At 35.4% G+C, this 57671-nt stretch carries 44 protein-coding genes, 1 tRNA gene and 1 other RNA gene (2 of these 46 cut by a window edge); 21 read left to right on the top strand and 25 right to left on the bottom strand.

The window, feature by feature from the left end:
• The 3 genes from ACZ2G0_RS09930 to ACZ2G0_RS09920 form a co-directional block, all read right to left on the bottom strand.
• A protein-coding gene (locus tag ACZ2G0_RS09930; protein WP_470307496.1) for an efflux RND transporter permease subunit crosses the window boundary here: on the bottom strand, nt 1-1770 show its 5' portion. Its footprint begins 1410 nt before the window's first position; the window shows 1770 of its 3180 coding nt (coding positions 1-1770); its start codon is at nt 1768-1770; its stop codon lies off the left edge, out of view.
• A 25-nt stretch (nt 1771-1795) separates the two neighbouring features.
• A complete protein-coding gene (locus ACZ2G0_RS09925) occupies nt 1796-2878 on the bottom strand; it encodes an efflux RND transporter periplasmic adaptor subunit (RefSeq protein WP_300286392.1) in 1083 nt (360 codons plus the stop codon).
• 157 nt (nt 2879-3035) lie between these two features.
• Nucleotides 3036-3422: a hypothetical protein gene (locus tag ACZ2G0_RS09920; RefSeq protein WP_470307495.1), complete on the bottom strand. Its 387-nt coding sequence runs from the start codon at nt 3420-3422 to the stop codon at nt 3036-3038.
• Nucleotides 3423-3836: 414 nt separating this feature from the next.
• Between ACZ2G0_RS09920 and ACZ2G0_RS09915 the strand changes: the two genes are divergently transcribed.
• A complete protein-coding gene (locus tag ACZ2G0_RS09915) occupies nt 3837-4406 on the top strand; it encodes a pentapeptide repeat-containing protein (protein ID WP_470307494.1) in 570 nt (189 codons plus the stop codon).
• 145 nt (nt 4407-4551) lie between these two features.
• Here ACZ2G0_RS09915 and ACZ2G0_RS09910 read toward each other — a convergent pair whose 3' ends face one another.
• From ACZ2G0_RS09910 to glyA, 6 genes are all read right to left on the bottom strand, one after another.
• Nucleotides 4552-5058: a GNAT family N-acetyltransferase gene (locus ACZ2G0_RS09910; protein WP_470307493.1), complete on the bottom strand. Its 507-nt coding sequence runs from the start codon at nt 5056-5058 to the stop codon at nt 4552-4554.
• Nucleotides 5059-5140: 82 nt separating this feature from the next.
• A complete protein-coding gene (locus ACZ2G0_RS09905) occupies nt 5141-6940 on the bottom strand; it encodes an ATP-binding protein (protein WP_470307492.1) in 1800 nt (599 codons plus the stop codon).
• 14 nt (nt 6941-6954) lie between these two features.
• Entirely contained in the window at nt 6955-7407 is a 453-nt protein-coding gene (locus ACZ2G0_RS09900) for a response regulator (protein ID WP_300286152.1), read from the bottom strand.
• Between the two features lie 56 nt (nt 7408-7463).
• The gene (locus ACZ2G0_RS09895) at nt 7464-8018 is read right to left on the bottom strand and encodes a helix-turn-helix domain-containing protein (protein ID WP_470307491.1); all 555 of its coding nucleotides are present in this window, start codon (nt 8016-8018) and stop codon (nt 7464-7466) included.
• A gap of 177 nt (nt 8019-8195) precedes the next feature.
• The gene (locus tag ACZ2G0_RS09890; RefSeq protein WP_470307490.1) at nt 8196-8789 is read right to left on the bottom strand and encodes a MiaE family protein; all 594 of its coding nucleotides are present in this window, start codon (nt 8787-8789) and stop codon (nt 8196-8198) included.
• Between the two features lie 127 nt (nt 8790-8916).
• Nucleotides 8917-10191, bottom strand: a complete 1275-nt coding sequence (glyA, locus tag ACZ2G0_RS09885) for a serine hydroxymethyltransferase (protein WP_470307489.1) — start codon at nt 10189-10191, stop codon at nt 8917-8919.
• A 107-nt stretch (nt 10192-10298) separates the two neighbouring features.
• On the opposite strand from glyA, the gene fahA reads away from it, so the two are divergent.
• A complete protein-coding gene (gene fahA, locus ACZ2G0_RS09880; protein WP_470307488.1) occupies nt 10299-11591 on the top strand; it encodes a fumarylacetoacetase in 1293 nt (430 codons plus the stop codon).
• A gap of 55 nt (nt 11592-11646) precedes the next feature.
• Here the strand turns inward: fahA and fsa are convergent, their stop codons facing one another.
• The 3 genes from fsa to ffs all read right to left on the bottom strand — a co-directional run bounded on the left by fsa (nt 11647) and on the right by ffs (nt 13530).
• Nucleotides 11647-12303, bottom strand: coding sequence for a fructose-6-phosphate aldolase (gene fsa, locus ACZ2G0_RS09875; RefSeq protein ID WP_470307487.1), 657 nt, complete (start codon nt 12301-12303; stop codon nt 11647-11649).
• A 181-nt stretch (nt 12304-12484) separates the two neighbouring features.
• On the bottom strand, nt 12485-13297 hold the full coding sequence (locus ACZ2G0_RS09870) for an SDR family oxidoreductase (protein WP_470307486.1): 813 nt from the start codon (nt 13295-13297) through the stop codon (nt 12485-12487).
• A gap of 135 nt (nt 13298-13432) precedes the next feature.
• An RNA gene (gene ffs / locus ACZ2G0_RS09865) (signal recognition particle sRNA small type) lies at nt 13433-13530 on the bottom strand.
• An 87-nt stretch (nt 13531-13617) separates the two neighbouring features.
• Here ffs and ACZ2G0_RS09860 point away from each other — a divergent pair.
• Together ACZ2G0_RS09860 and hutI are read left to right on the top strand one after the other, a co-directional pair.
• Nucleotides 13618-14667, top strand: coding sequence for a glutaminyl-peptide cyclotransferase (locus ACZ2G0_RS09860; protein WP_470307485.1), 1050 nt, complete (start codon nt 13618-13620; stop codon nt 14665-14667).
• Entirely contained in the window at nt 14667-15905 is a 1239-nt protein-coding gene (hutI, locus tag ACZ2G0_RS09855; protein WP_470307484.1) for an imidazolonepropionase, read from the top strand. The genes ACZ2G0_RS09860 and hutI overlap by 1 nt, the downstream gene beginning before the upstream one ends.
• Nucleotides 15906-15956: 51 nt before the next feature.
• Here the strand turns inward: hutI and ACZ2G0_RS09850 are convergent, their stop codons facing one another.
• The gene (locus ACZ2G0_RS09850) at nt 15957-16841 is read right to left on the bottom strand and encodes a hypothetical protein (RefSeq protein WP_470307483.1); all 885 of its coding nucleotides are present in this window, start codon (nt 16839-16841) and stop codon (nt 15957-15959) included.
• A gap of 94 nt (nt 16842-16935) precedes the next feature.
• Between ACZ2G0_RS09850 and ACZ2G0_RS09845 the strand changes: the two genes are divergently transcribed.
• Nucleotides 16936-17973: a formimidoylglutamase gene (locus ACZ2G0_RS09845; protein WP_470307482.1), complete on the top strand. Its 1038-nt coding sequence runs from the start codon at nt 16936-16938 to the stop codon at nt 17971-17973.
• Nucleotides 17974-18076: 103 nt separating this feature from the next.
• Nucleotides 18077-19330, top strand: coding sequence for a DEAD/DEAH box helicase (locus ACZ2G0_RS09840; RefSeq protein WP_470307481.1), 1254 nt, complete (start codon nt 18077-18079; stop codon nt 19328-19330).
• Between the two features lie 132 nt (nt 19331-19462).
• On the opposite strand, the gene ACZ2G0_RS09835 is transcribed toward ACZ2G0_RS09840, so the two are convergent.
• Nucleotides 19463-20737, bottom strand: coding sequence for a tetratricopeptide repeat protein (locus ACZ2G0_RS09835; protein ID WP_470307480.1), 1275 nt, complete (start codon nt 20735-20737; stop codon nt 19463-19465).
• A gap of 50 nt (nt 20738-20787) precedes the next feature.
• Nucleotides 20788-23433 carry a DNA gyrase subunit A gene (gyrA, locus tag ACZ2G0_RS09830; protein WP_470307479.1) on the bottom strand — a complete coding sequence of 882 codons (2646 nt, stop codon included), beginning with the start codon at nt 23431-23433 and terminating at the stop codon, nt 20788-20790.
• A gap of 254 nt (nt 23434-23687) precedes the next feature.
• On the opposite strand from gyrA, the gene ACZ2G0_RS09825 reads away from it, so the two are divergent.
• Nucleotides 23688-26237: an ATP-dependent Clp protease ATP-binding subunit gene (locus tag ACZ2G0_RS09825; protein WP_470307478.1), complete on the top strand. Its 2550-nt coding sequence runs from the start codon at nt 23688-23690 to the stop codon at nt 26235-26237.
• A gap of 135 nt (nt 26238-26372) precedes the next feature.
• Nucleotides 26373-27746 carry a 30S ribosomal protein S6--L-glutamate ligase gene (gene rimK / locus ACZ2G0_RS09820; protein WP_470307477.1) on the top strand — a complete coding sequence of 458 codons (1374 nt, stop codon included), beginning with the start codon at nt 26373-26375 and terminating at the stop codon, nt 27744-27746.
• 150 nt (nt 27747-27896) lie between these two features.
• Here rimK and ACZ2G0_RS09815 read toward each other — a convergent pair whose 3' ends face one another.
• The 3 genes from ACZ2G0_RS09815 to hutH are packed head-to-tail and all read right to left on the bottom strand — an operon-like array spanning nt 27897 to nt 31477.
• Nucleotides 27897-29237, bottom strand: a complete 1341-nt coding sequence (locus tag ACZ2G0_RS09815) for an inorganic phosphate transporter (RefSeq protein WP_470307476.1) — start codon at nt 29235-29237, stop codon at nt 27897-27899.
• A gap of 32 nt (nt 29238-29269) precedes the next feature.
• Nucleotides 29270-29914: a DUF47 domain-containing protein gene (locus tag ACZ2G0_RS09810; protein ID WP_300288876.1), complete on the bottom strand. Its 645-nt coding sequence runs from the start codon at nt 29912-29914 to the stop codon at nt 29270-29272.
• Nucleotides 29915-29962: 48 nt separating this feature from the next.
• Complete coding sequence (gene hutH, locus ACZ2G0_RS09805) at nt 29963-31477, bottom strand: histidine ammonia-lyase (protein WP_470307475.1); 1515 nt, start codon at nt 31475-31477, stop codon at nt 29963-29965.
• Between the two features lie 623 nt (nt 31478-32100).
• On the opposite strand from hutH, the gene thrA reads away from it, so the two are divergent.
• The 6 genes from thrA (at nt 32101) to ACZ2G0_RS09775 (ending at nt 40277) form a co-directional block, all read left to right on the top strand.
• Nucleotides 32101-34548 (top strand): bifunctional aspartate kinase/homoserine dehydrogenase I, encoded by a 2448-nt coding sequence (thrA, locus tag ACZ2G0_RS09800; RefSeq protein WP_470307474.1) that lies wholly within the window; start codon nt 32101-32103, stop codon nt 34546-34548.
• 408 nt (nt 34549-34956) lie between these two features.
• Nucleotides 34957-35883: a homoserine kinase gene (locus ACZ2G0_RS09795; protein WP_470307473.1), complete on the top strand. Its 927-nt coding sequence runs from the start codon at nt 34957-34959 to the stop codon at nt 35881-35883.
• Nucleotides 35884-35949: 66 nt separating this feature from the next.
• A complete protein-coding gene (gene thrC / locus ACZ2G0_RS09790; RefSeq protein WP_470307472.1) occupies nt 35950-37242 on the top strand; it encodes a threonine synthase in 1293 nt (430 codons plus the stop codon).
• A 181-nt stretch (nt 37243-37423) separates the two neighbouring features.
• Complete coding sequence (locus tag ACZ2G0_RS09785) at nt 37424-38320, top strand: mechanosensitive ion channel family protein (protein ID WP_470307471.1); 897 nt, start codon at nt 37424-37426, stop codon at nt 38318-38320.
• A 59-nt stretch (nt 38321-38379) separates the two neighbouring features.
• A complete protein-coding gene (locus ACZ2G0_RS09780) occupies nt 38380-39843 on the top strand; it encodes an FAD-dependent oxidoreductase (protein ID WP_470307470.1) in 1464 nt (487 codons plus the stop codon).
• 77 nt (nt 39844-39920) lie between these two features.
• The gene (locus tag ACZ2G0_RS09775) at nt 39921-40277 is read left to right on the top strand and encodes a cupin domain-containing protein (protein ID WP_300287556.1); all 357 of its coding nucleotides are present in this window, start codon (nt 39921-39923) and stop codon (nt 40275-40277) included.
• Nucleotides 40278-40352: 75 nt separating this feature from the next.
• On the opposite strand, the gene ACZ2G0_RS09770 is transcribed toward ACZ2G0_RS09775, so the two are convergent.
• Both ACZ2G0_RS09770 and rocD read right to left on the bottom strand, forming a co-directional pair.
• Entirely contained in the window at nt 40353-41660 is a 1308-nt protein-coding gene (locus tag ACZ2G0_RS09770; RefSeq protein ID WP_470307469.1) for a M28 family peptidase, read from the bottom strand.
• A gap of 201 nt (nt 41661-41861) precedes the next feature.
• A complete protein-coding gene (gene rocD, locus ACZ2G0_RS09765) occupies nt 41862-43145 on the bottom strand; it encodes an ornithine--oxo-acid transaminase (RefSeq protein ID WP_470307468.1) in 1284 nt (427 codons plus the stop codon).
• A 227-nt stretch (nt 43146-43372) separates the two neighbouring features.
• On the opposite strand from rocD, the gene ACZ2G0_RS09760 reads away from it, so the two are divergent.
• The 4 genes from ACZ2G0_RS09760 (at nt 43373) to ACZ2G0_RS09745 (ending at nt 47989) form a co-directional block, all read left to right on the top strand.
• A complete protein-coding gene (locus ACZ2G0_RS09760; RefSeq protein ID WP_470309841.1) occupies nt 43373-43825 on the top strand; it encodes an Lrp/AsnC family transcriptional regulator in 453 nt (150 codons plus the stop codon).
• Between the two features lie 24 nt (nt 43826-43849).
• Complete coding sequence (locus ACZ2G0_RS09755; RefSeq protein ID WP_470307467.1) at nt 43850-46051, top strand: penicillin acylase family protein; 2202 nt, start codon at nt 43850-43852, stop codon at nt 46049-46051.
• Between the two features lie 116 nt (nt 46052-46167).
• Nucleotides 46168-46941: a dienelactone hydrolase family protein gene (locus ACZ2G0_RS09750; RefSeq protein WP_470307466.1), complete on the top strand. Its 774-nt coding sequence runs from the start codon at nt 46168-46170 to the stop codon at nt 46939-46941.
• Between the two features lie 31 nt (nt 46942-46972).
• Nucleotides 46973-47989 (top strand): M28 family peptidase, encoded by a 1017-nt coding sequence (locus ACZ2G0_RS09745; protein WP_470307465.1) that lies wholly within the window; start codon nt 46973-46975, stop codon nt 47987-47989.
• A gap of 103 nt (nt 47990-48092) precedes the next feature.
• Here ACZ2G0_RS09745 and ACZ2G0_RS09740 read toward each other — a convergent pair whose 3' ends face one another.
• The 5 genes from ACZ2G0_RS09740 to ACZ2G0_RS09720 form a co-directional block, all read right to left on the bottom strand.
• The gene (locus tag ACZ2G0_RS09740) at nt 48093-48422 is read right to left on the bottom strand and encodes a YegP family protein (RefSeq protein ID WP_470307464.1); all 330 of its coding nucleotides are present in this window, start codon (nt 48420-48422) and stop codon (nt 48093-48095) included.
• Between the two features lie 183 nt (nt 48423-48605).
• Nucleotides 48606-48681 (bottom strand) — tRNA-His (locus ACZ2G0_RS09735).
• Between the two features lie 74 nt (nt 48682-48755).
• Nucleotides 48756-49472, bottom strand: coding sequence for a bacillithiol biosynthesis deacetylase BshB1 (bshB1, locus tag ACZ2G0_RS09730; RefSeq protein WP_470307463.1), 717 nt, complete (start codon nt 49470-49472; stop codon nt 48756-48758).
• 100 nt (nt 49473-49572) lie between these two features.
• Nucleotides 49573-50634, bottom strand: a complete 1062-nt coding sequence (locus ACZ2G0_RS09725) for an isochorismate synthase (RefSeq protein ID WP_470307462.1) — start codon at nt 50632-50634, stop codon at nt 49573-49575.
• Complete coding sequence (locus tag ACZ2G0_RS09720) at nt 50634-51071, bottom strand: PaaI family thioesterase (RefSeq protein WP_470307461.1); 438 nt, start codon at nt 51069-51071, stop codon at nt 50634-50636. The genes ACZ2G0_RS09725 and ACZ2G0_RS09720 overlap by 1 nt, the downstream gene beginning before the upstream one ends.
• Before the next feature lie 198 nt (nt 51072-51269).
• Between ACZ2G0_RS09720 and ACZ2G0_RS09715 the strand changes: the two genes are divergently transcribed.
• The 3 genes from ACZ2G0_RS09715 to purL all read left to right on the top strand — a co-directional run.
• A complete protein-coding gene (locus ACZ2G0_RS09715) occupies nt 51270-52784 on the top strand; it encodes a hypothetical protein (RefSeq protein WP_470307460.1) in 1515 nt (504 codons plus the stop codon).
• Between the two features lie 231 nt (nt 52785-53015).
• Nucleotides 53016-54848 (top strand): endonuclease, encoded by a 1833-nt coding sequence (locus tag ACZ2G0_RS09710; RefSeq protein ID WP_470307459.1) that lies wholly within the window; start codon nt 53016-53018, stop codon nt 54846-54848.
• Nucleotides 54849-54959: 111 nt separating this feature from the next.
• Nucleotides 54960-57671, top strand: the 5' portion of a protein-coding gene (gene purL, locus ACZ2G0_RS09705; RefSeq protein ID WP_470307458.1) for a phosphoribosylformylglycinamidine synthase. 999 nt of this gene lie beyond the right edge of the window; the window shows 2712 of its 3711 coding nt (coding positions 1-2712); the start codon lies at nt 54960-54962; the stop codon falls past the right edge of the window.

The following is a 57671-nucleotide window of genomic DNA, read 5'->3' as shown; positions in this document are numbered from 1 at the left end:
ATTTGTACGCTCCAAAGATGATCCCGGTGGCGTTTGAATAATAGCATAAAACATACCTTGATCCTCATTAGGAATAAATCCAGATGGTACGGTACTACTAATAAACCACGTTCCTGCACAAAATCCGATCAATGCGATAAACGTGATCGCTTTTCTATTTATAATTTTGCCAAGTAAATTTTGGTATTTGCCTTGAGCCAAATTAAAGGTGTTATTAAACCCATCAATAAATCTATTAATTGGTGTTTTCTTTTTAGGTACACCATGATTGTTTTTTAGCATCATAGCACAAAGTGCTGGTGTCAAAGTCAGCGCTACAATTCCAGATAAAATAATCGCAGTTGCCATTGTGATTGAAAACTGACGGTAAAATACTCCAACTGGTCCCGACATGAATGCAACTGGAATAAATACAGCAGCCATCAAAAAGGTGATTGCGATAATTGCTCCCGCGATCTCATGCATTGCTTTTTTAGTCGCTTTAAGAGGCGTGAGATGTTCCTCTTCCATCTTGGCATGCACGGCTTCAATAACTACAATTGCATCATCTACAACAACCCCAATAGCCAAAACCAATGCAAATAGCGTGATTAAGTTTAATGATATATCAAAAAATTGCATAAACAAGAAAGTACCAACTAGCGAAACCGGCACGGCAATAGCTGGAATAATAGTAGAGCGCCAGTCTCCTAAGAATAGAAACACCACCAAACCTACTAATATGAAAGCCTCAATTAGCGTATGTACTACTTTTTCGATAGACGCATCCAAGAATTTAGATACATCATAAGAAATCTCATAATCCATTCCTTTTGGAAACTTTTTCTTAATGATTTCTAACTTAGCTTTTAAGTCTGAAATCACTTGATTCGCATTACTACCAAAAGACTGTTTTAGTACGATTGCTGCTGAAGGTCTTCCGTTCAAGTTAGAATAAATATCATACATTGAACTTCCAAATTCAATATTTGCAACATCTTTTAATCGCAATATTTCACCATTCGCACTAGATCGTAAAATTATGTTTCCGTATTGTTTTTCATTGGTAAAACGTCCTGAATACTTCAATACATATTCAAATGCTTGCGATCTTTTTCCAGATGCTTCTCCTGTTTTCCCGGGTGAAGCTTCTAAACTTTGACTAGATAATGCTTCCATAACCTCATCTGTAGAGATTTTATAAGCAAGCATACGATCCGGTTTCAACCAAATACGCATGGCATATTCACGTGTTCCTAAAATATCTCCTGATCCAACACCATTCACCCTTTTTAATTCTGACAATACGTTAATATCGGCATAATTATATAAGAATTTTTGATCAGTACCTTTATCCGTACTAAAAAGGTTGACGTACATTAACATACTTGGTACTTCTCGTGTAATTTTCACACCTTCACGAATCACCAATGGCGGTAATTTATTAGTAACCGAAGCAACACGGTTTTGAACATTAATGGCTGCTTGATTGGGGTCGGTTCCCAAGTTGAACACTAATTGAATACTTGCTTCACCATCATTTCCAGCATCTGAAGTCATGTATTTCATGCCTGGAACACCATTTAAAGCTCTTTCCAGCGGAATAATAACGGACTTAATCATTAATTCTCCGTTAGATCCAGGGTAATCAACTGTAACATTCACCATTGGCGGTGAAATAGATGGGAATTGAGTAATAGGCAAATTAAGTACTGATAGGACCCCTAAAAATACTATGATGAGCGATATTACTATCGACAGTACGGGTCTTTGAATAAATTTATTAAACATTTTTATTTCTTTTTATGTGATGAATTTATTCAGCCTTCAATCTTAAATGTGAAATCACATCAGCAGCCTTTAAAACTTTGAACTTAATGATATCATTTTCTTTTACTTTTTGAACACCTTCTAGTAAAATTTTATCACCCATGGTAAGACCGCTTTCAATTACATATAAATCAGGAATTTCACCTTTGATTTTAATCTCTTGTGAGTGTACCTTATTTTTATTATCAATGACAAAAACATATTTTTTATCCTGAATCTCGTAAGTCGCTTTTTGAGGTATTACCAATGCATTTTTAAGCGGTACGGTCATTTGCACTTTTCCAGTTTCGCCGTTTTTTAATAGTTTATCAGGATTAGGAAAACGAGATCTAAAAGCAATATTACCCGTTTCACTATCAAATTCACTTTCGATTACTTCAACATTTCCCTTATATTTCAAAGCTACTCCATTGGCTAAAAGCAAACCTACTTTGTTATCAGCACGATTTTTAATATCAGTTTCATAGTTCAAATACTCAGGCTCAGATACATTGAAGTACGCAAACATTTGACTATTATCAGATAAGCTTGTAAGCAACTCACCTTCATCAATCAGACTCCCTAATTTTTTAGGTATTCTATCGATAGTTCCTGAAAAAGGGGCTTTGATATTCGTTGCAGACAAATGAAAATTAGCAACCGCTAATTCTGCTTTGGCTTGTTCTAGTCTTGCTTTGGCGACAGCCAATTCATTTTTAGAAACTACATTTTTGTCTGATAATACTTTTGTATTCATCATCTCGATCTCAGATGCCTTTACTTCTGCAATGGCCTTTTGATACTCGGCTTCGTACATGGTTGGTAATATTTTAAACAAAAGTTGTCCTTGTTTAACAAATTGACCTTCATCAACATAAATTTTTTGTAAAAATCCTTTTTCGAGTGCTCTAATTTCAATGTTTTTGACCGATCTAATTTGCGAAACATATTCTTTAGTGAAAGAGGTATCAATGGTCACGGGATTTGTGGCTGTGTATATTTCTTCTGCCTCTTTTTCTTCTACTTTTGAGTTACAACTCACTACGCTTAATAGGACTATTAGTCCAGATAAAATGGAAATTCTCTTCATGATTACTATGAATTGAGTGGTGGAATGCTTAAATTAAATTGTTCTTTGGGATAAATTTGGAAATACAATAGACGGAACGATTTATTAATCGTCCTTACAAGCCAATTTTAGACTGATAAAAAATGGTGAAGAAAAAAATCTATTGTATGGGTGTCAATCAAATACGAAGTACTTGCTGCGAAATGTAAATAGGTTGGGAATAACCGTAAAATGGCTGTTCGTTTTTTAAACCTTTAGCACTGTCCTTGATAATTACTATGACAGGAAGTGATGGGAAATTTTTCTTAGTTGAACTAAGTTTTAAAGAAAAAAAAGAATTAGAAACATCATCATTATTGAAAATTTCTTCAACAATTAGATATTCGCTTTCTACGGTAATGCTAGCATGTAAACTAGATTTACCTAAAAAATCAGTCTCCACCTTATTCGCAAGAGGCGATTGCTCCACAGAAAACCTTTCTAAAGTAGTTTTCTTGTGTGCATCTTGTCCATTCCCAAACGAGAAGAATGAAGCGAATAATAATATGATTAGATAGACTCTCATTTAGACATCAAATGTAGTTAAAGATTAAAAACTAAATCAAATTTTATGATTTTGTTAAGTAAAATTCAACGAAATCGATTGATTCATGCTGATTCTTCAAAAGACCACTATTCTAAATAACTATAATTCAGGTAGTTGCATTTTAACAGTTTTAATTGATTCCTCATTTAAAAAACTAAAATGACCCATATTTGGCTTAATTACGTTAAAAAGCTATCAATAACTGGATTAAATTCCATAATAAACTTAAAAATAGCAAATAATGGTATACTCAATCAATAGTTCTAACAAATACTACCTATATAACAAAGTCCAAGACAACCAAATTTTATTAGTCTTCTTAAAATAGATGTAGTACGTTTGTGGGTATTGTTCGTCCTCCATTTTAAAAATTTAATTTAGACCATACAAACTATGTATGCTTACAACCTTAATCAGGAATTTAGCGATTCAGTCTATCGATTGGAAGAAATTAATTTCAAAGAATTTGAGTCGTGTACTTTTACGAACTGTGATTTTTCAGGTTGTAATTTTATTGCAGTCACCTTTGTAGACTGTACCTTTTTTAATTGCAATTTTAACGGCGCTAACATTAACCATGTTGCATTTAGAACGGTATATTTCAATTCATGCCAAATCAAAGATGTGAATTTTGCCATGTGTGACAAACTGATATTTGAAATTCATTTTAAAAAATCAGTATTGGATTTTTCAAAATTTTATAGTTTGAAATTAAAAAGCACCTCATTCATAGAATCTAGCTTAGTAGCGGTTGACTTCATGGCAGCAGACTTAACTAACGCTCAGTTTATTAATTGTGATCTATATCGAGCCGAATTTGACCGAGCAAACGCTTCCAAAGCTGATTTTAGAACTAGCATAAACTTCAGTATTGATCCCTCAAGAACTAAAATTAACAAAGCACTTTTTGCGAAAGCAGGTTTGAAAGGTTTGTTAACTAAACACGATATAATAGTACAATAATGGTACGTATAACCTTACTGAAAAGGAAATTAAGAACTCCTAATTGTTATTAAAAGTCAAATATAAATAGCTGCACTAAAAAAACAATCTGGTAAACCTTAATTATAAATTATTCGCTATAGCCGAAAGTTGCTATAATTGCTATTTATTCAATTAAAAGAAGAGACAATTTCATAACATAGTCTTCCATAAGATACCCATGATCCAAGTGAATATCCTCTTGAGCAATTATTTTGAATCCTATTTTTTGATAAAAAGAGAGCGCTTTATTAAAACGATTTACATTTAATGATAGTGCGGTCATTTTATTGGCGATTGCTAACGTACTGATGTGATCAATAAGTTGCTTGCCATAGCCTTTTCCTTGTGTCTCTGGCAGAAGATATATTTTATGAATTCTAGTGGTTAATTCCGCTTTATAGTTGTGTTCATAAGAGGCAAAACCAATTGATGTCGCACCATCGACCGCTAGTAAAAAGCGATGTCCTTTGTTTAGTATAGCATCATGTAAAGAAGCTTCTGAATAAAAAGAGTCTAACATATAAGCTAGTTGCTTTTCAGACAGAATTGCGCCATAGGTCACAAGCCAAATTTTGTAAGCCAAATCTTTTATGGTGGAAATATCTTCTAAACCAGCTTCTATTATGTTCATATAATCCAACTAATAAATCGTTTTTATGACTCCTTCACAAAATCCAACAAGGAATTACTTTGAAGTAAAAAAACTCAAACAATTAAAATTGAACCGATTTTTTAGGGATAAAAATGGTGAATTCCGTTCCAACATTAGGCTCTGACTCCACTTTAATATAGCCACCATGATTATCTACGATTCTTTTACAAATTGCTAATCCTAGACCTGTACCCGAATATTTAGGATCTTTTTCTAAACGTTGAAATAAAATAAAAATTTTATCAGCATATTCTTGTTTAAACCCTATTCCATTATCTTTCAAGACAATCTTGTGGTATTCTTCATCTAATATTAATTTATCACCACAAAAAACGTTCTCAAAGATATCTTCAGTATAAATGTTTATTAATGGAGCAACATCATCCTTACTGTATTTTAGAGAATTTGAAATTAAATTAATAAATAATTGATCCAACTGAAACGAAATCGCTTTCATTCTAGGCAAGGTGCCCAATTCGATCGTAGCGTTTTTATCTTCAATATCAGATGAAAGTTCATCAATAGCTCTATGAATGGTTTCTCGTAAATCAATATCTACATACACTTTGTCACCTTTGATTGTTCGGGAGTAGTTAACGAGATCAATCAAGAGCGTTTGCATTTTGTTTGCTGATAGTCGAATTTTAGCAAAATAAGTTTTTGTAACATCTGAAACAGCATCTATTTCGCTTCCTTCAATTCGCGAAATAAACATTTGGATTTTATGCAATGGCTCTTGCAAATCATGACTTACAATATTATTAAAAGATTCTAATTCATCGTTAATACTTTTTAACTCAATATTACTTTCTTCTAATTCTAACGTTTTCTTATAGCCTTCAGTCATGTCGTACAGCACGCCCGTTTTTACTATTTGGTCACTACTGTTTTTAGTAAAACTTCCTACCGATTTAATGTACTTTGTTTGTCCATCTGCCAAGATAAAACGAAACATAATACTCGTGGTTTCCTCAGTCAAAAATGAACCGTTATGTCTTTCGATAACATACTCTAAATCATCAGGATGTATGAATTTAATAATACTGCTTAATTTGGGTTCAAAAGCTCCTGGTTCTTCTCCTAAAAGTCTATAAAAATTATCTGAGAAAGTATAAACACCTGTTTGGCCGTTGACCTTCCAATGTCCAAAACCGGCTATTTTTTCAGCATTATTAAAGGAAAGATTCAAGAATTTTAATTCATCATTGGCCTTTTTGAGTTCAACGATATCCACATTCATTTTGTTAAAGGAGAGCAGCAATATTAGCAGGGAAAGAATCACTAATAAAAAAGCACTAATGATGGAGTCTTCTAATTCAAATTGGTGTTTAACATTATGAAACTTGATTTTATCTCCTTCGTTGTTAATTGTTTTATGGACAAATTTCTTCATCAAATCCGTAAAACTATTACTTTCTTGCAACTTGGCATGAAATTTTTCTTGGTCAAAATTCTTGCTTTTAGAAAGCAATAAAGTCTCTCTAAACAATTCAAATCGGCGATCTAATAAACGATTAAGCTCCTTAAGATCTCTTAATCGCGCTGGATTATCAGCAACTAATTTATTAATTCTTTTAATATTTTGCTCGATTTCTCCTTTGTCCAAGAATCTGTTATCAAGATAAGCCTCATCCTTAGTAATTATGTATCCTCTCAAATTGTTCTCGTACATACTAATAACAGAAAGCACTTTCTCAAGTTCTAACTGTGTTTCTGTAGAAGTAGCGATTAGACTGACCGAAGCATCTAACGCTTTCATTTGCGTATAAAAAACAGAAGCAATATAGCCAACTACTAAAATAGCTATACCGAGAGCAATCTTAAATATTTGCGTATTTTTATATAGTTTAAGTAATTTCATGCTCCTCTTTTTATCTAGATACTAAAGAAAAAAGTTTCCTTATTTAAACCTGAAGAGTGAAATTGCCAGTTTATATTTAATACTTCTTTGATCACTTTTTTCAATTTGGTAAAATCATTTGGTTTTTTGATATATATATTAGCTCCTTCAATAAAAGTTTCTTCTATATCTTTTTCTGAAGACGAGGTTGAGTAAATAGCAACAGATACATCTTTAAACCTGCTATTTGCTCTAATCAACTTTAGACATTCAAAGCCGGACATGTAGGGCATATTTAAATCTAAAAACAATATGTGAGGCACGACAATATCTGGATCAGATAGATAGTCCATCAAATCTTGTCCATCATTAAATAAGGTTAACTTATTATTCATTTTTAGTTCTGCCATTGCCTCACTAAAAAAAGTGCGGTCATCTTCGTCGTCATCAGCAATCAAAATGTGCATTAAGTCCTTATTTGAAATCATATAGCGTATTTTATTATTATTTTAATTTTTATTTTTGGCTTGCAACTAGAACCTTTCTAATTGGATAACCCTCTTCGTTTGTCCACAATTCTTTTAAAAGCGGAGGGTGTTAAACCAGTAACTTTTTTAAATTGGCTTGATAAATAAGCTACACTACTGTAATTTAATTTATAGGAAACCTCAGTTAATGTCAATTGTTCCTCGATAATTAATTTCTTAGCTCTTTCTATCTTTTGAATAATAATAAAGTTCTCAATTGATGAATACGTATGTTCACTAAAAATATTAGTGATATAGCCGTAACTAAAATTCAATTTATCAGATAAATACTGCGATATAGTTACTGATGGTAGTTTATCATTTTCGTAAATCATCTCTACAATCGTGTCTTTAATTTTTTGAATTAATTGACTCTTCTCATTATTTACAATAAAAATAGAATATCTATTAAGGGAAGCTTGCAACTCGGCAAATGCATCCTTAGATACGCTGTCACTTATTTCTAATTCGCCCAGTTCTAACATCTGGTACTTAATGTTCAATCTTTCTAATTGCTCTTGCAAAATCACTCTACAAGCCGCAATTCCGTCATATTTTATATAGAGTTTCATTTAAAAAATTTACAATTGTTTAGTGTTTGAAGGCATAAATATAATTCAAATTTTACAAAAATGATTATATAGGCCGTACCTGAGAGCAATTTTATCAAAATATATAAGATTAAACACGCTATAATACTGATGTTAAGTAATGCTCCAAGTTTTAACAAAAATCACTTTACAACCTATTTACCCATGTATAGAATCACTTTTTCCGTAATTTTCAATAATTGAAGCTTCAAAATCAATCCATTCTCTCCATCTTTGCTCTACATCAATCCCTACACCATATTTTCTAGCATAAGTTATAAATGTGGTGTAATGTCCCGCTTCGCTTTCCATCAATTCTCTGTAAAAAATAGCTAGTTCTTCATCCTGAATGTTCTCTGACAAAACTTTAAATCGTTCACAACTTCTCGCTTCGACCATAGCCGAAAACAATAATCGTTCCACAAGACTCGAAACCCTACTTCCAGTAGCACTTTTTTTCATGTAGAGATACAATTCATTCACATAATCATCCTTACGCTCACGTCCTAATTTCAGTCCGCGCTTAATAATTATGTTGTGTACTTGTTCAAAATGGTCAATTTCTTCTTTGGCCAAAGCCAATAAATCTTTCACTAAGTCCTGATGCTCCGAGTTGTTGGTTATAATCGTGATTGCATTTGTAGCGGCCTTTTGTTCGCACCAAGCATGATCAGTTAAGATCTCCTCAATATTTTTCTCCACAATATTAACCCATCTCGGGTCGGTAGGTAGTTGTAATCGTAATACACCCATTTTTTTAGTCTTAAAGTTTAAATGTTAGAAAGCCAAAAAAGAAAAAATCGAAGATCGAAATAAAATAGCGATTTAAATCCCTATTTTAGACTTTCGACCTTCGACCTTTGTACTTTATGACTTCTTATTAGAAAACGAAAATCGCTCTTTCGCTCATCATATCGTTAACTTCATCTGCAACAGCTTCAATTACTGCTTCATCAGTAGGATTAACTAATACTCTATCAATCAATTCCACGATAGTTTCCATGTCCTCTTCCACTAGTCCACGAGTTGTAATCGCAGCCGTTCCTACACGAATCCCTGATGTTACAAATGGTGATTTGTCATCAAATGGAACCATATTTTTGTTTACCGTAATCTCCGCTTTTACTAAGGCATTTTCAGCTTCTTTACCTGAGATTCCTTTATTTCTTAAATCGATTAACATCATGTGGTTATCAGTACCTCCTGATATTAAATCATAACCTCTACTTACAAATGCTGCAGCCATTGCCTTCGCATTTTTTTGTACTTGCATTGCATAAGTAAAGAATTCATCCTGTAATGCCTCTCCAAAAGCTACTGCCTTAGCTGCAATGATGTGCATTAATGGTCCACCTTGATTTCCAGGAAAAACCGCTAAGTCCAATAAAGCTGACATCATACGGATTTCACCTTTAGGATTCGTCAATCCCATTGGGTTTTCAAAATCATTCCCCATTAAAATCAAACCTCCTCTTGGTCCACGCAATGTTTTGTGTGTAGTAGTTGTAACAATATGGCAATGCGGAATTGGATCATTCAATAACCCTTTAGCAATTAATCCTGAAGGATGAGAAATATCAGCAAGTAACAAAGCGCCAACACTGTCAGCGATTGCTCTAAAACGCTCAAAATCCATATCACGAGAATAAGCTGACGCTCCAGCAATAATCATTTTTGGTTGCTCCTTAGTAGCTATTTCTTGTATTTTGTCATAATTTAAAAGTCCTGTTTCTTTTTCTACACCGTAAAAAACTGGATCGTACAAACGACCTGAAAAATTAACAGGTGAACCATGTGTTAGGTGACCACCATGCGATAAATCAAATCCTAAAATTTTATCTCCAGGTTTCAAACAAGCATGAAAAACAGAAGCATTAGCTTGTGAGCCAGAGTGCGGCTGAACATTAGCATAGGTAGCACCAAATAATTCTTTGGCTCTATCGATAGCAATTTGCTCAACTATGTCGACTACTTCACAACCTCCATAATATCTTTTCCCTGGATAACCTTCAGCGTACTTATTAGTTAATACTGATCCAGCTGCTTCCATTACTTCATCACTCACAAAGTTCTCAGAGGCAATAAGTTCTAATCCGTTTATTTGTCTATCTTGTTCGTCTAGAATAAGATCAAAAATTTGTTCGTCGCGTTGCATTTTGTTGTTTTTAGTTAATTTGAAGCAAAAATACAAAAAAACGTTTGTGAAACTGTTAGATTATGATATATTTGACTTATAATTTTCAACAAAACAATTAACACTATATGCCTATATCAGCCAACGATACTAAACGAAAATCATGGTTAGAAGTTGCTCCAAAAAGTGACTTCCCCATTCAAAACATTCCCTTTGGAGTTTTCCTAACCAAAGAAAATGTAGTTACTGTAGGAACAAGAATTGGTGATTCTGCAATCGATTTGGGTGCCTTGCAGCAACTAAACTATTTTGAAGGTATCGAACTTACTGATGATATATTCATGCAAGATACTTTGAATGATTTTATCTCTGACGGAAAAAAAACATGGCGATTAGTTCGAAATAGAATCGCTGAAATCTTTGATGAAAATAATCCTAAGCTTAGAGATAATGCTAAGGATAGAGATATCGTTATTTTTAAGATGGAAGAAGTAGAGATGCAATTACCGGTATTAATAGGTGATTACACTGATTTTTATTCTAGTAAAGAACATGCAACCAATGTAGGTAAAATGTTTCGTGATCCCGAAAATGCCTTACTTCCTAACTGGTTACACATCCCCGTAGGATACCACGGTCGTAGTTCGACAATCGTACCTTCAGGAATTCCAGTACACCGCCCAATGGGGCAAACCTTACCTAATGGTGAATCAAGTCCTGTATTTGGATCTTCTCGTTTAATTGATTTTGAACTTGAAACTGCCTTTATTACTACAGATGCTAACATTATGGGAGAAACCATCCCAATCAATGAAGCTGAGGATTATATTTTTGGAATGGTATTATTGAATGACTGGAGTGCTCGTGATATTCAAAAGTGGGAGTATGTACCATTAGGTCCATTCCTTGCTAAAAATTTCGCCTCTTCAATATCTCCTTGGATTGTAACCATGGATGCCTTAGAACCTTTTAGAGTTTCAAGCCCTAAGCAAGACCCAAGTCCGCTTCCTTATTTGCAACAGAAAGGAAAACACTCCTTTGATATACATCTAGAAGTAGCAATTCAGCCCGAAAACGCAACGCCTACCGTAGTAAGCAAATCAAATTTCAAACATATGTATTGGACCATGAGCCAGCAGTTAACGCACCACACCTCTAACGGCTGTCGTGTAAACTCAGGTGATATGATGGGATCAGGAACCATTTCAGGTCCTACTCCAGGAAGTTTTGGTTCGATGTTAGAATTAACTTGGGGTGGTAAAAACCCAATTAAACTTGATGATGGCTCGGAACGAAAATTCATCAATGATAACGACACGGTGATCATGAAAGGTTTTTGTGAAAACACGCAAGTCCGCATCGGTTTTGGAGAAGTTTCCAGCAAGTTGCTTCCTCCCTTTGTTAGAAACAAAGTACATTAAAAATAAAAAGGCCCATTTCATTTGAAATGGGCCTTTTACTTTATAAAAGAGATAATTATTTATTTCCTTTCTCAAAATCAGCAACAAACTGTGCTAATCCAATATCCGTCAATGGGTGTTTTAACAAACCATAAATTGCAGATAATGGACCTGTCATTACATCCGCTCCAATTTTTGCACAGTTAACAATATGCATGGTATGACGCACTGATGCCGCAAGAATTTGAGTTTCGTACCCAAAATTATCATAGATTTCTCTGATTTCTTCAATCAATGCTAATCCGTCAGTCGAAATATCGTCTAAACGACCAATAAAAGGAGAAACATAAGTAGCACCCGCTTTAGCAGCTAATAAAGCTTGACCAGCTGAGAAAACTAACGTTACGTTGGTCTTAATTCCTCTGTCAGAGAAATATTTCGCAGCCATAACCCCTTCCTTAGTCATTGGCAACTTTACAACAATTTGCTCATGTAATTCAGCCAATTCTTCACCTTCCTTAATCATACCGTCATAATCCAGTGCATTAACCTCTGCACTTACATCTCCTTCAACAAGATTACAAATATCCACGTAGTGTTTCAAGATATTATTCTTTCCAGTGATACCTTCTTTAGCCATCAACGATGGATTAGTAGTTACCCCGTCTAAAACTCCTAAAGCTTGCGCCTCCTTAATCTGCGCTAAATTAGCTGTGTCAATAAAAAACTTCATAATATTATTTTTGTTTAATTGTGTGTTTTTGTTTTTTGGGCGTGACCCTTCAGTGCGCTTTGTCGTTCCTCCAAGCCACTTCGGGTCGGGCTATTCGTTACAAGTCCTCCCATCGTTCCGCTATTGCTACACGATGCTGTGGGCTTTTCACTACTATCCCTCACGCAAATCAGTTGTAAAATTACAACTTATAATGCTTCATCAATATTTTTTCATACATTTTATCAGGCAATATCCTCTTTAAAACAATCGAGAATTTCTGCATAAAAGCACCTACTCTATAATGTATTTTAGGACTTTTAGTTTCAATGATTCTATAAACCGCTTCAGCCATTTCATTTGGATTACTCCCACCGTCAACATGCTCATCCATCGTTCGTAATGACTCCCCATAAGAAGCCTCGTATGCGGAACCCTTAACTACTGGTGCATGATAGCGACCAGATGCAATATTAGTAGCAAAATCTCCAGGCGCAATATTAGTAATAGCAATCCCAAAGGACTTTACCTCCATACGCAAAGATTCTGTAATTAATTCAAGTGCCCCTTTTGATGCCGAATAAAGAGAACGAAAAGGCAACCCCATATAACCCGCAATTGAGGTAATATTAATAATTAAACCCGTTTGCTGCTCCCGCATTTGAGGCAGTACCGCCTTCATCACTTCAATAGGTCCAAAAAAATTAGTATCAAAATGATTCTTCATTTCAGTAGTAGGAATCTCCTCTAATGGTCCGGCTATACCTACACCGGCGTTGTTAACAACAACATCTAAACGACCCGATATTGCAATCACTTTGGCTACAGCCTGCGCAATTGACTCAGGATCTCTAACATCTAAAGCTACCAAAGGAAAAATGGAGTTCAAAATACGATCTGGGTTTCTACTAGTACCGTAGACAACAAATCCTTTCTGATGCAGAAATTCACCAATCGATTTTCCGATACCGGAAGAACCACCAGTGATCAAAATTACTTTCTTATTCGAACTCATAATTAGTTATGGTATTTACCGAGCACCAAAAATAAAAAAATCCTCCCGAAGGAAGACTACTTTTGTATTTAATTTATAAACTTTGCTTTTAATGTAAAAAAAAATCTGATTCACATTAGTGATCAGATTAAAAAAAAATGGCAAGCGACCTACATCGCACCGCTCAACCACGTACCCTTGCTATGTTCCCATCCTGGGGGAGTCTGCAGGAGCTGGTCGTGTAGGACTTGCCGGTGCAAATATACAATCTTTTTATATTTTTGCAAGCCCTTTGTGCTCTAAAAATAACATTGTATATTGGGGTATTCAAAATTAAAACAATGAAAAATTATAACTTGCTATCTATCATTTTATTAGCCTTAACTCTTTCTAATTGTGGTGACACAAAAAAAGGTGAAAATACTTTATTTACTTTCGATAATGCAATCGTAAAGACTCAATACGAACCACAAGACCAACTGGATTTAGCCATTACTAATGAAAAGGCGAAAGCTATTGATAGTGTTATCTACTACGTAAATGATAAAAAAATAGGAAGCAGCAAAGGGCTAGAACGATTAACTTACTCCTTAGAAAAGCAAAAATTAGGTTATCAATACCTGAAAGCACTTGTTTATTTTGATGGAGATAGCTCAGAAGCCACATTTAGAATCGAACTTGTGTCTAATATCACTCCCAAATTACTAAAATATAAAATCATTAATACCTATCCTCATGATACCAAATCATTTACTGAAGGTTTAGAATTTTATAAAGACACCTTATACGAAAGCACAGGGCAAAAAGGAACCTCCTATTTAAGAAAATACGATTACAAAACTGGAAAAATATACAAGCAAGTTGATTTAGATGCCAAATATTTTGGAGAAGGAATCACTTTCTTAAAAAATAAATTATACCAGCTCACTTGGGAAGAAAAAACAGGTTTTATTTACAATGCAAACACTTTAAAGCTTGAAAAAAGCTTCGCTTACACCAAAGATATCGAAGGATGGGGAATGACAAATGACGGGAAAAATATTTACCAATCAGATGGAACAGAGAAAATTTGGACTACCAATCCCGATAATCAAGAAATGGTAGACTATATCAATGTTTATTCTGGTAAAACCAAAATTAAAGCAATCAATGAGCTGGAATATATAAATGGTAAGTTTTATGCTAACGTTTTCCAGAAAGACGCCATAGCAGTAGTCAATCCCTCTACTGGAGCTGTCGAAGGAATTCTAGATATGTCAGGACTACGTAAACTAATATCAGTTACCTCTGAAGATGTTTTAAACGGAATTGCCTACAACCCGAAAACCAAAACTATTTTTGTCACCGGTAAAAACTGGGACAAAATGTTTGAGATAATTGTATTGGAATAATGACAACCCTAATTATAAATATTAAGGAATTACTTCAAGTCCGTGACGCTTTTATTGAAAAAGTTTCTGGACACGATATGGCAATACTGCCCACTATAAAAAATGCTTACTTATTAATTAAAGATGATTTAATAGCGGACTTTGGCCCCATGAGTCAAGTCCCAACTGTAATTGCGGATAACTTAATCGATGCATCAGGGAAAACCATACTACCAACTTGGTGTGATAGTCACACACATATTGTATATGCAGGAAACCGATCGCAAGAATTTGTAGATCGCATCAATGGGTTAACCTATGAAGAAATTGCTGAGCGTGGTGGCGGAATTTTAAATTCTGCTCAAACACTCAATGAAACAAGCGAAGACGAGATTTACGAGCAATCTAAGACAAGACTAGAAGAAGTTATACAATTAGGAACTGGCGCAGTGGAGATTAAGTCAGGTTATGGCTTAAGTCTTGATGGCGAGCTAAAAATACTTCGTGTAATCAAAAAATTAGCTACTAATTATCCAGTAGCAATTAAAGCTACTTTTCTGGGTGCGCATGCTTTTCCCGCAACTTACAAAGAGAACCACCAAGGCTATATTGACTTAATTATAAATGAAATTTTACCACAAATTCATATAAATCAGCTCGCTGAATATATCGATGTGTTTTGTGAAACAGGTTATTTTAGTATTCCTGAGACCGAACAACTTATTAAAGCTGGAGCAGCATATGGCTTAAAGCCAAAAATTCATGTCAATCAATTCAATTCTATTGGCGGTGTCCAAGTAGCAGTTAAAAACAACGCTTTATCAGTAGATCATCTTGAAATAATGCTAAAGGATGATATAGAAGTCTTAAAGAACAGTACAACTATGCCGGTTGCCCTACCAACTTGCTCCTATTTCTTAGGCATACCCTATACGCCAGCACGTGAAATAATTGATGCTGGATTACCACTAGCATTAGCTTCTGATTTTAATCCTGGCTCCACACCATCCGGAAATATGAATTTTGTTGTTGCCACTGCTTGCATCAAAATGAAAATGACTCCTGAAGAAGCGATCAATGCTGCGACCATCAACGGCGCCTATGCTATGGGATTATCACATTCTCATGGCAGTATAACTATTGGAAAAAAAGCAAGCCTAATCCTTACTAAAAAAATTCCGTCCTTCTACCAACTGCCGTACGCTTTTGGTAGTAATTTGATAGATACTGTCTTTATAGATGGAAAAATAATTACATAAAAAAAGAGGAACTAGTAGTTCCTCTTTTTTATTTGAATTAAGAATATGCTTTTATCTTAATGAAAAACTTGTTTTTGAAACTAGTTGCCCTTTATCAAAAATGTTTACGAAATACGTTCCAGGTGCAAAATCTTTACCCGGTAAATTCTCGGTAATGTTCACTGTTTTATTCTCGTAATTTACATTAGTCATAAAACTATATGTAAGTGAGTTATCTCCAAAATTTTCGGTTTTTTTGTTACCTAAAACATTATTCTTACTATCAATTACTTGCACATAATACGTTTTACTTCCTGATTGTGCAACTTGATTTTCAGCGATTGTAAAACTAATTTTAAGCATGTCTGCTCTACTAGCTTTGTCTGTAGAGATTTCTTTACCTGAGCTTCTTACTTTAAAAGCAGAACCTTTAGTGTTTAAAACAGTAAGCTTGGCTGCTTTTTCAACTACCTTAGATAATTCCTCATTTTGACCTACAAGCGTCTCATTGTATTTTTTAGATTCTCCTAAAACTACAACAGTACTATCGCGTTGTGTTTTTAAAGTAACATTTGCTTTTTTCAATCCTTCATTTTCTTGCATTAAGACTTTCATATTACTTTGCAAGGTGGCGAACTGCGTTCTATATTTCTGTAAAGATGCTACATCACCTTTTGATTTTTGCAAATCAGCCATTAAAACGACAACTTTATCTCTTTCTTTAATCAATTCGTCAGACATGGACGTGTTTTCAGAGATTGCTGCATCATAAGTAGCTTTCAACTGCTCTAAATCCTTCATAACAGTTTCTTTCTCAGTTTCTGTAGTTTTTAATTCTGTTTGCACTACCTCAGCATCAGACGACATTTTAAAAATGTACACTAAACTACCTACTAATAATACAGCTAAAACCGCGATTACCGCTTTTAAACTTGAACTACTTTTTTGATTTTCCATTTTTTAATATTTTTTTTTCAAATTTAACAATATATATTTAAGTTATAACGATTGTTATTGCAATTATATTATTTTTGGGAAAAATATTTTTTTCATGGAAAAATTACTGCCATTTACGAAGCACGACCTCGCAAAAATTACTAATCATAGAAGTGGTGAAATTAAATTTGGCGAAAAAATGCATACCGTACCTAAAGATGCTGACGCGATCACATTTTTAAGCACTTGTGAAGCACAGTATGTAATAATAGGAATTCCAGAAGACATAGGAATCAGGGCGAACTATGGTAGACCTGGCGCTGCTTCAGCCTGGGAAAGCGCTATCCGAAGTGTTGCCAATATCCAGCACAATCGTTTTTGTAAAGGAAGTAATCTAGTTGTTTTAGGACAAGTTAATGTTTCGGAGGAAATGAAAGAGGTCGAGCATCTTGACTTTAATTCTATAGACGATCGTTCGAAACTAAGTAAACTCGTAGAAAAAATAGATAAAGATGTTTCACATATCATTTGTAGCATCATACAATTAGGAAAAACTCCTATAATTATTGGAGGTGGTCACAATAACGCATACGGTAACATTAAAGGAACTGCACTTGCTAAGGGAAAACCAATTAATGCCATCAATTTTGATGCACACTCTGATTTCCGAATTTTAGAAGGTAGACACAGTGGTAACGGATTCTCCTATGCGTATGAAGAAGGATTTCTGAAGAAATATTTTGTTTTTGGCTTACATGAAAACTATACCTCAAAAAGTGTGTTAGATATCATCAAAAAAACAGAAAACCGCGTACGTTACATAACCTATGATAGTCTTAAAATTCGCAAAGAAAAAGATTTTAATTTAGAGATGTTTAACGCATTTGAATTTATAAAAAACGATTATTTTGGAATTGAAATTGATCTAGATGCCATACCAAATATAGCTAGTAGTGCCATGACCATTAGCGGATTTTCGGTAGAGGAACTGCGACAGTTTATTTCTTTCTTTGGTAAACATTCTAATGCAGCGTATTTACACATTTGCGAAGGCGCTCCGGATTTAGGTGAAGAAAAAAACAACCATTTGATTGGTAAATTAATTGGCTACTTGATTACTGATTTCGTGAAAGCAAATACGGTAGATCTGTAAGACAATGCGTCCTGTAAAACGGTCAAGTTCGCAACCTTAAATAATAATACTATCTTTGCACAACTATCATTGTACTTCCTACATGATATTTAATTTCAAAAATATGTTATTCGAAGATTTATCACTTTCTAAAAGTATTCAAAAAGCCGTTTACGAACAAGGCTATATTAATCCTACTCCAATTCAAGAAAAATCCATTCCTTCTATTCTAGCTGGAAATGATTTAATTGGGTGCGCACAAACAGGTACAGGAAAAACCGCTGCATTTGCAATTCCAATTATTCATCAATTACACCGAATTGTAGGATCCTCTAAAAAAGCGAAAGTAATCCGTTCCTTAGTGGTTACACCTACAAGAGAATTAGCCGTACAGATAGGTCAAAGTTTTGATACGTATGCAAAATATACTAATCTAACACAACTAACCATTTTTGGAGGCGTTTCACAAAACCCACAAGTGGATACACTGAAGGCTGGAATAGATATCTTGATCGCTACGCCAGGACGATTATTAGATTTACATAAACAAGGATTTATTGATTTAGACCACTTGCATACGTTAGTACTCGATGAAGCGGACCAAATGCTTGACATGGGGTTTGTTAACGATGTGAAGAAAATTGTAAAGCTAACACCTAAAAACAGACAAACATTGTTTTTCTCTGCAACTATGCCGATGGCAATACGTGAATTAGCTGAAATGTTTTTAACAAATCCGGAGACGGTTACGGTTTCTCCGGTATCATCTACTGCTGAAAACGTGGAGCAACGTGTTTATTTTGTTGAAAAAACAGAAAAAAGAAATCTACTATATAATTTAATCACCAATGAGAATTTGACCGATGTATTGGTTTTTTCAAGAACCAAACACGGTGCTGATAATGTGGTTAAGGCATTACGAAAACGAAACATCCCAGCGGAAGCAATTCATGGAGATAAATCACAAAACGCCAGACAGCGTGTACTTGATGCATTTAAAAACAAAGAAATAGGAGTTCTTGTAGCTACTGATATTGCTGCTCGTGGTATTGACATAGACCAACTACCCTATGTAATCAACTTTGATTTACCCAACATTCCCGAAACATATGTTCACCGCATTGGTAGAACAGGTCGCGCAGGAAATGGCGGAGTAGCAATCTCTTTTTGCTCTAAGGACGAACATGGATACTGGAAGGATATTCAAAAATTAATCAAGGTAGACGTTAAAACGGTAACCGATCATCCTTACCCTTGGCATGCAGGAAGCCCTTCTTCAAACGATGGTGAGAAGCCTAAAAACTCTAATCGCAGTGGAGGAGCACATAAATCAAGGAAATCGAGCGCTTCAAAGCAAAATAAAAAACGTTGGTATTAACCTGATGGTTACAATTTAATAAAAAAAAAGCCTCTTTTGCAATGCAAAAGAGGCTTTTTTAGTTGAATTAAGTTTACACTATAGCAACAAAACTTATCGTTTATAGATTAGTTTTGTTGCTTAGAGTATGTATTATTTTTGAATCTTAGCTTGTACTGCTTTCTTTTGAGCTGTCATTTCTAAAGCACTGTAAACGTTGATCAACGTACTACTTACCGCTTCGTTTTTAGCGTCAACTTCGAAAGCTTTTTCTAAATAGGGAATAACACTTCTAAAAACAGCTTCTCTTTGTTTCTTTAAAACATCATAACGCTTCATGTCTTTATCAGAAGAACCTAACTTGTTCATTTCATCAATGATTGGCTTTTCATTCTCTAATTTTAAAGCTGCTAAATTGATGTAAGCATTTACATATTTAGGATTTATTTCCATTGCTCTTAAATAATACTTCTCTGCATTAACCGCATCTTTCGCATTACCGCTAATTACGCCTAAGTTAAAAACTAGATCTGCATCGTTTGGATTTTTTTCCAATACCTGAGTAATTAGCTCTTTATACTTATCAAAATCTTTAGTTTCTAAGTATAAATTAGCTTCAGTAAGTATTAAAGAAGTATCATCTGGGTTAGCAATTCTTGCTTCTGCAATTGCTTTTTTAGCTTCCTCAGTTTTCCCATTTTGAACTAAAATCAAAGAAATATTTTTAAAGATCTCTCCTCTTTTTGAAGGAATTACTTCAACTGTTGGTTTTTCATGCGTTCCTAATTTAACCATTCTATCTCTGTCAGCCAAAGTCTTAAAAGGTTCCTCAGTTCCACTCGCTTTATTAGTAGCCATGTAAACAGTTGCTTTACCAGAGAAATTCAAGTTTTTTAGCTCGTAATAAGCAGCTAAAGCCTTATCGTACTCATTAGCATTCACATATGTTGAAGCTGCATAATAAAGATTAAGAGTATCTTTTTTATCTAATAAGTAAGCATCATATAATTTCTTTGCTCCAATTGCATTTCGGTCAGCTTTTGAATCTGCAATAGCACTATTAATCAATAAATACTTAATTTCAGTTATCGAAGCCGCCGCCTGAGTAGAATACTTTGGTTTACCTGAAGCTTTTTCAGCCTCAATTAAATTTTGGTAAGCAGCCGCAGCCACTCCTAAGTTGGTATCAACATCAACTTTTTTGTTCGCTAAATCTAAATAGGTATTTCCTTTTACAAAGAAAAACTGTGCTTTATCAGCATCATTAGCTGCAGCTACTAAAGATTCTGCACCTGCTAAAATCGTTGCTGCCTCTTTACTCTCTCCTTTTTTTAATGCTTTTTCAGCTGCTTTTGTTTCATCTTTTTGAGCAAAAGTGGTTACTGAAATCAGTAATGCTGACGCAAGTAGTACATATTTACTTTTCATATTGTTCAATTTTGTTTCTATTATTTACTATTTTCTTTTTCTAATTATTTTTATTCTTCGTCTTCGTCTTCTTCGTCTTCCGCGGTTTCGTCTTCTTCAATTTCAGAATCATCTTCGTCGTCATCATCCTCTCCACCTTCGTCTTCTAAAACTTCTAATACAGGTTTCACTCTTTCGATAGCAGCAACCTCTACAACGTTTCCGTCTTCATCAACTACAACTTCTTCGGCATCGTCTTTCATTACTTTGGTAACTGCTGCGATAGAGTCTTTACCTTTCAAGTTGATTAGTTTAACTCCCTGAGTAGCACGGCCCATGACACGTAAATCTTCGATTGCCATTCTGATTGTTAATCCTGATTTATTGATAATCATCAAGTCATCAGCATCAGTTACGGCGTTGATCGAAATTAACTGTCCCGTTTTCTCTGTGATATTAAGTGTCTTAACCCCTTTACCACCACGGTTCGTAATTCTGTACACGTCTTCACCGTCTTCGTCAACTAATTTAGTACGTTTACCATAACCGTTTTCTGTTACAACTAATACTTGCGTATCATTCACAGCATCCTTATCTACAGTAATCATACCAATTACTTCATCAGTATCATCTTTTAATGAAATTCCACGAACTCCTGATGCTGTTCTACCCATTGGTCGTGTTTTGGTTTCTTCAAAACGAACCAATTTCCCAGACTTCACAGCAAGGATAATTTGGCTTTCACCATTAGTCAATTTAGCCTCTAGTAACTCATCACCTTCCTTAATGGTAATTGCAGCAACACCATTAATCCTTGGTTTAGAATATTTCTCTAAAGATGTTTTCTTAACCTGACCTTTTTTAGTTACCATCACTAAGTTATGACTCTTGATATAATCTTGATCTTTTAAATCTTGAGTACAAATAAATGCTTTTACCTTATCATCACTTTCGATATTGATAAGATTTTGAATCGCTCTACCTTTAGCAGTTTTACTTCCTTCAGGTATTTCATAAACACGCATCCAGAAACATTTACCTTTTTGGGTAAAGAACATCATGTATTGGTGATTTGTGGCTACAAACATGTGTTCTAAGAAATCTTGATCTCTAGTTCCAGCACTTTTTTGCCCTACTCCACCTCTATTTTGAGTTTTATATTCGGATAAGTTAGTACGTTTGATATAACCTGCATGCGAAATTGTAATTACTACATTTTCATCGGCAATTAAATCTTCGATACTCACATCTCCTCCCGAGTATTCAATTAGTGAACGACGTTCGTCACCGTATTTATCACGGATTTCAACTAATTCTTCTTTGATAAGGTTTGTTCTTAAGTCAACGTTTTCTAACAACGCTTTTAAGTGATCAATTAACTTCATTAACTCATCATACTCCGCTCTTAACTTGTCTTGCTCCAGACCTGTTAATTGACGCAAACGCATCTCAACAATTGCTCTCGCTTGGATGTCTGATAATTGAAATCTTTCAATTAATTTTTCACGCGCTTCTTCCGTATTCTTAGAGCCACGAATCAAGGCAATCACTTCATCGATATTATCAGATGCAATAATTAATCCTTCTAAAATGTGTGCTCTTTCTTCTGCTTTACGCAATTCGAAACGTGTTCTTCTAATGACCACATCATGACGGTGCTCAACAAAATAATGAATCATATCTTTCAGATTCAACATTTGCGGACGTCCTTTCACTAGCGCAATATTGTTTACACTAAATGATGATTGTAATTGTGTGTATTTATATAAGGTATTCAACACTACATTAGGAGTAGCATCGCGTTTCAGAATATAAACGATTCGCATACCATTTCTATCCGATTCATCACGAATATTGGCAATACCTTCTATTTTTTTATCATTGACAAGATCAGCAGTACGCTTGATCATATCAGCTTTGTTAACTTGATAAGGAATTTCAGTAACGATGATGCTTTCTCTTCCTTCAACTTCTTCAAAACCTACTTTGGCACGCATTACTACTCTACCTCTTCCCGTTTTGAAAGCTTCACGAACGCCTTCGTAACCATATATAACTCCTCCAGTTGGAAAATCAGGTGCTTTAATATGTGTAATTAGCTCATCGATTTCAATATCATTGTTATCCATGTACGCTAACGTACCATTAACAACCTCCGTAAGGTTATGAGGAGGCATGTTTGTTGCCATACCTACTGCAATTCCTGTAGCTCCGTTGATTAATAAGGTAGGAACTCTTGTTGGCATAACCTTTGGTTCATACAAAGTATCATCAAAGTTCAATTGAAAATCAACTGTTTCTTTTTCGATATCTGCCATGATCTCTTCCGAAATCTTACGCATTCTAGCCTCTGTATAACGCATTGCTGCAGGGCTATCACCATCGACAGATCCAAAGTTACCTTGACCATCTACCAATAAGTAACGCATACTCCACTCTTGAGCCATACGAACCATAGCATCATACACTGAGGTATCTCCGTGAGGGTGGTACTTTCCTAAAACTTCACCGACAATTCTGGCGGATTTTTTATGGGCTTTATTTGAAAAAACTCCTAAATCATACATTCCGTAAAGAACTCTTCGATGCACTGGTTTCAAACCATCTCTAACATCTGGAAGCGCTCTTGATACAATTACTGACATCGAATAATCAATGTAAGCTGATTTCATTTCATCTTCTATGTTAATAGGAATTAACTTTTCTCCTTCAGACATAAGTTGTTATATTAAAAAATTATATTAGTTTCAAAACGTGCCAATATACGCTTTTTTGAAATTTATTTAAACATTTCACTATACTTATTTCAATGATTTATTAACAAAGAAATAACGGCTTTGTTCACTAAAAACAGCATTTAATAACGTACTTTCAGGTTTTTTTTCTTCCCTTAGCTGACAACGTTACTTAAGGAACGGTTTTTGTTTTTTAAATAGTAATTCACTAAATTTACGGATACTAAATATATATTATGGATGATAATTTTTCACCAAGAGTAAAAGATGTCATAACCTACAGTAAAGAAGAAGCTTTACGATTAGGACATGACTTTATAGGCACTGAACACTTAATGCTAGGCATACTTAGAGACGGAAATGGTAAGGCAATTCAGATTTTAAACAATCTAGCGGTTGACCTAGAACATTTACGCCGAAAAGTGGAAATTCTAAGCCCAGCAATTCCTGGAATAGATACGAACCAAGAAAAGAAAAACTTGCACCTAACCCGACAAGCAGAAAGAGCTTTAAAAACTACTTTCCTAGAAGCCAAGGTTTTCCAAAGTTCGTCAGTAAGCACAGCACACTTGTTATTGTGCATTTTAAGAAACGAAAATGACCCTACAACCAAGCTATTGAATAAACTAAAAATAGATTATGATCTGGCTAAAGAACAATATTTAAATATGACACCAAGCGAAGAAGAATTCTTGGAAAATTTACCAAGAGCAAGCGACTCCTATAACGATGACCTCGGACAAGATGACAGTCTTAAAGAAGGAACATTCAACAATCCTGCTAATAAGTCTAATAAAAAATCCAAAACACCTGTTTTAGATAATTTTGGTCGCGATCTAACCGAAATGGCTGAAGAAGGGAAATTAGATCCTGTTGTGGGTCGTGAAAAGGAAATTGAACGTGTATGCCAAATTTTAAGCCGACGCAAAAAAAATAATCCACTATTAATTGGTGAACCCGGAGTGGGGAAATCAGCAATTGCGGAAGGTTTAGCATTGCGAATTATCCAAAAAAAGGTATCTCGCATCTTGTTTAACAAACGTGTAGTTACGCTTGATCTGGCTAGCCTAGTTGCAGGAACAAAATACAGAGGACAGTTCGAAGAACGTATGAAAGCGGTGATGAACGAGCTGGAAAAAAATGATGATATCATTCTGTTTATTGATGAAATTCATACTATTGTTGGTGCTGGTGGAGCGACAGGTTCGCTAGATGCTTCCAACATGTTTAAACCTGCCTTAGCAAGAGGAGAAATTCAATGTATTGGTGCAACAACTCTTGATGAGTACCGACAATATATTGAGAAAGATGGCGCATTAGAGAGACGTTTCCAAAAAATTATTGTGGAACCAACTTCTGTTGATGAGACCATTACAATTTTGAATAACATCAAAAATAAATACGAGGACCACCACAACGTTACCTACTCACAGGAAGCTATTGAAGCTTGTGTTAAATTGACTGACAGGTACATGTCTGAGCGTTTTTTACCGGACAAGGCGATTGACGCTTTGGATGAAGCTGGTTCCCGTGTACACATCACGAATATTGAAGTACCGAAGAAAATTCTAGATTTAGAACGTCAATTGGAAGACATTCGCGAACTTAAAAATGTCGTTGTAAAAAAACAAAAATATGAAGAAGCAGCTAAACTTCGAGATGATGAAAAACGTATCGAAAAAGATTTGGCTATAGCCCAAGAACAATGGGAAGAAGATGCTAAAAATAACCGAATAGAAGTTACTGAGGACAATGTTGCTGATGTGGTATCGATGATGACTGGTATTCCTGTTAATCGTATTGCTCAAACCGAAAGTAACAAACTAGCAAAATTACCAGAACTAATCGAAAGCAAAGTTATTGGTCAAAAAGAAGCAGTAGTAAAAATCGCGCGTTCTATTCAAAGAAATCGTGCGGGTTTAAAAGATCCAAATCGCCCTATCGGTTCGTTTATCTTCTTAGGACAAACAGGTGTTGGTAAAACGCAATTAGCGAAAGTATTAGCCAAAGAACTTTTTGATTCAGAAGATGCATTAGTACGTATCGATATGAGTGAATACATGGAGAAATTTGCAATTTCACGTTTAATTGGTGCACCTCCGGGATACGTAGGTTATGAAGAAGGTGGTCAATTAACTGAAAAAGTACGCAGAAAACCATACTGTGTTGTACTTCTTGACGAAATCGAAAAAGCGCATCCTGATGTTTTCAATATGCTTTTACAAGTTTTAGATGATGGGTACTTAACAGATAGTTTAGGTCGAAAAATTGATTTCAAAAATACAATTATCATCATGACCTCTAACGTAGGTGCTAGACAACTAAAAGACTTTGGACAAGGTGTTGGTTTTGGAACTGCTGCCAAAGTGGCTCAAGCCGATGATAATTCGAAAAGTGTAATCGAAAATGCTTTGAAGAAAACATTTGCTCCTGAATTCTTAAACAGAATTGACGATGTTATCGTATTCAATGCTTTAGAGAAACATGATATCGATTTAATAATCGAAATTGAATTGGAGAAACTATACAAACGTGTAGGTGAATTAGGATACCAACTAAAGCTTTCTGACAAAGCTAAAGCCTATATTGCTGATAAAGGTTTTGACAAGCAATTTGGTGCAAGACCATTGAAAAGAGCAATTCAAAAATATGTTGAAGATGCCTTAGCCGAAGAAATCATCACATCTAAGATTAGTAGTGGAGACGAAATCTTCATGGATATTGAAGAAGGCGCACAAGAACTTACAGTTAAAGTTCAAAAAGCAGATGAAGCATCGAACTCATAAATTATAACAGTTCAAAATAAAGATAGAACCCGTTACGTTTTTACAACATAACGGGTTTATTCTTTATAGAAACCAAACATTTTTAAAAACAAATCTCTACATTTGAGTTTTATAATCATTTTAAAATAAAAGTATATGTCTCAAGACAAAGTCATCTTAGGTAGCGAAGAATGGTGTTCTTTTCCTGAATTAGGAATTCCAATTATAAAGGCACGTGTGGATTCAGGAGCTAAAACATCTGCTCTACATGCCATTAACATAGCTCCTTTTATTAAAAATGACAGCAATTGGGTAAAATTTGATATCAATCCGATTCAAAACAATCTCAAAACCATTATTCACTGCGAGGCACCTCTTGTAGACAAGCGAATTGTGAAAAGTTCTAGCGGGTTTAGAGAACAACGCTACGTGATACAAACCAGTTTAAAAATCGGAGATGCTAACTGGCCAATCGAAATGACCTTGACTAATCGTGACTCAATGGGATTTAGGATGTTACTAGGACGAGAAGCCATGAGCGGACGCGTACTAGTTGATCCTGAAAAACAATATTTACTTGGTCAACCAACATCCGAAAGTCTAAAAGAGTTATACCAAAACTCTGAAAAAGCACCAACTGGGCTGCGAATTGGAGTATTAGCAAGTAATCCCGAATTATACAGCAATAAGCGTATTATGGAAGCGGGCGAAATGCGAGGCCATGAAATGCACTTTTTGAATATCAAAGAGTGCTACATGAGACTTGACGCTGAAACGCCTGAAATTCATTATCGCGGTGGAATAATTTTGAATCAGTTTGATGCTATTATTCCAAGAATACGACCGAGTATTACTTTTTATGGTTGTGCCCTCACGCGTCAGTTCGAAGCTTTAAAAGTATACTGTTTAAATTCTGCGGCAGCGATTACACAATCTAGAGATAAGTTATATTCATTACAATTGTTATTGCATAGTGGCGTTGGAATCCCAACAACAGGATTTGCTAACTCGCCTTTAGATACCAATGATTTAATCAAGATGGTTGGTGGTCCACCTTTAATTGTGAAGTTGTTAGAAGGAACACAAGGAAAAGGAGTGGTATTAGCAGAAACTAAAAAAGCCGCTGAAAGTGTCATCAATGCTTTCAAAAGTTTAAATGCAAATATTCTAGTACAAGAGTTCATTAAGGAAGCAAACGGAAAAGATTTACGTTTGTTTGTTATCGATGGCAAGGTGGTAGCAACAATACAACGTGAGGCTATGCCCGGTGAATTTAGAGCCAATATTCACTTAGGTGGAACAGCATCAGTTATCAAGGCCACTTCTGAAGAAAAACGTATTGCTATTAAAGCAGCAAAAGCTATGGATTTGAAAGTAGCAGGTGTCGACATCATTCGCTCCTCTAAAGGTCCTTTACTTTTAGAAGTGAACTCATCACCAGGATTAGAAGGTATTGAAGGCGCTACTAATAAAGATATAGCAGGCGAAATGATTAAAGCAATCGAGAAAAACTTCAAACATAAGCTATAACACGCTTTTAGGAGCCTTCACTTAATTAATTAAAGCTGAAGGCAAACACCTATTGCCAAGGTTATTTCAGAACATATTTAACTTAAATTGTCATTACAAAAAAAAGCCACTCATTAATTTGAGTGGCTTTTTCTATTTGATTATTTCGGACTATATAAAAATACTTAGCACATAATAAACCAAAGCAGCTAACAATGCCGAAATTGGAATTGTCAATACCCAAGCCCATAATAGACTTACTGTAACTCCCCAGCGTACTGCAGAGACTCTTTTAGTTAATCCAACCCCAATAATAGATCCTGTAATAGTATGTGTTGTACTTACTGGTATTTTCAAGTGCTCCGTAAAATACAAAGTTAAAGCACCAGCGGTTTCTGCTGCTACTCCTTCAAATGAAGTTACTTTTGTAATTTTTGAACCCATTGTTTTTACAATCTTCCATCCACCGCTTAAAGTACCTGCTGCAATGGCAGAGTAACAAGCTAAAGGAATCCATGCAGGCATTTTAAACGCACCACTTTCTGATGGCAAAACAACATCTAACCAAGATTCCATATGAATCCCTGGATTAGCATTAATGTATACCGCAACGGCCGCAGCAATAATACCCATTACTTTTTGAGAATCATTTCCTCCATGACCTAAACTAAAAGCCGCTGAAGATAATAATTGCATCTTCTTTAATGCTCCATCAGCTTGTTGTAAATTCAAACTACTGAATATTAAACAAAATGCACTAACAGTCAAAACAATAAAAGCTACTAAAAACCATTTGATATTATGAGGCTCAAAAGCAACACTCCAAAAAACAGAATTCTCAAATCGCGGTGCTTTTCCGCCTTTAATTATTTCTTCATAAGGGATCATTTGTGTGTAAACAAACCAAACCGTAGCAATCATAAGTCCAATCGTAAACAACTTAGGATAGATACTTTTGCGTGAAGCATTAAGTAACCATATCGAAATTAAATACGATGCTAGAGCTCCCATCAAAGGCGCTAAAACTATAAAGGCAATGATGATTAGAACTCCCGAAGGCATGCCGCCATCTTTGCTAGCCTTGTACCAACTGACAATTTCGTACCAGTAATGCGTTGCTCCATCAGCACCTACATAGCCTGAAAAGCCATGCACTGCAATAGCATGAGCAACTGCTGCACCTGCAAATCCACCAATTAATGTGTGGGATGAACTTGAAGGAATTCCTAACCACCAGGTTAATAAATTCCAACAAATAGCAGCTATAACACCTGCTAAAATAACTACAAGATTGATCTCCATGGTATTCGCCGTTTTAGCAACGGTATCAGCAACACCAAAACCAAATACCCAGTAGGCAAGAAAATTAAAAAAAGCTGCCCAAAGAACGGCTTGAAAAGGAGTTAATACTTTAGTAGCAACAACCGTAGCTATGGCATTAGCAGCATCATGAAAACCATTAATGTAATCAAATATTAAGGCTAATACTATAATAATTATAAGTAGCGTCATAAACTAGATCTTCAGATTGAAATAAATTAAATTTAAGAGTGTTTTACAGAGATCGACTCTAGAATACTTGCAACACTTTTACATTTGTCTGTAGCTGATTCTAAAACAGATAAAACCTCTTTGTACTTAATTATATTTTTAGCATCTGTTTCGTTTTCAAAAATTTCAAAAACTGCTTTATTATATACATTATCTGATTTGTTCTCTAGCTTATTAATTCTGGCACATGCATCCTTGATAACGCTCATATTTTTTAAGTTACTCAACTCTTTTACCGCCAATTCAATATTTTGACACGCTTCAAGATTGATTTCTGTTAACTTACGAATTGACTTTGTAATTTTGTCTACTTGGTACAAACGCATAATGCTTGAAGCACCGTGCAAACGATCCGCTACGTTATCAATACTAGTAATTAAAGAGTGAATATCTTCTCTATCAAATGGAGTAATAAAATTTCTACTCAATTCAAGATTAGTTTGACGCGTAATATCCTCTCCTTTTTGTTCTAGAGTATCAATTTTAGAAAACAACACTTCTCTCTCTTTCAAAGGGAGATTTACTGCTTCATGCAAATTAGAAGCTAATTCAATTAAATTACTTGACGCCTCTTCGAAAAGTGGAAAAAACTTTTTGTCCTTAGGAACTAAAAATTGGAATAAACTATTTATTGACATTTTATCTATTTTAAGGTTACAAAATTACTTCATTAATAATTTGCAATGTTAAGCCATTGTTAACAAATCTTGGTCAATGGTGAAACTATCTAAAAAAGCAACTGTTTTCTTGATATCGTAGTGCAATATGCGGTCTTCATTTACGAAGGGAACTTCATTTGTATATGCTTTTAGAAAGTTTTCTATTACAGGACTAGAAAGTAATGGCCTTCTATAAGCAATGGCTTGAGAGGCAGTCAATAGTTCAATGGATAAAATACGTTCCAAATTTTCCAAAATACGTAACGTTTTTGTTGCTGCATTGGCACCCATACTCACATGATCTTCTTGCCCATTACTTGAAACAATACTATCTACACTTGCAGGCGTAGCCAACTGCTTATTTTGACTAGCAATACTTGCAGCGGTATATTGCGGAATCATTAAACCGCTATTCAAGCCAGGATTATCAACTAAAAATGCAGGAAGATTACGCAATCCCGAGATTAATTGATAGGTACGCCTTTCAGAAATACTACCCAATTCAGCCAAGGCAATGCCTATGAAATCCAAGGCTAAAGCCAATGGTTGGCCGTGAAAGTTTCCGCCTGAGATGATTTCATCACTGTCTACAAAAATATTTGGATTATCAGTTACTGAATTAATCTCGGTTTTAAACACTTTATGACCGTACTCTAGTGCATCTTTTGAGGCACCATGCACTTGCGGTACACATCTAAAAGAATAAGGATCTTGTACATGTATTTTTTCTTGATTGATGATTTGGCTTCCCTCTAAAAAACCCTTGATTCGCTTTGCAGTTATAATTTGGCCTTTATGAGGACGAATAAAATGGATTGCTTCATTAAACGGTTCTATCCTTCCGTCAAAAGCTTCCAGTGAAATAGTAGCAATTAAATCGGACAAGTAGGATAATTTATTTGCCTTGATAATTATATAAGAACCGTAAGCACTCATAAACTGTGTACCGTTTAGTAATGCCAAACCTTCCTTTGATTTTAAAATGATTGGATCCCAATCAAATTGCTTCATAACGATACTTGAATCTGCTTTTTTCCCTTCGTAATACACTTCGCCTTCTCCTAAAAGAGGTAAAGACAAATGCGCCAACGGAGCTAAATCACCTGAAGCTCCCAAAGAACCTTGTGTATACACAACTGGCAAAATATCGTTATTATAAAAAGCAATTAGTCTTTCGACTGTTTGCAATTGAATTCCAGAATGTCCATAACTCAAAGACTGAATTTTAAGTAACAACATTATTTTGACAATGGACGCAGGTACCTCGTCTCCGGTACCACAAGAATGCGACTTAACCAAATTTTCTTGGAGCTTCGATAAATTATCATTCGAAATTTTCACATTACACAACGAACCGAAGCCTGTATTTATACCATATATTGGAGCGGAATGAGAAAGCATTTTAGCGTCTAAATAATCACGACATTTTTGAATATTTACTTTTGCTTCCTCCGATAAAGCCAAAATTTTACCTTGACTTATGATTTCTTGAATACTTTCTAGCGAGAGAAGATCAGTGCTTATATAGTGTGTATTATCCATGTATTTTTCATTTTTGTGTGCCAAATTTGATTAAATCAATATTAATACACAACATATATTGGTACTAATTTATAAATCAATAAAAAATAAACTAAAAACAACTCATTAAATAGGTGTCCAATCTTATCTAGGTAAACTGATATTTATTTACCTTATCATTGTCAATTTATACGTACTCACTTCAAAAACTAGCACAATTGAAGCTGTAAACAGTGTTTTTTGAACTTTTAAACAAGTATTAAAAACCCAAATCGTATTCTAAAATCACGCATAAATAGTAATTATGCTTATATTCAGGGCATAATATATCAAATTCCAATCCTTGCTCAGTTTAAGCTCCTATTATTAAAATATTCGCAAATCGACACAATCGTTTTCTCTTATTTACAAAAAGCCGTATTTTTGAAACTAATTATGGTAAACAATAGCAAAACATATCATTCTTCGATTACAACTCAGTTTGGAGTTGGCTCTGCTATGACGTTTACATTCACTACAACTGTTACAACCCCTTAGGGGTATACCTTTTTACATATAATCGTACTATACCATTATTTCTTTCGAGAGATTACATTCTTGGGTGAATAAAAATATTCCCTTTTTTCAATATTAAAATACAGCATATGAAAGTTTTAAAATTTGGCGGAACCTCAGTAGCCAATGCCACAAATATAAAATCAGTTTTAGAGATCGTTCAGCAGCAAGCGCAGCTGGATCAATTAATTGTAGTTGTTTCTGCTTTAAGTAAAGTAACTGATTTACTTCAAACAGCAGCAACAAAAGCTGCAGCATCTGATGAGACCTATAAAACCTTAGTTGTCGAAATTGAAAAAAAACATCTAGATACCATAAAAGATTTTATCCCAGTAAGTCAGCAAAGTGGCGTATTGAGTCACATTAAACGAATAATTAATCATCTCGAAACGTTACTTGAAGGTTGTTTCCTGTTAGGTGAACTTTCTCCTAGAACAGCAGATACTATATTGAGTTTTGGTGAACTTTTATCTTCGTATATTATCGCCGAAGCTTTAAAGCAATCGGTACCTACTGCAGCTTATAAAGACAGTAGAGAGCTCATAAAAACCAATAGTAACTTTGGTAAAGCGACTGTGAATTTTGAAAGCACTACGACTTTAATTAGCGAATTTTTTAAAGCAAATAAAAGCCCTATAACTGTGATGCCTGGCTTCATAGCCTCATCAAATGAAGGCATTACTACAACCCTTGGTCGAGGAGGATCTGATTACACTGCTGCTATTTTAGCTGCTGCTGTAAATGCAACTGAATTAGAAATATGGACAGATGTAAACGGAATGTATACAGCGAATCCAAAAATTGTCAAGCAAGCACAAGCAATTGCCACAATTTCGTATCAGGAAGCTATGGAATTGTCTCATTTTGGAGCAAAGGTCCTATATCCACCAACGATTCAACCGGTGCTTCAAAAAAATATTCCAATTCTAATTAAGAATACTTTTGAACCAACTGCTGAAGGAACTTTTATTTCTAATAATGCTGTCGCAAATGGGAATCCGGTAAAAGGAATTAGTCATATTGATAACATCACATTAATTACGTTAGAGGGTCCAGGAATGATTGGTGTTTTAGGATCGTCAAAGCGATTGTTCGAGACACTTTCTCAAGCTAATGTTAATATTATTTTTATTACTCAAGCGTCTTCTGAGCATTCTATTTGTATCGGTATCTTAAATTCTGATGCTACACTCGCAGTGGAAGCTGTCAATAAAACTTTTGAAATAGAAATAGCTCATAATAAAGTAGAACCTTGCATGGTCGAAAGCAATTTATGTATCATCGCATTAGTTGGTGAAAACATGAAAAATCATCAAGGTTTAAGTGGTAAAATGTTCAGTACATTAGGTAAAAACAATGTAAATATTCGAGCTATTGCACAAGGCGCTTCAGAAAGAAATATATCCGCAGTAATTAATGAACGAGATGTTAAAAAAGCATTGAACACGCTACATGAACGCTTTTTTGAGGACAACACCAAACAGCTGAATTTATTTGTCATGGGTGTGGGTAATGTGGGCGAAAAATTCATTGATCAAATCAACCAGCAAAACAAGTTCTTAAAGGAGAATCTCAAAATAAATCTACGCGTAATCGCTTTGTCTAATTCTAGAAAAATGATTTTTGATGAAGAAGGAATCGATTTACAATTATGGAAAGGACTTCTTGAAAATGGAGAAAAAGCCGACCAGCAATTTTTTATCGAGCAAGTTAAAAACCTCAACCTTCGCAACAGTATTTTTGTAGACATTACAGCGAATGAAACGGTCTCTCAAACCTATGCTCATTATTTAAAAGAAAGCGTTTCTGTAGTCACTTGTAATAAAATCGCTTGCTCATCTGCTTTTGATAATTACAAAAACTTGAAGAATTTATCACGAAGGTATAATGCCCCTTTCTTGTTTGAAACTAATGTTGGAGCGGGACTGCCTATTATTGATACTGTGAAAAACTTAGTAGCTTCGGGAGATAAAGTAAATAAAATCCAAGCTGTTTTATCAGGAAGTTTAAATTTTATTTTTAATAATTTTGATTCAAATAACACTTTTCATGATGTAGTTAAAGAAGCTGGTGTACAAGGATTTACAGAACCCGATCCGAAAATTGATTTAAGCGGAATTGATGTCGCTAGAAAGATTCTGATTTTAATTCGCGAAAGCGGTTACCAAATGGAAATTGAAGAAATTGAAAACGAATCATTCTTACCTGCTGAATGCATGGCAACAACAAACAACGACGACTTTTTTAAATCGCTTACGAAATATGCAAGCCATTTTGAAGGAATTTTGGCGGAAGCCAATGCTAAAGACAGTCGTTTGAAATTTGTAGCACAATTTGAAAATGGAAAAGCTAGTGTAGGTTTGCAATTCATCCCAAAAGACCATCCTTTTTACAATCTTGAAGGTAAAGACAATATCGTGCTTTTTTATACTGACCGATATGTAGACCAACCCTTATTGATTAAAGGTGCTGGCGCTGGTGCAGCGGTTACTGCTTCCGGAATTTTTGCGGATGTGATTAGGATTGGGAATGTTTAAAAAAGTTGTGAAGTTGTGAAGTTACATAGTTGCAAAGTCACAAAGTTACAAAGTTACAAAGTTGTGAAGTTGTGAAGTTGTGAAGTTGTGAAGTTGCAAAGTTGCAAAGCTTCAAAGCTTCAAAGCTTCAGAATTACAAAGTTGTGAAGTTGTAAAGTGAAAAAGTCTGTTTATAACCGTAAGCTTGCTACCTTTAAAACTTGGAAACTATGAAACTCTCAAGCTATTAAACTCTCAAGCTATGAAGCTATGAAACTTTGAAGCTATGAAACTTTGAAGTTCTGAAAATCTGAAACTTTGAAACTCAGAAACTCAGAAACTATGAAACTCAGAAACTTTGAAGCTTTGAAACTTTAAAACTTTAAAACTATGAAACTTAGCAGCTAAGCAACTTAGAAACTAAAAAAAATGAACGAAATAAAAATATTTTGCCCAGCAACAATTGCTAATTTATCCTGCGGATTTGATGTGCTTGGATTGTGTTTGGATACTGTGGGTGACGAAATGATTATCAAAAAATCAAATCAAAAGGGCATTCGCATTACTAAGTTAGTGGGTGCCGATTTACCACTTGAAACCGACAAGAATGTGGCTGGTGTTGCTGCTCTTGCCATGCTCGAAGCATTGAATTCAGACGCTGGGTTTGACATTGAAATATATAAAAACATCAAAGCCGGTAGCGGTATTGGAAGCAGTGCCGCCAGTTCAGCAGGAGCTGTTTTTGGGATTAACGAATTATTAGGTCGCCCGTTTGAAATCAAAGATTTAGTGCAATTTGCTATGCAAGGTGAAAAATTAGCTTGCGGCAACGCACATGCTGATAACGTAGCTCCTGCCCTCTTAGGCGGATTTACCTTAGTTCGCAGCTACAATCCTTTGGATATTATTAAAATAGCCAGTCCAGCAGAATTATATGCTACTGTAATTCATCCGCAAATTGAGTTAAAAACCTCGGACGCGCGCTCTGTATTAAAAAAAACGGTCTCCTTAAAAAGTGCTATTATGCAGTGGGGAAATGTAGGCGGACTAATTGCTGGTTTATATACGCAAGATTATGATTTAATTGGTAGGTCACTTCATGATGAAATTGTCGAACCATTGCGATCTGTATTGATTCCAGGATTTGATTCCATAAAACAAGTTGCCTTGGCTAATGGGGCTTTAGGCGCCGGAATATCAGGATCAGGACCTTCGATTTTTGCTTTAAGCAAAGGCGAAGCAGCTGCTAAAAAAATTGCCGAAGCAATGTGTACCATTTATGACGATATGAAAATGCTATACGAAATTCATGTTTCCAAAGTAAATCCGGATGGAGTAAAAATAATAGCTCCCTAGCCTCTGAATGGTGAACAAAATTAAAATAATAACGAGATTGCTTCGTGCCTCGCAATAACAAATAAAATGAAATACTACAGTTTAAACCATAACGCTCCAAACGTTTCTTTTCAATTAGCTGTAATTCAAGGATTAGCCAGCGATCGAGGCTTGTATTTTCCGGAAACAATAACACCTTTATCAAAAGAGTTTTTTGATTCGATAGAACAGCTATCTAATGAGGAGATTGCTTTTCAAGCCATACATCAATTTATTGGAGACGAGATTCCTGATAATGTACTTAAGGAAATCATAGCAGAAACATTGTGCTTCGAATTCCCTTTGGCAACGGTTGAAGACGGCATTTTTTCACTTGAATTATTTCACGGTCCCACTATGGCTTTTAAAGATGTTGGTGCTCGATTTATGTCACGCTGTTTAGGCTATTTCAACAAGGACAAAGTGAACAGTAAAAACACCGTTCTTGTTGCTACGTCAGGAGATACCGGTGGAGCCGTTGCAAGTGGATTTTTAGGGGTAACCGGTGTAGAAGTAATTATTTTATACCCGTCTGGCAAGGTAAGTGAAATTCAAGAGCGACAATTAACCACTTTAGGGCAAAACATTACAGCTTTAGAAGTCAAGGGAATGTTCGACGATTGCCAAGATATGGTAAAGCGTGCTTTTTTAGATCCAAGTTTAAAAGAGCACAACCTCACATCGGCAAATTCCATCAATATTGCGCGCTGGTTGCCACAAATGTTCTACTTTTTCTTTGCTTGCAAAGCGTTAAAGCAACACGACAAACCTTTAGTTTTTTCTTGTCCAAGTGGTAATTTTGGAAATATTTGCGCTGGAATAGTAGCAAAAAAAATGGGATTACCCATCGAACATTTTGTAGCAGCTACCAATGTTAATGACACAGTACCTCGTTTTTTAGAAAACGGTATCTATGACCCACAACCCTCTAAAGTAACGATTTCAAATGCAATGGATGTAGGAAACCCCAGCAATTTCATTCGGATTCAGGAAATGTACAACAATGATTTGGAGCTTTTTAGCAAAGATTTCTCTTCTTTTAATTTCACCGACTCAGAAACTATTGAAGCTATCAAAAGCATATACAATAACAACGGATACATTGCTGAGCCACATGGTGCGGTTGGCTACTTAGGATTAAAAAAAGAATTAAAAAATCATCCTAATGCCATTGGGGTTTTCTTAGAAACTGCGCATCCTATAAAATTTTTGGACACAGTCGAAGCTGCCCTTGAAGTAAAACTACCTATTCCAAAACAAATTGAAAGCGTGCTAAATAAAGAGAAAATTAAAACTACGATTACAACATTTGAAGAATTCAAAGCCTTTTTAAATCAATAAATTGAATTACTACAAATGGTTAGCTACAAAATAGTCTTACTGAATATTGGTTATCAATATCAAAGAGTTGCGCTCGTTGGCAAAAAAACGGGCGCACTTACTTTGTGAACAATCATAGGATTTACTACCTTAGTGCTTTACAAACCTACTTCAAATCGAAGTAAACTAAGCAAAATTACCTATGGATTTAGACAAAATCACTGACTTAATCAATAACAAACTATCTAGTTGGAGCGAAGCACTAATAAAGTTATTACCGAATATTGTACTAGCAGCAGTTGTAATGGTTGTTGGTTTTTATATAGCAAAATTTGTCAGGAAAATAACCCAAAAATTAGTTGCTAAGATCTCTAATAACCTGACACTAAACAACCTTTTTAGTTCGATCATTTATTTTTCATTTATTGGAATCGTTCTATTCACGGTGCTTAGTATTTTAAATTTAGACAAAGCGGTTACTTCGATTCTAGCCGGTGCAGGTATACTAGGTCTTGCTCTAGCCTTTGCTTTTCAAGATATTGCCGCCAATTTCATGTCGGGTATATTTATCTCTTTCAGGAAACCGCTAAAAGTTGGTGATATTGTACAGATTAAAGAGTACATGGGGAAAGTTAGAGAAATCAACTTAAGAGATACTTTGGTTGAAACTTTTCAAGGTAAAACTGTGATCATACCCAACAAAGAAGTTTTCCAAAATCCAATTGAAAATTACACCATCTTGCAAAAAAGGCGATTTGACCTAAGTGTTGGTGTTTCATACGGTGACGATCTCGAAAAAGTAAGACAAATTACTTTGGATGCCGTTAGCGATATTGAAGAACTATCGCAGGACGATCCCGTAAATGTGTTTTTCGTTGAATTTGGTGATAGCTCTGTAAATTTATCTGTTCGAATGTGGGTCGGTTCTACTGAACAATCCGTTTACAATAAAGTGGGTAGCGAAGCTATTATTCGAATTAAGAAAGCGTATGACGCTAATGATATCATGATTCCGTTTCCAATTCGAACACTTGATTTTGGAATAAAAGGTGGGACAACTTTGAGTGAAATGCCGATGAATATTGGTTCAAAGGAATAAACATTAAATGTAAATCACCTTAAATCTTAACGATACTTATCCTAAAAACACCAAATAAATTGAAAGCCGAGGATAAATCAAAAAACTATTGGATCAGCTGTACCGCTTGTCTTGGCAGAGGTACGACCAGACGTAAACCTTCAAAAAAAGAACAGTTTAAGTTTGAAGCTGAGTTAGAAATACACCAGAAAAACGGATCAAATAGCACCTTACCCATTAAGCCGATTGGCAGTTTACAACCTTGCAAAAACTGTTCCGGCTCAGGATTAGCTGTGGCTAAAAAACCACTTCCTGCTGATTATGAAAATTATCCTCATGTAGCCATTATCGGTGGTGGGATTGGTGGAGTTGCATTAGCAGTCGCCTGCCAACATCGAGGCATTCCTTTCACTCTTTATGAGCGCGATTGTAATTTTGAGGCTCGTTCACAAGGATACGGTCTAACGCTACAACAAGCAAGCAAAGCAATTAAAGGTCTAGGAATTTCAAATTTAGATAAAGGTGTCGTGTCTACTAAGCATATTGTACACAACACTGACGGGACTGTACTTGGCGAATGGGGAATGCGTAAATGGATGCCCTCGACTAATCAAAAACATTCAAAAAAAACAAATATTCATATTGCTAGACAATCTTTGCGTTTAGCGCTATTGGAAGAATTGGATGATTCAAATTCGCTGCAATGGGGACACTTACTAACCGATTTCAAACAACTTGACAACGGAAAGATATCGTTAGCGTTTGAGGTCGATGGAAAAACAAAATATGAACACACGGACCTTGTTGTTGGAGCAGATGGAATTCGCAGTGCCGTCCGACGTTTTCTTTTTGGAGCTGATACCTATCCACTACGCTTTTTAGATTGCATTGTAATTTTAGGAATTTGCCCATTAGCCTCCTTAACATCTTTAGAAAGTCCGTTGTTAGACTCAGAGACTGTATTTCAAACCGCTAATGGTCAAGAACGCATTTACATCATGCCTTACGATAGTGCATCAGTTATGTGGCAATTGAGTTTTCCAATGATTGAGGAGGATGCAAAAAAATTAAGTGCGTTAGGACCACAAGCCTTGAAGGAGGAAGCAATGAGTAGAACGAACTGGCACGCTCCTATTCCGCAAATTATTGCGAATACTGCTGTAGAGCAACTTTCTGGTTATCCCGTTTATGATCGTGAAATGTTAACTTCTAAAAGTTTCGAACAGGCGGGCGAAGCAACGCTTATTGGCGATGCGGCACACCCTATGAGTCCTTTTAAAGGCCAAGGTGCAAATCAGGCTTTATTAGATGCATTAGCACTAGCTCGGGCGATTACAGAAAGCTGTCAAGCTAATTCTAATTGGAGAGCAGAAGGTATCAGAAGTAGTATTTTAACTAATTTTGAACAAGAAATGATAGAACGATCAGCGGTAAAAGTTAAAGACTCGGCTGCCGCTGCGCACTTACTGCATTCAGAAAACGTATTGCAAGAAGGCAATTCACCAAGAGGAAAAGCAATGGACAAAAAAGAAAATCGAGCGTGAATTTTTTTATACTTTACAAATAAAGCTCTTTTAATCAGAGAAAGGAAAAACGGCTATAAAACTAAAAATAAATCGAAATGAATGTAACCGAAGCGTTAGAAAAGGTAACTACTTATTTTTCACCAAAGATACTGGGAGAGGTAAATGACCAATACATAAAGGTGGCGAAAATAAAAGGGCAAGATTTACCATGGCACAATCATGAAAATGAAGATGAACTATTCTACATCGTATCCGGCACCCTTTTGATGGAAATCGAAAATGAACCAGCATTTGATATGAACCAAGGCGATCTTTTTGTAGTAAAAAAAGGAGTTAATCATCGCGTATCAGCGGTCGAAGAATGTTCTATTATGCTAATTGAATCCAAGACGACGGAGCATACTGGAAAAGTAAAATCAGCGATAACAAAATCAATTGAGGACCAAAAATAATACAGTTGGTTCTCTCATGATAACAAACTCATAAAAAAAGGCTTCATTTTCATGAAGCCTTCAGCTATTAATTTTCTATTTACGCAATGCAGTAGTATCCACCCTTGTTGGTGTGTCTTTTCCGCTAATGATGGACGATGAACTAATTGCTATTGCTTTGATAATTTCAGTCATATTAACCATGTCTAATGTTCCTATTTCGTCACTTGCTTTGTGATAGTTTGGTTCATTGTCCATTTTTGAAGTCGAAATGGTATGTGCTGGTACACCTAGCCTCGCCAAAGTTGCATTGTCAGATCTGTAAAACAATTGCTGCTCAGGATACGGATCTGGATAAAACTTAAAAGCAGAACCTTCTAAATTCTTTTGTAAAATGGCACCCATAGACGATTTTTCAAAACCGGTAATATAGGCTGAATTATTTCCCCATTTAGAGTCTGTTCCAATCATTTCTAAATTAAACATAGCCACAACCTCATCAGGATTTAGCTGTTTAGAAAAATGCTGAGAACCGTACCCTCCTATTTCTTCGGCTACAAAAGCAGTAAAAATAATGGAACGCTCGTTGTTATTTAATTTTTTAAAATACTCCGCTAAAATCATAACAGCAGTTGTTCCTGCGGCATCATCATTGGCTCCGTTATAGATAGAATCCGTACTGCCATGCTTTTCACCTTCTTGAGGCGAACCAATTCCTAAATGATCGTAATGTCCGGAAAAAATAACATATTCATTTGGTTTAGTTTTTCCTTTCAAAACTCCTACTACATTATTTAGCGCTTTCTTTACAACTTCATTAGTTCCGTCTACCTTAAAAGTAGTTGCATCAGCAACTCCAAAAACAAATACCACAGTGTTTGTACTAGGAGTAGCAGCCATTTGGTTCATGTGCTTGATATTAGACATGAATTTTTCAAAAGAGGCATCTACTAAAACAAGTAGGTTTTTATCCGAACGATAATATTCATAAAACTTAGGTCCAAATTTATCTCCAGCCTTAATTTTTACTATTTCCATTTCAGATCCGTTGCTAAAAGAAAACTGAGGCTGATACGAAAAAGAAACAATAGCATCTGTACTGATTTCTTTGCCATCTATTGTTACAGTGGCAGTTTTTCGTTGCGATTCGGTCATAAAAAACGATTGCTTGTAATCTTTGGCACCGTTTAGTGTTTGCAAACCTATTTTTTTAAACTCCGTTTCAATATAAGACGAAGCTTTATCGATGCCGGGAGTAAAAGCTCTACGACCTTGCATATCATCTGCAGCCAAGATCTTCTCTACTTCGGTTACTTTTTTAACATTGATTATTTTATCAATTGATTGCGCTTGTAATGCAAAATTGGAGCAAAGTACAAGAGCGGAGTACATTATTTTTTTCATATCTTAAGGTTGGTTATAAAGTTGTCACGATGATTAGAGTAGCAAATCTAAATTGTGTTACGTGAAAACGGAAATATTTTGACACAATAGTAAAATAAAAAAATAGCATTTAATAGGGACCGCCACAAATAATGCGGTAAAACAGAAAAATCCCAAAATCATTTAACTGACTTTGGGATTCTTCACTTTACTATCTATTTCTTATTTAAAGTCGTTCAGCGCTTTTTCAATAATAGCCAAACACTCTTTTATTTCATTTTCTGTTATTACTAAAGGCGGTGCAAAACGTATTTTGTTACCGTGAGTAGGTTTTGCCAAAAGACCGTAATCTCTAAATCGCAAGCAAATTTGCCAAGCTAAGTCTGATTCCTCGTCACAATCGATAACAATTGCATTTAGTAATCCTTTCCCTCTTACCAAACTAATTAAAGGATTTTTAGCAGCAATAGCATTCAAACCATCTCTTAAAATGATACCTAAACGCTCTGCATTTACAGATAAATTCTCGTCTTTAACTACTTCTAATGCAGCAATGGCAACGGCAGCTGCTACAGGGTTTCCACCAAAAGTCGAACCGTGTTGACCAGGCTTAATCACATTCATGATTGCATTATTCGCTAAAACAGCCGAAACAGGATAAACACCACCCGAAATTGCTTTTCCTAAAATAAGAATATCTGCCTTAACCTCTGGTTTGTTCTCACAACCATTGGTACAAGAACAGTTTCCGCAAGTAGCTAATAATCTTCCCGTACGGGCGATTCCTGTTTGCACTTCATCTGCAATAAAAAGCACATTATGAGCAGCGCATAACGCTTTGGCCTTAGCCAAATAACCTTCGCTAGGCACATAAACTCCAGCCTCACCTTGGATTGGTTCTACTAGAAAACCAGCAATATTGGGACTAGATTTTAAAGCCGCTTCTAAAGCATCCGTATCATCGTAAGGGATTTTTATGAATCCTTCGGTAAATGGTCCAAAACTCTTGCGCGCTGTTTCATCGTTAGAGAAAGAGATAATAGTGGTTGTTCTACCGTGAAAGTTGTTTTCACAAACAATGATTTGCGCTTGATTTTCAGGAATTCCCTTTACTTCGTACGACCATTTTCTACACAATTTCACTGCTGTCTCAACCGCTTCAGCACCTGTATTCATTGGTAAAACCTTATCAAAACCAAAATACTTTGTTACGTATTCTTCAAAAACTCCCAATTGGTCGTTATGAAAAGCACGTGACGTCAAAGTCAATGTTTGCGCTTGTTTTACCATAGCACCAACAATTTTTGGATGACAATGTCCTTGATTAACTGCTGAATAAGAAGATAAAAAGTCAAAATACTTTTTTCCGTCAACATCCCAAACATATACACCTTCTCCTTTTTCTAGAACTACCGGTAAAGGATGATAATTATGAGCTCCATATTTATTTTCTTTTTCGATTAGCTCTTGTGATTTTAAAGAAAGAGTAGCATTTGAATCTTGCATGAGTTTGTATTTTAAACGTTAGAATACAAAAATATAACTATTTATTTATTTTAAAGTACTTTTCGCGATATTTGACTTTAAAAAAGTATAAAAAAGTCACTATTTAAAAATATAAGTATTATAAAAGTCAAATTAATTTATTTTAATTCAAAATCATATCCTAAATGATAAAAATAACTCCTATATTTATCTCTAATTAGGACAAAATCAGCAAAATGCACACCATGATTGACACTTTAGACCCATTTGACATCAAAATTATTAAAGAACTAGAGAAAGATGGTCGGATGCCCTACTCCGCTATTGCTACAAATTTAAAGATATCGAACACTATGGTGCACCAACGCATCAATAGATTAATGGAGCAAGGTGTCATTACTGGAATTAAACCTATAATCAACGAAAAGAAAATTGGTTATGATTGGGGTTCGTTTACCGGAATTAGTTTAAATAAAGATGAAGATTCGTCCCGAATTATTGAAGAACTTAAAAAAATACCCGAAGTAACAGAGTGCTATTACATTACTGGATCCTACACTTTATATATCAAAATTATTGCGCGCGATCATGAACACATGCGCAAGCTATTGTACGATAAAATAGATGTCATCCCAGGTATTGCAAAAACCGATTCTATGATTGAATTAGGCTGTGCCTTTAAAAGAAATATTTCTTTATAAAATATAATTGATAACCAAAACCAAATGAAAAAATACCCTAACCACTTATTTTTAGCATTCCTTTTTATTGCTTTTAGCTTTACTGTTGATGCTCAAAAAATGAATACCAAAGAAATCAATCGGCTTGAGAAACTAGCCCAACAGGTCACCATTATTCGAGACAATTGGGGAATTCCTCATGTTTACGGTAAGACTGATGCTGATGCTGTCTTCGGATTACTTTATGCCCAATGTGAAGACGATTTTAAACGGGTCGAACTTAATTATATCGAAAAACTAGGTCGTCTAGCTGAGATTAAAGGTCAAAGTGTTTTGTACAATGATTTAGAAATACGTTTATTAATCGATGAGAATGACGCAAAAGCGGATTATAAAAAAGCGGCTCCCTGGCTTAAAAAATTACTAGATAGTTATGCGGATGGAATCAATTTTTACATCTACAAACATCCTGAGGTACAACCAGCACTTTTGACCCATTTTGAACCTTGGTACCCGTTACTTTGGACGGACGGAAGCATTGGTGCAATTAGTACAGCAGGATTGACAACAGGAGAACTTAAAACTTTTTATTCTGGCAACAGTGATAAAGTGGCTTATGTAGCCCGAGAAACCGAAGTACAGACTGGATCAAATGGTTTTGCTTTGGCTCCAGCCAAAACAGCTTCGGGAAATTCTATTTTATACATCAATCCACACACTACTTTTTATTTTAGACCCGAGGTTCAGGTACATAGTGAAGAAGGATTGAATGTTTATGGTGCAGTAACCTGGGGGCAATTTTTTATTTACCAAGGTTTTAATGATTACTGTGGTTGGATGCACACGTCCTCTAACGTGGACGTAGCGGATATGTATGCCGAAAAAATTGTTCGCAAAAAAGACCAATTATTCTACGAATACGATTCCAAATTAGTGCCTGTTCTTGAAAAAAACATTACCATCAAATATTTGCAAAACGGAAAGCTAATTGCAAAAACTTTTAAAACCTACGCTACAAATCACGGTCCTATCATGGCGCAAAGAGACGGAAAATGGATAAGTCTAAAATCCAATAACCGTTCGATGGAAGGACTTGTTCAAAGTTGGGTTCGAACCAAATCGAAAGGACTAGAGGACTATAAAAAAGCGATGGATTTAAAAGCAAATACCTCAAATAATACTGTATTTGCGGATAGTAAAGGAAATATTGCTTACTGGCACGGAAATTTTTTACCTATTCGAAATCCTAAATTAGACTGGTCAAAAGTGATGGATGGAACAACATCAGCCACAGAATGGAAAGGCTTACATGCCGTTTCAGAGTCGGTACATTTGTACAATCCTAGCAATGGCTGGTTGCAAAATTGCAATTCTACTCCTTTCTCTGTGTCTGGCTCTGATAGTCCTAAAAAATCGGATTATCCGTTTTATATGGCTCCCGATGGAGAAAGTTTTAGAGGTGTTAATGCCATACGATTGCTTAGTAAAGGGGAAAAGTACACCTTAGACAAAATCATTGCAGATGGATACGATAGAAAACTGTCCATTTTTGAAGTATTGATTCCGGCCTTAATCAAGAGCTTTGACCAAGAAATTAAAAATGGAAATTCACAATTTGCTACTTTAGCAGAGCCTATTTCAATTTTAAAACAATGGAATTACTATGCTGAGGAGAATTCGGTTGCTACGACATTGGCCAATGAATGGGCTTTTAAATTAGATCCAATATTAAGAAAAACATACACTAACGAAGGCGAGAGCGATCAGGTTGAAAACACCTATTTATTTGCACAAACCGCAACTGCAGTCCAACTTTTACCACAACTTCAAGAAGTGGTAAAGGAGCTAACTAGCAAATTTGGCAGCTGGCAAATTCCGTGGGGTACTCTTAATCGATTCCAAAGACAAACCGGCGCTATAGACTTAACCTATAATGATGCAGCATCCAGTTTACCAATTGCCAATGCTTCCTCGCTATGGGGTTGCCTACCTGCTTTTAAAAGTAATTACCAAGAAAATAGCTCGCTACGATACGGAAGCAGCGGTAACAGCTTTGTTTGTGCGGTAGAGTTTGGTCCAAAAATTAAAGCAAAATCACTACTTGCAGGAGGTAATAGCGGAGATCCTAAATCCAAACATTTTAGTGATCAATCCGTCATGTACCAAAAAGGACAATTTAAAGATGTATTATTTTATAAGGAAGATGTTCTAAAAAATGCAGAGCGAAATTATCATCCTGGAGAATAGCACCCACTTTTACTTCGTTAAATAATATATAAATAGGAAGGCTTTAATAGATTCATTTAAAAATAATATTCATTAATAACCATTTATTTCTGATATTTACATAAAATTATTTAAACATGAAGAACATAAAATACTTACTTATTGGAGTACTTATTTATTCCAGCAGTACTATGGCACAATTAAAAGCAGTGGTTTATCAAGATGGAGCCCAAATTCTTAATGGTTTCGCAATTGCTCCTGCTACCAAAAGCAGTCAAAAACCAGGTATATTAATACTTCCTGCTTGGAAAGGAATTGATAAAGCATCTAAAGATATAGCAACCGACTTATCTAAACTAGGTTATTACTCCTTTATAGCTGATATTTATGGCGAAGGCAATTACCCAAAAGACAATACCGAAGCAGGGAAAAGTGCAGGCTTTTACAAAACAAATTATAAAGAATACCAAAAAAGAATTTCATTAGCATTAGACCAACTGATTAAGGCGGGAGCTAACCCTGATAATATTGTGGTAATTGGTTATTGTTTTGGAGGTACTGGCGTACTTGAGGCAGCTCGAGGCCATTTGAATGTAAAAGGAGTGGTTTCATTTCACGGCGGATTAGGCAGGGATAAAACAAGAGTCAACACACCTATTACTGCTAAAGTTTTAGTATGCCACGGAGCAGATGACTTTTTTGAATCAGCGGAGGAAATTGCATCCTTTCAACAAGAAATGCGAGACACAAAAGCAGATTGGCAAATGATTTACTATGCTGATGCAGTACACGGTTTTACGAATCCTGAGTATGGTAACGACAAATCTACTGGAGTTGCTTACAATTCTACAGCAGCAAAACGCTCTTTTGAGCATTTAAAACTTTTTCTAAATGAAGTTTTAAAAAAATAAACTAATTCAAAAACAACTATAAATTAATTTAATGAAAAAATTATTAGGCCTTTTAGTATTTACCGCAGCAGTTTCTTGCTCTGGTACAAAAGCAGTGGTAAGTGTAGATAATTCTGACCCAACAAAATACATGAACAGCATTACAGCAGATGAACTTAAAACACATTTGTACATTGTAGCTTCTGACGAAATGGAAGGAAGAGAAACGGGTTCAGCAGGTCAAAAACGAGCTGGTGAGTACATGATTAATCAATACAAGAAAGAAGGCATTGGTTTTCCAAAGGGAGCAACTAGTTTTTATCAAGCAGTTCCTGCAGCTTTTTTGAACAAAAACAGTAGACAAAAATTAAATGACTCTGAAAATATTTGGGCTTACATCGAAGGTTCTGAAAAACCAGATGAAGTATTGGTAATTTCAGCTCATTACGATCACGTAGGTGTGAAAAACGGAAATGTATATAATGGAGCTGATGATGATGGATCAGGAACTGTAGCGCTATTAGAAATTGCTCAAGCATTTCAAAAAGCAAAAAACGAAGGTCACGGACCTAAAAGATCTATCCTTTTCTTGCACGTAACAGGAGAGGAACACGGATTACTTGGATCTCAATATTACTCTGAAAACCCTTTGTTTCCAGTTGCAAATACCATTACTGATATCAATATAGATATGATTGGACGACGCGACAAGGAGCATGCCAATAGCAACAACTACGTTTATTTAATCGGTGCTGACCGCTTATCATCGGATTTAAATACAATTTGTATGGAGGCTAACGATAAGTACATTAAAATGGACTTAGATTTAAAATACAATGATCCTAAAGATCCTAACCATTTTTATGAGCGTTCTGATCATTACAATTTTGCGAAATTTGGAATTCCGTCTGTTTTCCTTTTTAACGGAGTACATGCGGATTACCACCAAAAATCAGATACTCCAGATAAAATTGAGTATGATGCTTTAACTAAAAGAGCACAACTAGCTTTTACTATTGCTTGGGAACTGGCAAATAGGGAAAACAGACCCGTAGTAGACAAAAAATAACGGTTTCTATCCCAAAAAAAAGAGCTTTGAATCACTTCAAAGCTCTTTTTTATTATACTATATTTGATCAATAATAAAGGCTCTGCTTTATTAAATTGATTTTTTATAAATCTTCTTTAGTTTCAGCTTCAGGTGCGTTTTTCTTTACTGATTCAATTCCATTATCACGTGAGGCTACTGATTCATACAATTCACTGTTTCCAATAATCTGACCATTCGTAGCTTTTAAGTTAAAATAGGGTTTGCCATTTTTAGACTCCAATTTATCAAAACGAGTGTCAACTTGCGAATTCTTTTTTACTGATTCAATTCCGTTTAAACAAGCCGCTTTAGTCGTATAGCCTTCACTTGCTAAAATAACTTGACCATTACCCGCTTTCAAGACAAATTGAAATTCATCATTTTTTCTTTTAGTAATTAAAAATGTTCCCATAAATATAATTGGTTTTAGTTTAGTAGACAGGAATACCATTAGTAAAATACTGCCTAGTTGCATTTTGCCTTACTAAATTATGAAAATATTTACAACTTTCAAAAAATAATCTAAAATAAGACTTTAGCGTTTCATTTAAGGGTACAAAAAAAGCCTCTCATTTCTGAGAGGCTTTTGCTTTCTGGGTGGAAGACGGGGCTCGAACCCGCGACCCTCGGTACCACAAACCGATGCTCTAACCAACTGAGCTACAACCACCATTTGCTTAGCGGTGGCAAAGATACAACATAAGTTTAGTTCTCCAAATATTTTTTTAAAAAAAAATCAGCAATTTTACTTCAAATCTGCTAAGCTATTGACTGCCAAATATCTTTCAACCGTAAATCCTTCAGCATGCTCTACTCCTACTAATCGTCCAAAGTCTCTTGATCTATAATTTAAACTTTCTAGGAAGTTTTTTGATGAAATTGGCGATTCAGGCTCTTTGGAATTCGGATCATAAAATTGAGAGCTATAAGCCAAAATAGACGCAATCTTTTTATCGGTAAAGCCAGTTATGTCTACCACAAAGTCAGGCACTATATTTTTCCATTGAATATAATGATAAACAAGTTTTGGTCGCCAAGCTTTTTGTAGTACACCATCAATTTCTGTTTCAATTTTAATTAAACCAGATAAAAAACAAGCATCAGACACTAACTTGCTTCCTTTACCATGGTCAATATGGCGATCATCTACAGCATTGCACAATACAATCTCAGGCTGGTATTTACGAAGCATTTTAATAACTTCTAGTTGATGCTTTTCGTCATTGACAAAAAAGCCATCACGCATTTCCAAATTTTCACGAACCTTGACTCCAAGAATATTTGCAGCAGCAGTAGCTTCTTGATCTCTAATTTCCGCCGAACCCCTCGTACCCAATTCACCACGAGTTAAATCAATTATTCCTACCGTTTTCCCTAAGGATATCTCTTTTAAAATAGTTCCTGAACAACCCAATTCTACATCATCAGGGTGCGCTCCAAACGCTAATATATCTAGTTTCATTTCTTTCATTTTTTATCATCCTATAGTGAAACAAGCGAATTTGATACTGGCATCACTATTTGTAGAAGTTTGTGTTTTTATTTTAATTTTTAAGTACTCATTAAGATAAAGCACGTTTCATCGTTACTGATTTATTACGGCTTTCCTCCCACTCTTTTTCTGGGACACTCTCTTTGGTGATGCCGCAACCAATGTAAATATGAGCTTGATTGCTTTCAATCTCCATGCATCGTAAATTTACAAATAAATCAGAGATGGAAGCATTATTTACATCCTTACTACTCAGTTCACCTAAAAAACCTGTATAATATTTCCTATCGTAACCCTCATTTTTAAGTATAAACGCTTTGGCATCTTCCTTAGGTAAACCACAAACTGCGGGCGTAGGATGCAATAATTCAACGATCTGCTTTAAATTTGTATCGGGGTTAAAAACTGCATTAATTGTGGTCTTGATATGCCAAACTAGTCCTGCTTTTACGTTAAAAGGTGGAGAAACCATAACTTCTGACACCTTACTTTTTAACTTGTCTACAATATAATCGGTGACAAATTGCTGTTCTTCTTGCTCCTTTGCCTGCCATTTTATTTGGGTAGCACCCGCATCTTTTTGTGTTCCTGCCAAGGCCACTGTTTCAAAACTTTTCCCGTCAGACTGTATTAATTGTTCAGGAGTTGCACCCAACCAAGTTCCGATTTTAGGGTGAAAAAAACAATATACAAAAGCGGTAGGATACAATTGAAGCAATCTTTGAAAGGTCACAAGCAAATCAAATTCATTTAAAGAGACTGTCTCTTTTCGAGACAAAACTACTTTTTTAAAATTATTACTAGAAATCGCATCAATACCCGACTGCACAAGCGTTTCAAAATTTTTCTTTTCGCTTGTATTTTGATGCTCAATTATTTTCTCTTCAGGTTCGAAACCAGAAAAATCTTTATCAAAAGTAATCCTATCCGAAAGACCTTCGGGAATTAACGCTTTCGAGTTACCATCAAATGATGCAAATAAAAAACCACTTTCCTTAAAATCAGATGTAGCGTACAAACGATCATCCTGCTGCAGAAGCCCTACAACTTTAGAGCTATTTGGTTTGCAGTACACTACTAAAGGTAATTGCTGCTCTAGATGATCCTTGATTTTATCAAAATGTAAATTCATTATTTCTCTTCCCTTTTTCTTTTTGGTAAAACCATATTCGTTAGTTTACACACTGAAATCAAATTATCGTTTTCATCCGTAATCTTTATTTCCCACAAATGAATACTTTTTCCTTGATGTACAATTCTGGCAGTCGCCGTTACTATACCGTTTCGTTTCGATTTTACATGATTGGCAGCTATCTCTATTCCACGAACTTCACTAATTTCAGTGTTAACAAATAAAAAGGAAGCTGCGCTACCAACGCTTTCCGCCAAGGCAACAGTGGCTCCTCCATGTAATAATCCCATTGGTTGGTGAACGGAGGAATTCACAGGCATTGTAGCTACTAAAAAACCTTCGCCAGCATCCACATATTTTATATTTAAAGTCTCCATTAAGGTATACTTGGAAACTTCGTTGCAGTAGTTTAAAATTCTTTCTTTATCAAATATCATCTTGTACTTTTTAATTCGGTAAATTTAACAAAAACAAGGTGATTTTAAGAGTAAAACAGTTGTTATTATAATGCCAAAATCCGACGGTAATCCTAATTATGTTGTATAATTCATCCATTTAATCTTTAAATAAATCACAATTTTGATTTCTTATCAATTAACTATTGTTTTTTCCTATTTTTACTAAAAATAATTACCATGCGTCATTTCTCACTTCTAATAATTCTCGGCTTAATTGTTACTTTAGGTTCTTGTCGGGCTGATTTTGAAACTGTCCCAAGTACCGGAAGTCTCGTTTTTTCGCGTGACACCGTCTATCTTGATACTGTTTTTTCTAACATTGGATCAAGTACCTATCGCTTAAAAGTGTACAATAAATCTAAAAATGACATCAATATACCCTCTATCAAACTTGGAAAAGGCTTAAATTCTAAGTACCGCTTGTCTGTAGATGGTTTGCAAGGAAATGCTGGAAAATCATTTACTAACGTTGAAATATTAGCAAAAGATAGTTTGTATATATTTATTGAAACAACCGCTAATATTGCCGATGCAAATGCTACGGATCTTTTATATACCGATCAAATAGAATTTGACAGTGGAGCTAATTTACAAACTGTAGAGCTCGTTACACTCATTCAAGACGCTGTTTTTCTGTATCCGAAACGATTGTCAGATGGTACAACAGAAAGTTTACCAATAGGTCAAGAAAAAATATATGGTTTTTACCTCGACGAAAATGATCCTATAAATGGGAATGAATTGCATTTTACGAAAAACAAACCTTACGTAATTTATGGTTATGCCGCCGTTCCCTCCAACAAAACTGCTCTTTTTGATGCAGGATCTAGAGTTTACTTTCATGCTAACTCAGGAATAATTGTTAGCAATAAAGCCTCTTTACAAATCAATGGAAGTAATTCGACTACAGCGAATTTGGAAAACGAAGTCATTTTTGAAGGAGATCGGTTAGAGGCCTTATATGATGATGTCCCAGGACAATGGGGCGCTATTTGGCTTACGAGCGGTAGCACTAATAACAGCATTAATCACCTAACGATTAAAAATGCAACCATAGGTTTATTGATTCAAAATAATGACGGCACCACCCTATCATTAAAAAACACTCAAATCTATAACTGCGCTAATTATGGGATATTGGCTCAAACCGCTTACATTAATGCTGAGAATGTAGTCATAAATAATGCGGGTCAAGCAACCTTGGCGTGTAGCTATGGTGGAAAATACCAATTCAAACATTCAACCTTTAATAATAACTGGAATAGCTCTAATCAAGTTGCGGTCACCCTCAACAACTTTAGTACCGGAGCCATTCCTGAATCGAAGGATCTTGAGGCAGCAACCTTTACTAACTGTATTATTTATGGTACTTATACAAACGAACTATATTTGAATAAAAAAACAACTGCTGCTTTTAATTATCAATTTATTAATTGCTTGCTAAAACAGGAGGCTTCAAGTACCAATCCGTTGTACCAATTTGCAACTGATGCAGTACATTATTCCAATATCATTTTAAATCAGAATCCGAAATTTTTAAATAGTACTCTTAATAAGCTCAACATCGACGCATCATCTCCTGCGGTAGGGAAAGCTAATCCCAACTTTATAATTCCAATAGATATAATAGGAAATACAAGATCAACACCACCTGATTTAGGTGCGTACCAAAATAAACCCTTTCCAAAATAATACTCTTATATTGGAATTAACCTACAATAAAACATTATATTAAGAAAATAAACTAAATATCCTTACTTTTCTCACAATAAAATAGAAAAATACTCAAAATTAGTAACTATTTGTTAACATAAGCTATTTCATAAATAAGTACGTTTGCGCTCAAATTCAACCAAAATTCAAAAAATTCCGTCTTTTTGAATAGTAAGTATTTTAACCAAAACCAACAAACTACTACCATTTATGAAACACATTTACTCTTTCTTTTTTTTATTGTTTTTTACAGCAGCCATTGCGCAAATTCCAACCGGGTACTACACCACGGCGACAGGCAGTTCCTATACTTTAAAAACACAGCTTTACAATATCATTAAAGGTCATACTGATAATGGTTATAATGGATTATACACTACGTACCAAACCTCTGACGTAGATAATTTCTATGAAAATGACGGATCGGTTTTAGATATGTATTCTGAAAAACCAAATGGAGTTGATCCCTACAATTACAGCACTACGAGTACCCAACGATGTGGTACTTATGCTAAGGAAGGAGACTGCTACAACAGAGAACATATTATACCACAATCTTCATTTAGTTCTGCCGCACCCATGGTTTCAGATGCACACTTTATTACCCCAACAGATGGGAAAGTAAATGGGCAACGATCTAATTATCCGCACGGGACTGTTGGAACGGCAACCTGGACTTCTTTGAACGGGAGCAAGTTAGGCTCGAGCGCTGTTTCAGGATATACCGGGACTGTTTTTGAACCAATTGATGAATTTAAAGGTGATGTAGCTAGGATGTATTTTTATTTCGCTACTAGATATGAAACTACTATTGCTGGATATGCTTATCCTATGTTTAACGGGACTTCAACGCAAGTCTTTACTACTGCTTTCTTGAATATGTTACTAGCATGGAATGCATTAGATCCAGTAAGCCCTAGAGAAATTGCAAGAAACAATGCTATTTACGCAGCTCAAAACAATAGAAACCCGTACATCGACCATCCTGAATATGTACAAAGAGTTTGGAACCCAACAGCAGATACGCAAGCACCAAGCACCCCAACTAATTTAATTGCTTCGGGAACAACGCAAACGACAACTAACCTATCTTGGACAGGGTCTACTGATAATGTGGGTGTAACGGGATACAACTTATATCAAGGTAGTACTTTGAAAACTACTATTACAAGTACATCAACAACTATTACCGGTTTAGCAGCTGCAACTGCTTACACTTTTTCAGTGAAGGCAAAAGATGCTGCAGGAAATATATCGGCCTCTAGTTCTACCTTAAATGTCACGACATCGTCACCAGCTGGGACCACGACTGACCTATTGTTTTCAGAATACATTGAGGGCAGCGGGAATAACAAAGCACTTGAAATTTCAAATGCGACGGGTTCGTCTATAAATTTATCGATCTACAGTGTTAAAAAGCAAACCAATGGAGCGGGTGCTTGGAGTACAGGAATCGCCTTGAGCGGAACTTTGGCAACAGGTAAAAAATTCACGATTGTAAACAGTGCAATTGCTTCAACATGTTATTCTACGAACTCAGCAAATATTTCAACTGCTGCTACTGAAATGACTTTTAATGGTAACGATGCCGTTGGTTTATTTAAAAATGGAGTCCTTATTGATATTATCGGAACTTTTAATGGTGGCACCGCTAATTTTGCCGCTGATGTAACCTTGAGACGAAAAGCAACAGTAACTGGACCAAAAACCACTTTTAATCTTAGTGCCGATTGGGATTCTTATTCAGCTGATACTTGCAGTAATCTAGGAAGTAAACCAGCTGCTAAAGAGGGTAAAACAGTCATAGCTTCAGATGAAAAATTAATTGCAATTTATCCTAACCCATCGCATGGTGTGTTCACAATCTTGAGTTCTAATAATGAATTCTCTGTTGAAATATACAACCTTCTTGGGCAAAAAGTTTTTGAGCAAAAAGCAATCATCGGTAGCAGCGAAATAAATTCAAACCTTAACCAAGGAATCTATCTCGTTAAAATCACAGACGCCACAGAAACATCGATTAAAAAAATCATTATCAACTAGTTGATGAAAAAATAGAACAATTTAAAAAGCGGCAATTATGCCGCTTTTTTTATTAGAAATTTAAATGATAAATGACTAAATTTGCGCATCAATACAACAAACTACACAACAATGATCCATTTCTTTGAAAACCAAAGCAAAACTGTTTTTGCCGTACAAATGCAAAACATATCGAGCGCAGGCGAGCTATCGGCTGAAGATATTTCAAAATTAAACTGGCTTTTTGCCGACTCTCATAAACTAGAAAAATCCGTATTGACGGATTTTTTTGTTGGACCTCGTGCCACAATGGTCACTCCTTGGAGCACTAATGCGGTAGAGATTACACAAAATATGGGTATATCAGGCATTATTAGAATCGAAGAATTCCAAACTGTTACTGCTGATTTTAGTGATTTTGATCCCATGCTTTCGCAAAAGTACGAAGGATTAAACCAAGAAATTTTTACGATCCAGATCGCACCAGAAGCAATTTTAAATATAGATGACATTGCAGCTTATAATGCAAAAGAAGGTCTATCGTTGAGTCCCGACGAAGTTGAATACTTAGATAATTTAGCCTTAAAAATTGGTAGAAAATTGACCGATTCAGAAATATTTGGTTTTTCGCAAGCCAACTCTGAGCATTGTCGTCACAAAATTTTCAACGGTAAATTTATCATTGATGGAGAAGAAAAAGAATCTTCTTTGTTTAAAATGATCAAAAAAACATCGCAAGAGAATCCAAATGATATTGTATCGGCCTACAAAGATAATGTCGCTTTTGTAAAAGGACCACGTGTAGAACAATTTGCTCCAAAAACTGCTGACAAACCTGATTTTTATGAGTTAAAAGAATTTGATTCGGTTATTTCCTTAAAAGCAGAAACTCACAATTTCCCGACCACAGTAGAACCTTTTAATGGTGCTGCTACCGGTTCGGGAGGAGAAATTAGAGACCGTTTAGCTGGTGGACAAGGTTCATTACCTCTTGCAGGAACAGCCGTTTACATGACCTCCTACTCTCGATTAGAAGATGCCTCTGACTCGACTGCAAGCAACCGTACTTGGGAAAAAGGAATGGAAGAAAGAAAATGGTTGTACCAAACCCCCATGGATATTTTAATAAAAGCTTCTAACGGAGCTTCTGACTTTGGAAATAAATTTGGACAACCCCTAATTACCGGATCTATATTAACTTTTGAACAAAAAGAAGATATTTCAACAAGCTCAGCACCGGCCAGAAAATTAGGTTTCGACAAAGTAATCATGCAAGCAGGTGGAATTGGTTACGGAAAATTAGATCAAGCTATTAAGCAAACACCACAAACGGGCGACAAAATTGTTATCCTTGGTGGTGAAAATTATAGAATAGGAATGGGCGGAGCTGCAGTATCATCTGCAGATACCGGTGCTTTTAGTTCAGGTATTGAGTTAAACGCAATACAACGTTCGAACCCAGAAATGCAAAAACGCGCTGCCAATGCAATTCGCGGATTAGTAGAAAGTGACTCCAACCCTATCGTATCTATTCACGATCATGGAGCTGGAGGTCATTTAAACTGCTTGTCAGAACTAGTGGAAGATACTGGAGGATTGATTGATTTGGATAAATTACCTGTTGGTGATCCTACACTTTCAGCTAAGGAAATCATTGGTAACGAGTCACAAGAGAGAATGGGATTAGTAATTGCCCAAAAAGATATTGATACCTTACAACGCATAGCGGACAGAGAACGTTCTCCTATGTACCAAGTAGGTGATGTTACAGGTGACCATCGTTTTACTTTTGAATCCAAAACTACTGGAGCAAAGCCTATGGATTTTGCCTTAGAAGATTTCTTTGGGAGTTCTCCAAAAGTAGTCATGCACGACACCACTATCGAAAGAAAGTATAGTGAATTAGAGTATGATAAAAGCAACTTTTACACCTACCTGCAAAATGTTTTACAACTTGAAGCTGTAGCTTCTAAAGATTGGTTAACAAATAAAGTGGACCGATGCGTAGGAGGAAAAGTAGCCAAGCAACAAACAGCTGGACCTTTACAATTGCCATTAAACAATTGTGGAGTTATGGCCTTAGATTACAATGGTAAAGAAGGAGTGGCAACTTCTATAGGCCACTCGCCAATTGCCGCTTTAATCGATCCCATTGCAGGAAGCAGAACCGCAATTGCTGAGGCATTATCAAATATAGTTTGGGCGCCAATTAAAGGTGGATTAGACGGAATCTCTTTGTCAGCGAACTGGATGTGGGCTTGTAAAAATGAAGGTGAAGATGCTCGCTTGTATGCGGCAGTAGAAAGTTGTTCCGACTTTGCAATTGAATTAGGAGTCAATATTCCAACAGGAAAAGACTCTCTTTCAATGAAACAAAAATATCCTAATGAGGAAGTCATTGCTCCAGGTACCGTTATTATTTCAGCAGGTGGAAACTGTATCGATATCCAAAAAGTGGTTGAACCCGTTCTTCAAAGAGACGGTGGATCGATTTATTACATTAATTTATCACAAGATCAGTTTAAATTAGGAGGATCCTCTTTTGCGCAAACTCTAAATAAAATAGGTCAAGAGGCACCAACTATTACAGATGCTGTTTTCTTCAAGAATGCTTTTAATACTATTCAAGAATTAATTTTAGAAGACAACATTCTTGCAGGACATGATATAGGAAGCGGTGGTTTAATCACTACCCTTTTAGAAATGTGTTTTGCTGACACTAATTTAGGAGCAACAATAGATTTATCTGTTTTTGAAGAAAAAGATAGTGTCAAAATTATGTTTTCTGAAAACATTGGACTTGTTTTACAAGCTAAAGATGATGCTATATTAGAAAACAAATTG

The organism is Flavobacterium sp. KKT103, from assembly GCF_055640565.1.
The sequence above is the reverse complement of the archived record's forward strand: the minus strand, read 5'-3'. Positions and strand labels throughout refer to the sequence as shown.

Excerpts from the sequence above, each read along its gene's own strand:
- rimK (WP_470307477.1), top strand. The coding sequence starts at position 26,373 with ATGTCTCAAGACAAAGTCATCTTAGGTAGCGAAGAATGGTGTTCTTTT.
- ACZ2G0_RS09810 (WP_300288876.1), bottom strand. The coding sequence starts at position 29,914 with ATGTCAATAAATAGTTTATTCCAATTTTTAGTTCCTAAGGACAAAAAG.
- ACZ2G0_RS09710 (WP_470307459.1), top strand. The coding sequence starts at position 53,016 with ATGAAACACATTTACTCTTTCTTTTTTTTATTGTTTTTTACAGCAGCC.
- ACZ2G0_RS09910 (WP_470307493.1), bottom strand. The coding sequence starts at position 5,058 with ATGAACATAATAGAAGCTGGTTTAGAAGATATTTCCACCATAAAAGAT.
- ACZ2G0_RS09750 (WP_470307466.1), top strand. The coding sequence starts at position 46,168 with ATGAAGAACATAAAATACTTACTTATTGGAGTACTTATTTATTCCAGC.
- ACZ2G0_RS09835 (WP_470307480.1), bottom strand. The coding sequence starts at position 20,737 with ATGAAAAGTAAATATGTACTACTTGCGTCAGCATTACTGATTTCAGTA.
- ACZ2G0_RS09925 (WP_300286392.1), bottom strand. The coding sequence starts at position 2,878 with ATGAAGAGAATTTCCATTTTATCTGGACTAATAGTCCTATTAAGCGTA.
- ACZ2G0_RS09905 (WP_470307492.1), bottom strand. The coding sequence starts at position 6,940 with ATGAAATTACTTAAACTATATAAAAATACGCAAATATTTAAGATTGCT.
- glyA (WP_470307489.1), bottom strand. The coding sequence starts at position 10,191 with ATGCAACGCGACGAACAAATTTTTGATCTTATTCTAGACGAACAAGAT.
- fahA (WP_470307488.1), top strand. The coding sequence starts at position 10,299 with ATGCCTATATCAGCCAACGATACTAAACGAAAATCATGGTTAGAAGTT.
- bshB1 (WP_470307463.1), bottom strand. The coding sequence starts at position 49,472 with ATGAAACTAGATATATTAGCGTTTGGAGCGCACCCTGATGATGTAGAA.
- ACZ2G0_RS09845 (WP_470307482.1), top strand. The coding sequence starts at position 16,936 with ATGGAAAAATTACTGCCATTTACGAAGCACGACCTCGCAAAAATTACT.
- ACZ2G0_RS09890 (WP_470307490.1), bottom strand. The coding sequence starts at position 8,789 with ATGGGTGTATTACGATTACAACTACCTACCGACCCGAGATGGGTTAAT.
- ACZ2G0_RS09860 (WP_470307485.1), top strand. The coding sequence starts at position 13,618 with ATGAAAAATTATAACTTGCTATCTATCATTTTATTAGCCTTAACTCTT.
- ACZ2G0_RS09895 (WP_470307491.1), bottom strand. The coding sequence starts at position 8,018 with ATGAAACTCTATATAAAATATGACGGAATTGCGGCTTGTAGAGTGATT.
- ACZ2G0_RS09740 (WP_470307464.1), bottom strand. The coding sequence starts at position 48,422 with ATGGGAACATTTTTAATTACTAAAAGAAAAAATGATGAATTTCAATTT.
- thrC (WP_470307472.1), top strand. The coding sequence starts at position 35,950 with ATGAAATACTACAGTTTAAACCATAACGCTCCAAACGTTTCTTTTCAA.
- ACZ2G0_RS09770 (WP_470307469.1), bottom strand. The coding sequence starts at position 41,660 with ATGAAAAAAATAATGTACTCCGCTCTTGTACTTTGCTCCAATTTTGCA.
- ACZ2G0_RS09815 (WP_470307476.1), bottom strand. The coding sequence starts at position 29,237 with ATGACGCTACTTATAATTATTATAGTATTAGCCTTAATATTTGATTAC.
- ACZ2G0_RS09715 (WP_470307460.1), top strand. The coding sequence starts at position 51,270 with ATGCGTCATTTCTCACTTCTAATAATTCTCGGCTTAATTGTTACTTTA.
- hutI (WP_470307484.1), top strand. The coding sequence starts at position 14,667 with ATGACAACCCTAATTATAAATATTAAGGAATTACTTCAAGTCCGTGAC.
- ACZ2G0_RS09840 (WP_470307481.1), top strand. The coding sequence starts at position 18,077 with ATGTTATTCGAAGATTTATCACTTTCTAAAAGTATTCAAAAAGCCGTT.
- gyrA (WP_470307479.1), bottom strand. The coding sequence starts at position 23,433 with ATGTCTGAAGGAGAAAAGTTAATTCCTATTAACATAGAAGATGAAATG.
- ACZ2G0_RS09795 (WP_470307473.1), top strand. The coding sequence starts at position 34,957 with ATGAACGAAATAAAAATATTTTGCCCAGCAACAATTGCTAATTTATCC.
- ACZ2G0_RS09725 (WP_470307462.1), bottom strand. The coding sequence starts at position 50,634 with ATGAATTTACATTTTGATAAAATCAAGGATCATCTAGAGCAGCAATTA.
- ACZ2G0_RS09775 (WP_300287556.1), top strand. The coding sequence starts at position 39,921 with ATGAATGTAACCGAAGCGTTAGAAAAGGTAACTACTTATTTTTCACCA.
- ACZ2G0_RS09850 (WP_470307483.1), bottom strand. The coding sequence starts at position 16,841 with ATGGAAAATCAAAAAAGTAGTTCAAGTTTAAAAGCGGTAATCGCGGTT.
- ACZ2G0_RS09755 (WP_470307467.1), top strand. The coding sequence starts at position 43,850 with ATGAAAAAATACCCTAACCACTTATTTTTAGCATTCCTTTTTATTGCT.
- ACZ2G0_RS09870 (WP_470307486.1), bottom strand. The coding sequence starts at position 13,297 with ATGAGTTCGAATAAGAAAGTAATTTTGATCACTGGTGGTTCTTCCGGT.
- ACZ2G0_RS09900 (WP_300286152.1), bottom strand. The coding sequence starts at position 7,407 with ATGATTTCAAATAAGGACTTAATGCACATTTTGATTGCTGATGACGAC.
- hutH (WP_470307475.1), bottom strand. The coding sequence starts at position 31,477 with ATGGATAATACACACTATATAAGCACTGATCTTCTCTCGCTAGAAAGT.
- thrA (WP_470307474.1), top strand. The coding sequence starts at position 32,101 with ATGAAAGTTTTAAAATTTGGCGGAACCTCAGTAGCCAATGCCACAAAT.
- ACZ2G0_RS09720 (WP_470307461.1), bottom strand. The coding sequence starts at position 51,071 with ATGATATTTGATAAAGAAAGAATTTTAAACTACTGCAACGAAGTTTCC.
- fsa (WP_470307487.1), bottom strand. The coding sequence starts at position 12,303 with ATGAAGTTTTTTATTGACACAGCTAATTTAGCGCAGATTAAGGAGGCG.
- ACZ2G0_RS09745 (WP_470307465.1), top strand. The coding sequence starts at position 46,973 with ATGAAAAAATTATTAGGCCTTTTAGTATTTACCGCAGCAGTTTCTTGC.
- ACZ2G0_RS09825 (WP_470307478.1), top strand. The coding sequence starts at position 23,688 with ATGGATGATAATTTTTCACCAAGAGTAAAAGATGTCATAACCTACAGT.
- rocD (WP_470307468.1), bottom strand. The coding sequence starts at position 43,145 with ATGCAAGATTCAAATGCTACTCTTTCTTTAAAATCACAAGAGCTAATC.
- ACZ2G0_RS09785 (WP_470307471.1), top strand. The coding sequence starts at position 37,424 with ATGGATTTAGACAAAATCACTGACTTAATCAATAACAAACTATCTAGT.
- ACZ2G0_RS09920 (WP_470307495.1), bottom strand. The coding sequence starts at position 3,422 with ATGAGAGTCTATCTAATCATATTATTATTCGCTTCATTCTTCTCGTTT.
- ACZ2G0_RS09915 (WP_470307494.1), top strand. The coding sequence starts at position 3,837 with ATGTATGCTTACAACCTTAATCAGGAATTTAGCGATTCAGTCTATCGA.